Annotated in this window: 34 protein-coding genes and 1 pseudogene (2 of these 35 only partly in view); 21 read left to right on the forward strand and 14 right to left on the reverse strand. The window is 67.5% G+C overall.

Features of this window, described 5'->3' with window-relative positions; translation table 11 throughout:
• On the forward strand, nt 1-135 hold the 3' portion of the coding sequence (locus FBY36_RS15530) for a hypothetical protein (RefSeq protein WP_142120812.1). The gene continues 114 nt to the left of window position 1, outside the view; 135 of the gene's 249 nt are visible here — the last part of the coding sequence; the start codon falls outside the window, past its left edge; the stop codon is at nt 133-135.
• Nucleotides 136-175: 40 nt separating this feature from the next.
• On the opposite strand, the gene FBY36_RS15535 is transcribed toward FBY36_RS15530, so the two are convergent.
• The 3 genes from FBY36_RS15535 to FBY36_RS15545 are packed head-to-tail and all read right to left on the reverse strand — an operon-like array spanning nt 176 to nt 5,356.
• On the reverse strand, nt 176-1,738 hold the full coding sequence (locus FBY36_RS15535; RefSeq protein WP_142120814.1) for an FAD-dependent oxidoreductase: 1,563 nt from the start codon (nt 1,736-1,738) through the stop codon (nt 176-178).
• Nucleotides 1,735-3,942, reverse strand: coding sequence for a molybdopterin oxidoreductase family protein (locus tag FBY36_RS15540; RefSeq protein ID WP_142120816.1), 2,208 nt, complete (start codon nt 3,940-3,942; stop codon nt 1,735-1,737). Before FBY36_RS15540 ends, FBY36_RS15535 begins: the two co-directional genes overlap by 4 nt.
• Nucleotide 3,943: 1 nt before the next feature.
• Entirely contained in the window at nt 3,944-5,356 is a 1,413-nt protein-coding gene (locus FBY36_RS15545; RefSeq protein WP_142120818.1) for an MFS transporter, read from the reverse strand.
• Nucleotides 5,357-5,633: 277 nt separating this feature from the next.
• Here FBY36_RS15545 and FBY36_RS15550 point away from each other — a divergent pair, with 277 nt between their 5' ends.
• Nucleotides 5,634-7,043 (forward strand): MFS transporter, encoded by a 1,410-nt coding sequence (locus FBY36_RS15550; RefSeq protein WP_142120820.1) that lies wholly within the window; start codon nt 5,634-5,636, stop codon nt 7,041-7,043.
• A 169-nt stretch (nt 7,044-7,212) separates the two neighbouring features.
• Here the strand turns inward: FBY36_RS15550 and FBY36_RS15555 are convergent, their stop codons facing one another.
• The 6 genes from FBY36_RS15555 to FBY36_RS15580 form a co-directional block, all read right to left on the reverse strand.
• Nucleotides 7,213-7,944, reverse strand: coding sequence for a glutamine amidotransferase (locus tag FBY36_RS15555; protein WP_142120822.1), 732 nt, complete (start codon nt 7,942-7,944; stop codon nt 7,213-7,215).
• Between the two features lie 99 nt (nt 7,945-8,043).
• Nucleotides 8,044-8,481, reverse strand: a complete 438-nt coding sequence (locus FBY36_RS15560) for a YybH family protein (protein WP_142120824.1) — start codon at nt 8,479-8,481, stop codon at nt 8,044-8,046.
• A gap of 18 nt (nt 8,482-8,499) precedes the next feature.
• Entirely contained in the window at nt 8,500-10,311 is a 1,812-nt protein-coding gene (locus tag FBY36_RS15565; RefSeq protein ID WP_142120826.1) for an acetyl/propionyl/methylcrotonyl-CoA carboxylase subunit alpha, read from the reverse strand.
• Between the two features lie 129 nt (nt 10,312-10,440).
• Nucleotides 10,441-11,085: a Maf family protein gene (locus FBY36_RS15570; protein ID WP_142120828.1), complete on the reverse strand. Its 645-nt coding sequence runs from the start codon at nt 11,083-11,085 to the stop codon at nt 10,441-10,443.
• Between the two features lie 9 nt (nt 11,086-11,094).
• On the reverse strand, nt 11,095-13,617 hold the full coding sequence (locus FBY36_RS15575) for an MMPL family transporter (protein WP_142120830.1): 2,523 nt from the start codon (nt 13,615-13,617) through the stop codon (nt 11,095-11,097).
• An 18-nt stretch (nt 13,618-13,635) separates the two neighbouring features.
• Entirely contained in the window at nt 13,636-14,313 is a 678-nt protein-coding gene (locus FBY36_RS15580; RefSeq protein ID WP_142120832.1) for a TetR/AcrR family transcriptional regulator, read from the reverse strand.
• Nucleotides 14,314-14,479: 166 nt separating this feature from the next.
• Between FBY36_RS15580 and FBY36_RS15585 the strand changes: the two genes are divergently transcribed.
• The gene (locus tag FBY36_RS15585) at nt 14,480-15,043 is read left to right on the forward strand and encodes a hypothetical protein (RefSeq protein ID WP_142120834.1); all 564 of its coding nucleotides are present in this window, start codon (nt 14,480-14,482) and stop codon (nt 15,041-15,043) included.
• Nucleotides 15,044-15,133: 90 nt separating this feature from the next.
• Here the strand turns inward: FBY36_RS15585 and FBY36_RS15590 are convergent, their stop codons facing one another.
• From FBY36_RS15590 to FBY36_RS15610, 5 genes are all read right to left on the reverse strand, one after another.
• A complete protein-coding gene (locus tag FBY36_RS15590; protein ID WP_142120835.1) occupies nt 15,134-16,576 on the reverse strand; it encodes a dicarboxylate/amino acid:cation symporter in 1,443 nt (480 codons plus the stop codon).
• A 119-nt stretch (nt 16,577-16,695) separates the two neighbouring features.
• Nucleotides 16,696-17,565 (reverse strand): phosphatase PAP2 family protein, encoded by an 870-nt coding sequence (locus FBY36_RS15595; RefSeq protein ID WP_142122668.1) that lies wholly within the window; start codon nt 17,563-17,565, stop codon nt 16,696-16,698.
• A 100-nt stretch (nt 17,566-17,665) separates the two neighbouring features.
• Complete coding sequence (locus FBY36_RS15600) at nt 17,666-19,351, reverse strand: DUF885 domain-containing protein (protein ID WP_142120837.1); 1,686 nt, start codon at nt 19,349-19,351, stop codon at nt 17,666-17,668.
• A gap of 40 nt (nt 19,352-19,391) precedes the next feature.
• The gene (locus FBY36_RS15605) at nt 19,392-19,643 is read right to left on the reverse strand and encodes an acyl-CoA carboxylase subunit epsilon (protein WP_235008860.1); all 252 of its coding nucleotides are present in this window, start codon (nt 19,641-19,643) and stop codon (nt 19,392-19,394) included.
• Nucleotides 19,640-21,223: an acyl-CoA carboxylase subunit beta gene (locus FBY36_RS15610; protein ID WP_142120839.1), complete on the reverse strand. Its 1,584-nt coding sequence runs from the start codon at nt 21,221-21,223 to the stop codon at nt 19,640-19,642. Before FBY36_RS15610 ends, FBY36_RS15605 begins: the two co-directional genes overlap by 4 nt.
• A 215-nt stretch (nt 21,224-21,438) precedes the next feature.
• Between FBY36_RS15610 and FBY36_RS15615 the strand changes: the two genes are divergently transcribed.
• From FBY36_RS15615 to ligA, 18 genes and pseudogenes are all read left to right on the forward strand, one after another.
• On the forward strand, nt 21,439-22,326 hold the full coding sequence (locus FBY36_RS15615) for an SDR family oxidoreductase (protein WP_142120841.1): 888 nt from the start codon (nt 21,439-21,441) through the stop codon (nt 22,324-22,326).
• A gap of 113 nt (nt 22,327-22,439) precedes the next feature.
• A complete protein-coding gene (locus tag FBY36_RS15620) occupies nt 22,440-23,348 on the forward strand; it encodes a biotin--[acetyl-CoA-carboxylase] ligase (protein ID WP_142120843.1) in 909 nt (302 codons plus the stop codon).
• Nucleotides 23,341-23,952, forward strand: coding sequence for a PH domain-containing protein (locus FBY36_RS15625; RefSeq protein WP_142120845.1), 612 nt, complete (start codon nt 23,341-23,343; stop codon nt 23,950-23,952). The genes FBY36_RS15620 and FBY36_RS15625 overlap by 8 nt, the downstream gene beginning before the upstream one ends.
• Nucleotides 23,942-25,153: an adenylate/guanylate cyclase domain-containing protein gene (locus FBY36_RS15630; protein ID WP_142120847.1), complete on the forward strand. Its 1,212-nt coding sequence runs from the start codon at nt 23,942-23,944 to the stop codon at nt 25,151-25,153. The genes FBY36_RS15625 and FBY36_RS15630 overlap by 11 nt, the downstream gene beginning before the upstream one ends.
• A gap of 143 nt (nt 25,154-25,296) precedes the next feature.
• Complete coding sequence (locus FBY36_RS15635; protein ID WP_142120849.1) at nt 25,297-31,470, forward strand: Ig-like domain-containing protein; 6,174 nt, start codon at nt 25,297-25,299, stop codon at nt 31,468-31,470.
• A 147-nt stretch (nt 31,471-31,617) separates the two neighbouring features.
• A complete protein-coding gene (locus FBY36_RS15640; protein ID WP_142120850.1) occupies nt 31,618-37,743 on the forward strand; it encodes an Ig-like domain-containing protein in 6,126 nt (2,041 codons plus the stop codon).
• Nucleotides 37,744-37,823: 80 nt separating this feature from the next.
• The gene (locus FBY36_RS15645; protein WP_142120852.1) at nt 37,824-38,795 is read left to right on the forward strand and encodes an AAA family ATPase; all 972 of its coding nucleotides are present in this window, start codon (nt 37,824-37,826) and stop codon (nt 38,793-38,795) included.
• A 70-nt stretch (nt 38,796-38,865) separates the two neighbouring features.
• Nucleotides 38,866-40,209, forward strand: a complete 1,344-nt coding sequence (locus tag FBY36_RS15650; RefSeq protein ID WP_142120854.1) for a DUF58 domain-containing protein — start codon at nt 38,866-38,868, stop codon at nt 40,207-40,209.
• A complete protein-coding gene (locus FBY36_RS15655) occupies nt 40,206-42,779 on the forward strand; it encodes a transglutaminase-like domain-containing protein (protein ID WP_142120856.1) in 2,574 nt (857 codons plus the stop codon). The genes FBY36_RS15650 and FBY36_RS15655 overlap by 4 nt, the downstream gene beginning before the upstream one ends.
• A pseudogene (locus tag FBY36_RS20900) lies at nt 42,776-42,832 on the forward strand (hypothetical protein); the annotation flags it as partial. The gene FBY36_RS15655 and the pseudogene FBY36_RS20900, both read left to right, overlap by 4 nt.
• A 288-nt stretch (nt 42,833-43,120) precedes the next feature.
• On the forward strand, nt 43,121-44,377 hold the full coding sequence (locus FBY36_RS15660; RefSeq protein ID WP_142120860.1) for an RDD family protein: 1,257 nt from the start codon (nt 43,121-43,123) through the stop codon (nt 44,375-44,377).
• Nucleotides 44,374-45,324 carry a PP2C family protein-serine/threonine phosphatase gene (locus FBY36_RS15665; RefSeq protein ID WP_142120862.1) on the forward strand — a complete coding sequence of 317 codons (951 nt, stop codon included), beginning with the start codon at nt 44,374-44,376 and terminating at the stop codon, nt 45,322-45,324. Before FBY36_RS15660 ends, FBY36_RS15665 begins: the two co-directional genes overlap by 4 nt.
• Entirely contained in the window at nt 45,311-47,506 is a 2,196-nt protein-coding gene (locus FBY36_RS15670) for an FHA domain-containing protein (protein WP_142120864.1), read from the forward strand. The genes FBY36_RS15665 and FBY36_RS15670 overlap by 14 nt, the downstream gene beginning before the upstream one ends.
• On the forward strand, nt 47,503-49,308 hold the full coding sequence (locus tag FBY36_RS15675; RefSeq protein WP_142120866.1) for a serine/threonine-protein kinase: 1,806 nt from the start codon (nt 47,503-47,505) through the stop codon (nt 49,306-49,308). Before FBY36_RS15670 ends, FBY36_RS15675 begins: the two co-directional genes overlap by 4 nt.
• Nucleotides 49,309-49,393: 85 nt before the next feature.
• Nucleotides 49,394-50,098: a hypothetical protein gene (locus FBY36_RS15680; protein WP_142120869.1), complete on the forward strand. Its 705-nt coding sequence runs from the start codon at nt 49,394-49,396 to the stop codon at nt 50,096-50,098.
• Complete coding sequence (locus tag FBY36_RS15685; RefSeq protein WP_142120870.1) at nt 50,095-54,540, forward strand: FtsK/SpoIIIE domain-containing protein; 4,446 nt, start codon at nt 50,095-50,097, stop codon at nt 54,538-54,540. Before FBY36_RS15680 ends, FBY36_RS15685 begins: the two co-directional genes overlap by 4 nt.
• 121 nt (nt 54,541-54,661) lie before the next feature.
• Nucleotides 54,662-55,279 (forward strand): hypothetical protein, encoded by a 618-nt coding sequence (locus FBY36_RS15690; protein ID WP_142120872.1) that lies wholly within the window; start codon nt 54,662-54,664, stop codon nt 55,277-55,279.
• 54 nt (nt 55,280-55,333) lie between these two features.
• Nucleotides 55,334-57,671, forward strand: partial view of an NAD-dependent DNA ligase LigA gene (ligA, locus tag FBY36_RS15695; protein WP_142120874.1) — the 5' portion only. The gene runs 5 nt beyond the window's last position; the window shows 2,338 of its 2,343 coding nt (coding positions 1-2,338); the start codon lies at nt 55,334-55,336; its stop codon lies beyond the right edge, outside the window.

Genomic DNA, 57,671 nt, shown 5'->3' on the forward strand with positions numbered 1-57,671 from the left:
GACAAGGACCAGGTGTATAAATTCCTGTTTGAAAAGTTGAAGGACCAGTTCGTGGACTTCCAGCCGGGTCCGGACCTGACCCACTACGCCGAGGCCGTGGCCAACGGGGAGCTTGATCCGGCACGTACGGCCTAGAAAGCGGCGGCGGGTCCTGCCGATCCTGTGCAGGGCCGGATCAGGCTGCCGGCACGGCCTGGAAATGCCGTTCAATCAAGCCCTTGATGTCCTCGTGGCAGCCGCCGCATCCGGTGCCGGCGCGCGTGGACTTGGAGACGTCCGCCACCGTGGAACACCCTTCCTCCACCGCTCCCTGGATGGCAGCCCCGCTGACACCGGCGCACCGGCATACGGTCACGGCCGGGTCTGCTGCGGCGGTGGCGGGCAGCTGGTCCGGCCCGTCCAGGCGGAGGAGGAGCGAGCGGTCGGCAGGCAGTTCGGCGCCCCGTTCAAAGAGTCCTACCAGTTCTGAGGCGGTGCGGGGCATCCCCACCGCCACCAGGCCTTCGAGCACTCCGCCGCGCGTGGTCATCTTGACGTACCGGCCATGCTCGGGGTCAGCCCACTGGGCCACCTGCAGGCGGGCCCTGCCGTTGGCTGCCCCGGCCGTGAGCGCTTCCTCATCCCAGGGATCGGCGGCATTGTTCCCGGCCACGGCCATGTTCATGCCACGGGCCTTCAGGACCACGACGCCGGGCTGTTCAGGCGGCAGGGCGGGCAGCAGTTCCGCCTCCTCCGCCTCGCCGGCGGCCAGCAGCGTGAGATAGCCCGCCAGCCACTCAGCCTGCCGCCAGCCCGGGCCCACCAGCCCGGACGGCCCGGTGGAGTTCCGGCACGCGCCGCAGCCGGGATCCGGGCAGCGGACCTCGGCGCAGTCACCGATGGCAAAGATGTGCGGTTCGTGGTGCGCCCGCAGGCGGTGGTCCACCAGGATCCCGGTCCCGGTGGAAAGCCCGCAGCCATCGGCCAGCTCGGTGCGGGGACGCACCCCGCACGAGATGACCAGGAGTTCGCCGTCAATCGCCTGCCCGTCGTCCAGCAGCAAAGCGGAGAAACCGCCGTCGGGAGCGTTGTGCTCAACGCCGGTGGAGCGGGCGTTCCCCGCCACGCGGACACCGCAGCGGCGGAGTCCGGCAGCCAGGACGCCTCCGCCGCCGCGGTCGATGCTCCGGCCCAGGGGGTGCGGCCCGTTATGGACCACGGTGACGGTGGCGCCTTCCTCCGCGGCGGCCAGCGCCGTTTCCAGGCCCAGGACGCCGCCGCCCAGGACCACCACCCGCTTGCCGCCGTCCACCGCCTGCCGCAGGACAGCGGCGTCGCGGAGGTCCCGCAGCGCTGTGACACCCGCGGGAAGCACGGGCGAGGCCGGATCCGGGTTGATTCCGGTCAGGTTCGGGATGACGGGCCGGGACCCGGTGGCAAACACCAGCCGGTCGTAGTGCACGGGTGCGCCGCCGGCGAGCAGGACCTGCTGCCGGGCCCTGTCCACGCGCTTGACCCGCACACCCAGCCGGACCTCCACGCCCTCCGCCGCCAGTTCGGCGGCATCGGCAAGGGCCAGTGCGTCAGCGGTGGTCCGGCCAACGCCGAGGTCGGCCACGAGGACGCGGTTGTAGGCGGCCTCGGTTTCCTCGCCGAGCACAGTGAGCTTGACCTGCCCTGCACGCACGGCAGGGAGGAGCTCGTCCACCAGCCTGGCAGCCACGGGGCCGAATCCCACGATGACAATCTGCTCGCTCATGAGGCCTCCGTCGTTTGCAGCGTGCGGGCGGAATCGGGGGTGGCCACGGGCCGGACCCACACGGTGTTGAATTTGAATTCGGGCATCCCGGAGATGGGATCGGTGGCGGCTTCGGTGAGGCGGTTTGCGCTTTCCGCGCCAGGGAAGTGGAAGGGCAGGAAGACCGTCTCGGGACGGATGGCAGTGCTGAGCTCCGCCCGGCAGACCACCTCACCGCGCCCGTTTGCCACGGAGACCGGGGATCCTGCGGCGATGCCCATGGCGTCTGCGGCAGAGGGATGGATCTGCACTCTGGCTTCAGGCTGGGCGGCGATGAGTTCGGTCACCCGCCGGGTCTGGGCGCCGGACTGGTAATGCTCCAGGAGCCGGCCGGTGATGAGGATCATGGCTTTGCCGGCGGGATCCACTGACGCGGCGGCGTCGTTGGCGGAAGTGCGACGCCGGCGTGGCACCACCGGGACCATCAGCGCCTTCCCGTCGGGGTGCGCGAAGCCATCCGCGAACAGCCGGGGCGTTCCAGAGCTGCCGGCCGGGTAGGGCCAGTAGGCGGCCTCGCCGCGGTCCAGCATGGCGTAGTCGATGCCCGAGTAGTCGGCCAGGCCCCCTGCGGAGGCACGGCGCAGTTCCTCGAAAACTGTTTCCGGATCCTCGCTGTAGGTGGACGGGGCGTCAAGCCGCGCGGCGAGGCGGGCCATGATCCACAGCTCGCTGCGGGCGCCGGCGGGAGGGGAGATGGCGCGGCGGCGGCGCAGGACCCGTCCCTCCAGGTTGGTCAAGGTCCCGTCCTCTTCCGCCCACTGCAGCACGGGGAGGATCAGGTCCGCCTCGGCGGCGGTTTCGGACATGAAGAAGTCGCAGACCACCAGGAAGTCCAGGCTCCGCAACCCCTCGATCACGGCGTTCGCGTCCGGTGCTGCCACCGCAATATTGGAGGCGTGCACGAAAAGGCACCGGACGCCGTCGGGCTTTCCCAATGACTTCAGCAGCTGTACGGCGGGCAGGCCCGGTCCGGGGATGGTCTCCTCAGGAACGCCCCAGACCGCGGCGACGTGCGCGCGGGCGGCGGGATCGGTGATCTTGCGGTAGCCCGGGAGTTGGTCCGCCTTCTGGCCGTGCTCGCGGCCGCCCTGGCCGTTGCCCTGGCCGGTGAGGGTTCCGTACCCGCTGCGGGCCGCGCCGGGAAGGCCCAGGAGGAGGCTGAGGTTGATGGCGGCGGTTGCGGTGTCGGTGCCGTCCACATGCTGTTCCACACCGCGCCCGGTGAGGATGTAGCTCCCGCCTTCCCGTGCCCCCGCGGCGAGCATGCGGGCGGTCTGGCGGATCAGGTCCGCGGGGACGCCGGTCAACGACTGGACGCGTTCGGGCCAGAAGGCGTTGACGCTGCGGACTACGGCGCTGTAGCCCGAGGTGCGCTCCTGGACATAGGCGGTGTCCACCAGGTTCTCGTGGATGACCACGTGGGACAGGCCCAGCAGCAGGGTGAGGTCGGTGCCCGGCAGGGGCTGGAGGTGGAGGCCTCCGCCGTCGGCCGTGAAAGCTGCCGTAGCCGAACGGCGGGGGTCAACCACCACCAGTCCGCTTGCGTCGCGGGCTCCGCGCAGGTGCTGCACGAACGGAGGCATGGTCTCGGCAACGTTCGAACCGAGCATCAGGATGGTGCTGGCGGTGTCCAGGGCTTCGAGCGGGAACGGCAGGCCACGGTCCACGCCGAAAGCACGCATTCCTGCGGCGGCGGCGGAGGACATGCAGAACCGGCCGTTGTAGTCGATGCGGGAGGTGCCGAGGGCCAGGCGGGCAAACTTGCCCAGCATGTAGGCCTTCTCATTGGTGAGGCCACCGCCACCGAAAACGCCGACGGCGTCCGCGCCGTAGCGTGCGCGGGCGTCCTTCACGGCCTGCGCGGCGAGGTCCAGGGCACGGTCCCAGCTGATGGGCCGGTGTACGCCGTCGGCACCTTTCAGGAGCGGTTCGGTGATCCGGCCGGCGTGGTTCAGGAGGGCGGGGGAGGTCCAGCCTTTGCGGCACAGGCCGCCGCGGTTGGTGGGGAAGTCCCGGCCTGCAACCTCCAGTGCAGGCGCGGAGGGAAGTGCAGGCGCGGAGCCTGGCCCCGGCTGGGCAGCCGGGGCCAGGTCCGCAGGGGACGTGAGCGTCATGGCGCACTGCAGGGCGCAGTAAGGGCAGTGCGTGTCGGCGCTTGTGGTCATGTTAGACGTGTCCCATCGCGTTCCGGCCGGCGTTGCGGATGTAGCAGGTCCAGCAGACCAGCAGCATCAGCACGTAGGCGCCAACGAATCCGTAGAATGCGGGGGTGTAGGAGCCGCTGGCGGTGCTGGAGGCGTTCAGGACCTGGGGAATGACGAAGCCGCCGTACGCGCCGATTGCGGAGATCAGCCCGAGGGCCGAGGACGCCAGGCGCTGGGTGGCCACCGAGCTGGCGCCCCTGCGTGCGGCCCGGCTGGAGGTGGCGAAGATGACCGGAATCATCCGGTACGTGGCGCCGTTTCCAAAGCCGCTGGCGGTGAACAGCATCAGGAAGAGGACCAGGAAGAGCCAGAAGTTCTTCAACGGCAGGGTCCAGATCATGGTGAGCGTGATGACGGCCATGGAAGCGAAGGCAGCCACGGTCATCCGGGCCCCGCCCATCCGGTCCGCCATGCGTCCGCCGTAGGGGCGGGCCAGCGAGCCCACCAGAGGGCCCAGGAACGCAAGGGACAGGGCTACGGTGCCTACTCCGATGGAGGAGAACGCGGGGAAGTAGTCCTTGATCAGCTTGGGGAATACACCGGCAAAGCCGATGAAGGAGCCGAAAGTACCGATGTACAGCAGCGCCATGATCCACAGGTGCGGTTCCTTGAGTGCCGCGACCGAGCCGGCCACGTCACCCTTGGCGCTGGTGAGGTTGTTCATGTATTTGAAGGCGCCGAACGCCGCGAGAAGGATGAAGGGAACCCACATCCAGCCGGCCATGGGCAGGTTGACGGTGCCGGCGGCCAGCAGGGTGATCACGATGGGAACGGCAAGCTGTGCGACGGCGGCGCCCAGGTTTCCGCCGGCGGCGTTCAGGCCCAGCGCCCAGCCCTTTTCGCGGGCCGGGTAGAAGAAGGTGATGTTCGCCATGGAGCTGGCGAAGTTGCCGCCGCCGAAGCCGGCGAGGGCGGCCACGAGCAGCATGACGCCGAACGGAGTCTCCGGGTTGGAGACACACAGGGCCAGGCCGGTGGAGGGGATCAGCAGCAGCAGGGCGGACACGATGGTCCAGTTGCGGCCGCCGAAGCGGGGCACCATGAAGGTGTACGGGATGCGAAGGGTGGCGCCCACGAGGCTTGGCATCGAGATGAGCCAGAAGATTTCCGAGGTGGAGAAGGTGAAGCCGGCGGCGGGAAGCTGGACCACCACGATGGACCACAGTTGCCAGACGACAAAGCCGAGGAATTCGGCGAAGATGGACCAGTTCAGGTTGCGGCGGGCGATGGTGCGGCCAGCGGTTTCCCATTGTTCCTTGTTCTCGGCATCCCAGTTGGCGATCCAGCGGCCGGGGCGGAACTCAAGGGCAAGGGTGTCTGTGGTGCGGGTAGAGCCGGGCTGTACGCCGGCATCGACAGTGCGGTCAACAGTCACGGGTTACCTCCTTCGGGGGATGTTGTTCCTCCAAGGTAGGGACGGCGCGTTTCGCGGACGGTCGATGTTTGTTAACGCGCTGTGACTTTTGCCTATCCGGCTGGCCGGGGCAGCGTGAGGCTGTCCTTCCCGCCCGGAATGTGGGACACGCAACAGCGGTCCGCATAGTGGACGTTTCGTCCATTGACTGGACGCGGCGAAGTAAGATCGAACTCTAACTATTCGAGCCGGGAGGCAGCCTTGCCTGCGCCCGGCCGGTCCATGAAAGCGTTTACCTATGTCATCCACCGATATCACCAAGGTGCCTGGTTCGCACCAGCCGGTGAACTCCCGAGGCCGCGTCATCGTGGCCAGCCTGATCGGCACCACAGTGGAGTTCTACGACTTCTACGTCTATGCCACGGCCGCCGTGCTCGTGTTCCCGAAGCTTTTCTTCCCGAATGTGAACGAAACCACCCAGCTGCTGAGCTCCTTCGCCGTCTTCGGCGTGGCCTTCATTGCCCGCCCCCTCGGCTCGATCGTCTTCGGGCACTTCGGGGATAAGTTCGGCCGCAAGGGAACCCTTGTTGCGTCGCTGCTGACCATGGGCATTGCCACCTTCCTCATCGGCTGCCTGCCCACCGCAAAGGTGGAAGGCTGGGAGTTCTGGGCACCGGCCCTGCTGGTGGTCATGCGCTTCGCCCAGGGCCTGGCCCTCGGCGGCGAGTGGAGCGGCGCGGCCCTGCTGGCCACCGAGAACGCACCCGCCAACAAGCGCGCCATCTACGGCACCTTCCCGCAGCTCGGAGCCCCGATCGGCTTCATCATCGCCAACGTCATCTTCCTGGTGGCCAGCTACACGCTGACCCCGGAGGCCTTCGCAGCATGGGGCTGGCGCGTGCCGTTCCTGCTCAGCGCCATCATGGTGATCATTGGCCTGTATGTGCGTCTCAAGCTCATTGAAACCCCTGCCTTCACCAAGGTGGTGGAATCCAACGAGGTAGCCAAGCTTCCGCTGGGGCGCGTCTTCAAGACGAGCTGGCGCCAGCTGATCCTGGGCACGTTCATCATGCTGGCCACCTACGTGCTGTTTTACCTGATGACCACGTTCACGCTGACCTACGGCACCAAGCCCACCTTAGAGGGTGCCAAGGCTGCCGCCGAGAAGGCCGGAAAGCCCATGACGGAAGCCGCAGCTGCCGCGTTCGTTCCCGGCCTTGGCTACAGCCGCAACGACTTCCTCTGGATGCTGATTGCCGGCGTCGTCTTCTTCGGCATCTTCACCCTTGTGTCCGGACCCCTGGCCGAGAAGTACGGTCGGCGTAAGATGCTCCTGGCCGTCACTGGGGGCATCTTCGTGTTCGGCCTGCTGTTCGTGCCGCTGTTCAGCGGCGGCTTCGTGGGCACCATGGGCCTGCTGATCCTTGGCTTCTCCCTGATGGGCCTGACCTTCGGGCCGATGGGAGCGCTGCTGCCGGAGCTGTTCCCCACGAACGTCCGGTACACCGGCTCGGCCATCAGCTACAACTTCTCCAGCATCCTGGGTGCGGCCGTGGCTCCGTTCATCGCCGTGGCCCTCTGGGAAACGGCCAAAGGCAGCCCCGTCCTGGTGGGCGTCTACCTGACGGCCATGGCGGTGCTCACCCTGGTAGCGCTGTTCCTCACCCGCGAAACGCGCGACCTGGACTACGAGAACAACGTGGCCTGACGCCTCGTGTGCATTCCAGCCCAGTTGGTGGCTGAGGTGCCCGGCGCCGTCCCTGCAATGTCAGGGATGGTGCCGGGCATTTGCTTTGGGTGGCGGAGGCAACCGGGCAGGAATGCGCGACGGCGGGCTGGCTCGGCTTGGGGCGCGTGGGTTTTTGCAGGCATGGGGTTCAGCGGGCGTAGTGGGCCACAAAGTTCTTCAGCACGGTCATGGGTTCGGTGACGGTGAACCTTCGGGCGTTGTCCATCAGTTCCTCCGCGGATTCCGGAGGGAAGTATCCGGCGTGCCGGTAGATGTCGATCCGCGTCACCAGGCCGTCGGCGTCCAGCTCCGGGTGGAACTGGGTGGCGTAGAGATTGGTCTTGATGCGGAACATGTGGACCGGGCAGGTGACTGAGCTCGCAAGCAGCACCGCATGCGGTGGCAGCGAACTGACGGCCTCCTTGTGTCCGGTAAAGGCCGTGAAGGTCCGCGGCATGCCCTGCAGCAGGGGATCCTGGAGCCCGGCGTCGGTCAGTTCGATCTCCACGGCGCCCAGCGGCTCGCCGTAGGTCCGGTCGATGACGGCGCCCTGGTGCCTACCCAGCGTGCCTACCCCGTAGCAGGCGCCCAGGAACGGGAAGTCACTGGCCATCAGCTGGTCCAGGAGGCCTGACAACTCCCGCTCCACGCGCTGCTGGACCAGGCTCTTCTGCTCCGGCGGGTCGCTGGAGGTGAACGGGCTGCCGCCCACGATGACGCCGGAGAACTCCGAAAGATCCAGTGCTGGCAGGGGAGCGGCCTCAAGCCGGACCCGGCGCAGCTCCCGTTCCTCCAGGCCGCCGTACCTCAGGTAGGCGGCGTATTCGTCCTCCGCGGCGGCGTCTTCCGCGCGGGAGGCGAGGAGCAGGAAAGGCAGCATGAGCTAAGTCTGCATCCTGTCGGCGCCCCCGGCCAGCACCGGCTCAGCCGGCGCCCCCGGCCAGCACCGGCTCAGCCGGCGCCCCCGGCCAGCACCGGCTCAGCCGGCGGGCTGGGTCAGCGACCGGCGGGACTGCGGCCGCGCTGCGGGGTCGGCGTGGCGGTGCACAAGCTTCCAATACCCTTCCTCGCGGCGGAAGATACTGGTCACGCGAAGCGCGAACTCCTCGGTGGCGGCTGCCCCGTCCAGCCGTGCCCGGAAGTGCTCGGTTTCCACCAGGTAGGCGGTGTCGCGGGCGGTATAGGAGGTGACGGTATCGAAGCCCAGCATCTCGCCGTCGCGGAACTGCCGGGCAGCCTGGTCCAGCCGGGCCTCCACCTGGGCCCAGCCGCGGGCTATGCCGCCGAACGGATTGGCCAGGGTGACGTCGTCAAGGCGCGAGTAGAGCTCCTTGATGGGGCCAGGGTCGCCCTGGGTGATTTCGGGAACCGCCTGGTGGTAGCGGTCCACTTCTTCCTGGAAGCTTGGTGCGAGCATGGCTGCCTGGACTGCTTTCTAGTCTTCGATGGTGGCGATGATGGCGCCCGCGGACACCGTTTCGCCAGCCGTTGCCGTGAGGCCAGTAATGGTGCCTGACCGGTGGGCGGTGAGGGGCTGCTCCATCTTCATGGCCTCGAGGACCACCACCAGGTCGCCTTCGGACACCACGTCCCCGTGCGTTACGGCCACCTTCACGATGGTGCCCTGCATGGGGGAGGTGAGGGCGTTGCCCGTCGCGGCTGCGGGGCCGGCGGAACGGGACCGCTTCTTGGACTTGCCCGGCTTGCCGGCGGCGGCTGCCGCGGTGCCCGGCGTGCCCAGGGAGGCGGGGAGGACCACCTCAAGGCGCTTGCCGCCCACTTCCACCACCACGCGCTGGCGCTCCTCGGCAGTGCCGTCGACGTCGGTTGCGGCGTCCGGGGTCCAGGCGGGGATGTCGTTCACGAAGGATGTCTCGATCCAGCGCGTGTGGACCTTGAACGGTCCCTCGGCGGGGGCGAAATCGGTGTTGGAGACGACGGCGAGGTCGAACGGGATGACGGTGGGGATGCCCTCCACCACCATTTCCTCCAGGGCGCGGCGGGAGCGCTGCAGGGCCTGGGTGCGGTTGGCGCCGGTAACCACCAGCTTGGAGAGCATGGAGTCGAAGTTCCCGCTGATGACGTCGCCCTGCTCCACGCCGGAGTCGATCCGGACGCCGGGGCCGGTGGGGTTCTTCAGGCCTGTGATGGTGCCCGGGGCGGGCATGAAGTTCCGGCCCGGGTCCTCGCCGGTGATGCGGAACTCGATCGAGTGGCCGCGGACCTCGGGATCGCCGTAGCCCAGTTCCTCGCCGCGGGCCAGCCGGAACTGTTCGCGGACCAGGTCGATGCCGGTGACTTCCTCGGAGACGCAGTGCTCCACCTGCAGGCGGGTGTTGACCTCAAGGAAGGAGATGGTGCCGTCCTGGCCGACGAGGAACTCGCAGGTGCCGGCACCCAGGTAGCCGGCCTCCTTCAGGATGGCCTTGGAGGATTCGTAGAGCCGCTGGTTCTGTTCGTCGGTGAGGAATGGTGCCGGGGCCTCTTCGACCAGTTTCTGGTTGCGCCGCTGCAGCGAGCAGTCGCGGGTGGAGACCACGACAACATTGCCGTGTGCGTCGGCGAGGCACTGTGTCTCGACGTGCCGCGGGGCGTCCAGGAAGCGTTCGATGAAGCACTCGCCGCGGCCGAAGGCGGCCGTGGCTTCCCGGACGGCGGATTCGAACAGTTCGGGGATCTCTTCGCGGGTGCGTGCCACCTTGATGCCGCGTCCGCCGCCGCCGAAGGCCGCCTTGATGGCCACGGGCAGGCCGAACTTGTCGACGAACTCCAGGATTTCCTCTGCGGAACTGACCGGGTCCGCGGTCCCGGGGACCTGTGGTGCGCCCACCTTTTCGGCGATGTGCCGTGCCTGGACCTTGTCGCCCAGCGCAGAGATCGCCTCAGGGGAGGGGCCGATCCAGGTGATGCCCGCTTCGATGACGCGCGCGGCAAACTGGGCATTTTCGGCCAGGAAGCCGTAGCCGGGGTGGATAGCGTCGGCGCCGGAGCGCAGGGCCACCTCGATCAGCTTGTCCATCACCAGGTAGGACTCTGCGGCGGTGCTGCCGCCCAGGGCGTAGGCTTCGTCGGCGAGCTTCACGTGCAGTGCGTCGCGGTCCGGGTCTGCGTAGACGGCCACGGAGGCGATGCCTTCGTCGCGCGCCGCCCGGATGATGCGCACGGCAATCTCACCCCGGTTGGCAATCAGCACCTTTGTGAGGCTGGGCTGCGTGGTACCTGCGGACTGCTCCAAATTTGCTGACAAGGCGTCTCCTTCTTTCCTTCAGGGAGCCTAGCGCGGTTTTGAGGGTTCCGCCGATATTACTTGCGGAATCCGCGTGTAAAGCGGCCTTCCTTTGTAGGGAAGCTACAAGCTGTGCGGAAAGGGAGCGTTTTACCGCGGCGGCCAGAGGTCCGTGATGCGGACGTTGGCGGACGCGAGCAGGCCGCGCAGGGTGGAGACTGAGAGTCCGACGACGGCGTGCGGGTCGCCGTCGACCTTCCGGATGAAGGCCCCGCCCAGGCCGTCGATGGTGAAGGAGCCGGCACAGTGGAGCGGTTCGCCGGTGGCGATGTAGGCGTCGATCTCTGCCGGGTCCATCTCCAGGAAGGAAACCTCGGCTGAGGCAACCGCCCCCACCGTGGCGCCCGAGCCGCGGCCCCCGCTGCCGTCGTCGTCCGTGTCCCTGCAGTCCACCAGCCAGTGCCCCGTGTGCAGCACCCCGGCGCTGCCGCTCATCCGGAGCATCCGCTCGCGGGCCACGTCGGCGGTGTAAGGCTTGCCGTGCGCCTCGCCGTCGAACTCGAAGACCGAGTCGCATCCCAGCACCAGGGCGCCGTCCGCTTCCGGCAGCGCCGCCACGGCCTCGGCCTTGGCGCGGGCCAGCAGCAGCGCGGTGTCGTGCGGGTCCGTGACGCCGTAGTGCGCCTGCACGGCGGCCTCGTCGACGTCGGAGACCAGCACGGTGTGCCGGATGCCGGCCTCGGCCAGGAGCTTGGTGCGGGCGGGGGACTGGGAGGCGAGGATCAGATGGAGCACCGCTTCAGCCTAGTGGACCAGCTCGCCGGAGACCGGTGCCGCCTCGCCGCGGTTCAGCTTGGCGCCCTCCACGTCCACGTCGGGCAGGATCCGGTCCAGCCACCGCGGCAGCCACCAGGACTTGGCGCCGAGCAGGTACATCACGGCCGGGACGATGGTCATGCGGACCACGAAGGCGTCGAACAGGACGCCGAACGCCATGGCAAAGCCCAGCGGCCGCACCATGGTGAGGTGGCTGAAGATGAAGCCGGAGAAGACGCTGACCATGATGATCGCGGCGGCGGTGACCACGGCGGCCGCGTGCCGGAAGCCAACCCGGACCGCTTCCTTGGCGGATGATCCGTGCATGTACGCCTCCCGCATGCCGGAGGCGATGAACACCTGGTAGTCCATGGCCAGGCCGAACAGCACGCCGATCAGGATGATGGGCAGGAAGCTGAGTACCGCGCCGGGGTTGGCCACGTCGAAGACGTTCCCCAGCCAGCCCCACTGGTACACGGCCACCACAGCACCGAAGGCGGCGGACAGGGACAGCAGGAAGCCGCCGGTGGCCAGCAGCGGGACCACGATGGAACGGAACACCAGCAGCAGGAGGACCAGGGAGAGTCCGACGACGATGGCCAGGTAGGGCGGCAGGGCGTCACCGAGTTTGGTGGAAACATCCACGTTGCCGGCGGTCTGCCCGGTCAGGCCCATGGCCACGTCGTAGTCCGCCTTGATCTCACCGTTCAGGCCACGGAGCTCTGAGACCACCTTGACGGTGCTGGCGCTGGCAGGGCCTTCCTTGGGGATGACCTGGAACACCGCGGTCCGGCGGTCCTCGCTGAGCGCCACCGGCACGGCGGCCACCACGTTGTCCACGGCGCGGAGCTTGTCGGCGACGTCATACTGCAGCTTCTGCGCCTGCGCTTCGTCCAGGTTCGCGGGGAACTCGCCCACTGCCACGATGGGTCCCGTGACGCCTTCGCCGAAGCTGCGGGCGGTCAGGTCGTAGGCCTGGTAGGCCTCGGATTCCACGGGTTCGGAGCCGCCGTCCGGCAGGGCCAGCTGCAGCTGGGTGGCGGGCAGGGCCAGGGTGCCGAGCAGGAGGACACCGGCAATCAGTGCCACCCACGGGTGCCGGGTGACCAGGCCGCCCCACCCGCGGGTGCTGCGTTCCCGATCGGTGGCAAGGTCTGCCGCTTCATGGTCCGGTTTGGCGTTGTGTGCTTCCGCTTTGGCCCAGGCGCGCTTGGAGATGATGCGCCGGCCGATCAGGGAGAGCATGGCGGGTGTCAGGGTGATGGCCACGAGGACTGCCACTGCCACGGTTCCCGCTGCCGCAAGGCCCATGACGGTGAGGAACGGCAGTCCGGGGACCACCAGTGCGGCGAGGGCGATGATTACGGTGAGGCCGGCGAATACGACCGCATTGCCGGACGTGCCGTTGGCCCGGGCAACGGACTCCTCAGGTGCCATGCCTGCCAGCAGTTGGGTGCGGTGCCGGTTGACGATGAACAGCGAGTAGTCGATGCCTACGGCGAGGCCCAGCATGAGGGCCAGCATGGGGGAGATGGAGCTCATGTCGAACAGGCCGGAGAGGGCGAAGGTGATGCCGACGCCCACGCCGACGCCGATGATGGCCATCAGCAGCGGCAGCCCGGCGGCGATCAGCGTGCCCAGCATGAGGATGAGGACCAGCGCTGCCACGGCGATGCCCACGATTTCCGCGGTGCCGAACAGGGCTGAGATGTCCTCGGTGATTTCCTTGCTGGCCAGCGCGGTGACGCCGGCGGCGGAGGTTTCGTGGGCGATCTCCTGCACCTGCTTGCGCACGGCCGGAGCGAGCCCGTTGATGGAGGTCTTGAACTGCACCTGTGCCACCGCTGCCTTGTTGTCTGCCGAGACGAAGCGGATAGCCGATGCTGCCTGCGCCTGGCGTTTGCCCTGTTCGAGCTTGGCCTTGCTGGCCGCTAGTTCCTGGGTGCCGGCGTCGAGCTTGGCCTGGCCCTGCGAGAGTGCTGCCTTCTGCTGGCCCAGCTGTGCTTCAATCAGTGCTGCCGGTGCCCCGGCGGCGGCGAGCTGCTGCTCGGCTGCGGCCAGCTGTGCCTTGCCGGCCTCCAGCTGGATGCGGGAGGCATCAAGCTGTGCCTGCCCGGCCCTCAACTGCTGCTCGCCGTCGGTGATGGCCTTGCCGGCCTGGTCCACCTGCGCCTGCGTAGCGAAGGGATCCACCGTGCCGCGGACCTCTGGGAGGGTCTGGAGTTTCTTCAGGGCATCGGTCACGGCCGCCCGGCTTTCGCCCGTGAAGCCGCCGTCCGGGGCTTCGAAAACGATCGTGGCGCTGCCGCCGGAGGCCGAGGGCAGTTCCTGCTTGAGCTTGTCCGCGATCCGCTGGGTTTCCGTCCCCGGGATCTGGAAGTTGTTGGACAGGGTGCCGTGGAACGCCGCGGCCGATCCGCCCACAGCCACCAGCGCGGCAAGCCACAGGGAGATGACCAGCCAGCGCCGGCGGTAGGAGAACGTGCCGAGGCGGTAGAGGAGGAGTGCCATGCGGGTGAACCGATCTGATCAGGAGGAACGGGTGGCGGATGGTGGAGCGGGGGTGTTGAAGCCTGTGGCAAGCAGGGCCATGGCATCGATGAGCAGTTGGCGGAGCTCTGCCAGGGATGCGGGTGTCAGGTCCGGACCGCGCCGGCTGAACCACACCTCCATGGCGGCTTTTCCGCAGGAGATGATGGAGCCGGCCAGTGCGTGGACGTACAGCTCGTCCTGCGCCCCTGGGGTTCCGGCGAGGCGCTCGCGGGCCACGGTGAAGACCTGCGCCCGGCAGTGGTCCCACGCCTCAAGCTCGGTGTGCGACATCAGGGGGCTCTGCTGGGTCAGCGTGAAGAGTTCTGCCAGCGGGGCCACGGCCTTCGGGTCGGCCAGGGCCACCAACGCGGCTTGTGCGGATTCCAGCATGGGCTCGTCCACCGGACGCAGCCGCAGTTGCTTGATCGCGTTGTCCAGGAAGCCGTGGACGATGGAGGCCAAGGCGGCGTCGGTGCTGCTGAAGTAGTTGAAAAAGGTGCGGCGCGAAATCCCTGCGGCGTCGGCGATGTCCTCGACGGTGAAGTTTCCGGGGCCGTTGGATCGCAATAGTCCCAGTGCGGCGTCGGTGATTGCCTGCCGGGTGGCAGCCTTGTTCAGTTCGCGCCGGGTAGGCGCTGGAGGCCCGGCGTCAGGATGCGGGCGGGGTTCGGTCACGCTCTTACACTATGTGCAAGTTTGCACTCCATGCAACTTGCATTCACAGGAGAACGAAAGGTTCCCGACAGCCTCTCCTGAAGTGGCCTGGCGATGCTTGGTATGTCTCGCCACGAGGCACATCAACAGCAGCCGTCAAGGCGACGGCTCGATCAGGAGACACGATATGAACCCCACAAGAAAGATGACCCTGGGCATGTCGGGGGCAGCGCTGGCGCTTGCTGCCGGCATCGGTTTCGCCGGCATGGCCTCGGCGACCACCACCACGCCCAGCCCCTCACCGAGCGCAAGCTCCAGCGCTTCGGCTGATGGAAGCACAGGCATGGCCCCAGACGGCATGGGACGCCACGGCGGCCGGGGCGGCCACGGAATGGTGCAGGCTTCTGCCCTCGCTGCCAAGCTTGGCGTGGACGAAACCAAGGTGAGCGACGCGCTGAAGGCCTTCCGCGACGCCAACAAGCCCACCACGCCGCCCTCTGACGGCCAGAAACCCGATCCGGCCACCCGCGACGCAGCCCTTGCCAAGGCCCTGGCTGAATCGTTGGGCATCGATGAGGCGAAGGTGACCCAGGCCCTGGAAGAGCTTCGCACCGAGGCCCAGGCTGAACGCGCCGCCGGGCTCAAGACGCGCCTGGACCAGGCTGTCACCGACGGCAAGCTGACCCAGGCCGAGGCCGACGCCGTCACCAAGGCGGTCCAGAACGGGATCATCGGAGGAGGCGGCCGCTGACCTGAGCCGGCGGTTGACGGGTACTTGATCCCTTAAAGCAGGAATGTCCCCGGGAGAATCTCCCGGGGACATTCCTTATAGTGGCGCTGGTTAGGCCTTGGCATCCTGCAGTTCGCGGGGTGCGGTGTCGGCGCTGATGCCGTCGGTGGCGGTTTCGCCGCCGGCAGCGTCGCTGTCATCCACGAACGGGGTGCCGTTGCGGGGTGCGTTGTACAGCGACTCGTCCAGGATGCCCTGGCGCTTTGCCACGATGGTGGGGACCAGGGCCTGGCCGGCCACGTTCACGGCGGTGCGGCCCATGTCCAGGATGGGGTCGATGGCCAGCAGGAGTCCGACGCCGGCCAGGGGCAGTCCCAGCGTGGAGAGCGTCAGGGTGAGCATCACCACGGCGCCGGTGGTGCCGGCGGTTGCGGCGGAGCCGAGCACGGAGACCAGGGCGATGAGCAGGTACTGGCTGAAGTCCAGGTGGATGCCAAAGAACTGGGCCACGAAGATCGCGGAGATTGCCGGGTAGATGGCGGCGCAGCCGTCCATCTTGGTGGTGGCACCCAGCGGCACGGCGAAGGAGGCGTAGGCGCGGGGGACACCCAGGCTGCGTTCGGTCACTCGCTGGGTCAGCGGCAGGGTTCCCACGGAGGAGCGGGACACGAAGGCCAGCTGGACGGCAGGCCATACGCCGGAGAAGTACTGCTTGACGGACAGGCCGTGGCTGCGGACCAGGATGGGGTAGACCACGAACAGGACCAGGACCAGGCCGGCGTAGATGGCCACCGTGAACTTGCCCAGCGAGCCGATGGTGTCCCACCCGTAGACGGCGACGGCGTTGCCGATGAGGCCAACGGTGCCCAGCGGGGCGATGCGGATGATCCACCAGAGGACCTTCTGGATCACGGCAAGGGCCGAGGCGTTGAGGTTCAGGAACGGCTCCGCTGCCTTGCCCACCTTGAGGGCGGCGACGCCTACGGCGATGGCGATCACGAGGATCTGCAGGACGTTGAAGCTGATGGAGGTGGTGACGGCGCCGGACTCCGCGACGGTGGAGCTGGCACCCAGGCCCAGGAAGTTCTTGGGGAAGAGGCCCACGAGGAAGGCCCACCAGTCACCGGATTTGCCGGTGTACTTGGCGTCCCCGCTGATGCCGGTGTTGGCGCCGGGCTGCAGCAGCACGCCCAGGCCGATGCCGATCAGCACGGCGATCAGGGACGTGATGGCGAACCAGAGCAGCGTGTTCCAGGCCAGCCGGGCGGCGTTGGACACCTGGCGCAGGTTGGAGATGGAGCTGACGACGGCGGTGAAGATCAGCGGGACCACGGCGGTCTGCAGCAGCGACACATAGCTGGAGCCGATGGTCTGCAGGGTGGCGCCGAGGGCGTTGGGGTTGGTCTTGGTGCTGCCGGTGTACTTTGCCAGCAGGCCGAGGCCCAGGCCCACGATGAGGGCGGCGATGATCTGGAAGCCGAACGAGCCCGCCCACTTGGGCAGCTGGAATCCGGTCTTCCCGGCGGGGGACGGGGTGCTTGTCTGAGTGCTCACCAGAACAAGCTAGACCCACAGCAAATACCACGTCGAACCAATATTTAGAAATGTTACGTGGCAGCATTTCATGAAATATCAGGAAAACCGCGGGAAATCAGGGCATGCGGGGGCCTTTGTTACTTATTCCCGGCAACGGTGTGCTTAACGTCTCGTGAGCCGCGGTGCTTCCGCACCGTCAGATAGAGCCGGTGGGCGGTGATCACGATTGCCAGCCACGCGGCACCGAGTGCCCATGCAGCAAGCACGTCCGTGAGCCAGTGGTGTCCCAGGAAGACCCTGCTGAGGCCGATGGCAACAGCGAAGAGGGCGGCGGCTGCGGCCGTGAGGATCCGGGCCCGGTTGGAATGAAGCCGAAGGATGATCAGGTAGGCCACGATGCCGGCAATCACCACCGCGTTGAGCGAGTGGCCGCTCGGGAAGGACGGCGAATGCTCGTAGGGTGGCACGGCGTCGCTGAGGTCGGGGCGGGTGCGTCCCACAAGGCGCTTGCCGGCGACGGTCATGAGCAGCGAGCCCAGGCCCGCGAGGACGATCAGGATGACGGGAGTCCAGGAGCGGCGGCGCAAAGCGAGGACGGCCATGATGACGACGGCCAGGACCGGCATGCCTATGGTTCCGCCGACATCCGTGAACGCCGTGACAACCAGGTCCAGCGTGGGCGTGCGGAGGTCCTTGCTGGCGTCCAGTGCCGGGTGGTCCAGCCCTGCCACGCCGTTAGCGGCCACTACGGCCTCATAAACCTCGCTGAAGGCGGCGGTCAAGGCAGCGGAAATGACCGCGCCCACCAGCAGGGTCAGGAACAGTGCGCCGTGTGGACCCAGCACCTGGCTTATGCGGTGTGCTGCGTCGACCAGTGTCCGGCCGGCGCGGCTGTCCCATCGGGTGAGGTCCTTGCCGCCCACGGAAGTGTCCTGGCGCAGTTCGCCCCGCACTCCCGTCCCGGCCGGTGTCCCTTGGGGCTCAGTCAATGGGCTCTCCCTCTCCATCTTGCAACGCACGGCCGCACTCAATTAGTAAGCAAGCTTATTGATTGCTGTGCGCACTGTCCATTACGGAGGTGGGGGACCCGGCCGGAAAGTGGGCGGACTACGTAAGCAGCGCCCGGCGGAGGGTATCCAGTCCCACGGAGCCGATGTTGAGGGCCTTGGTGTGGAACTCCTTGAGGTCGAACCCGGGCCGGGCTTCGAGTTCGGCGCGGATCTGTTCCCAGAGGCGCTGGCCCACTTTGTAGGAGGGGGCCTGGCCGGGCCAACCGAGGTAGCGGGTGAACTCGAAGGTGAGCTGGCCTTCGCTGATGGGGAGGTTTTCCTTGAGGAAGCCGTAGCCCTTGTCCGCGGTCCAGGTGCCGGTTCCCCAGCGCCGGGGCATCTCGAGTTCGAGGTGCACGCCGATGTCGAAGACCACGCGGGCGGCACGCATGCGCTGCATGTCCAGCATGCCCATGTGGTCGCCGGGATCGTTGAGGTAGCCCAGTTCCTGCATGAGCTTTTCCGCGTAGAGGGCCCAGCCTTCGCCGTGGCCGGAGGTCCAGCAGACGTTCCGGCGCCATTTGTTGAGCAGTTCACGGCGGTAGGTTGCGGTAGCCACCTGGAGGTGGTGGCCGGGAACGCCCTCGTGGTACACGGTGGTGGTTTCGGCCCAGGTGGTGAACGTGTCCTCGCCGGCGGGGACGGACCACCACATGCGGCCGGGGCGGCTGAAGTCGTCGGACGGGCCGGTGTAGTAGATGCCGCCCTCGTCCGTAGGGGCGATTCGGCATTCGAGTTTCTTCATGACGTCAGGGATGTCGAAGTGCACGCCGGCGAGTTCGGCAACGGCTTTGTCGGATAGGTCCTGCATCCAGGCGCGGAGTGCCTCGGTGCCTTTGAGCTGGCGTGCGGGATCGTTGTTGAGGATGTCCTTGGCCTCGGCGATCGTGGCGCCTGCCTTGATGCTGCCGGCAACGCGTTCCTGTTCCGCGATGAGGCGGTCCAGTTCCTCGACGCCCCACGCGTACGTTTCTTCCAGGTCCACTTCGGCCCCAAGGAAGGAGCGGGAAGCAAGTGCGTAACGTGCCCTGCCCACGGCGTCCTTCTCGGGCGCGGCGGGGAGCAGTTCGGTGCGCAGGAATTCCGCCAGGCGGGTGTAGGCACCCCTGGCTGCGTCAGCGCCGGCGTCGAGCCTGTCCTTAAGGGCAGCGGGAAGCGGCCCGTCGGTGGTGGCGGCCTCCGCGGCGAGCTTGGCGAAAAAGCCGTCGACGGCGGCATACTTGGCCACCTGTTCGATGACGATCCGCACCTGGCGGGCGGCGGCCACCCTGCCGGAGTCCCTGGCCATGCGGAGGGACTCGATGTAGCCGCTGATGGCAGCGGGTACGTTGTGGGCGCGCCCGGCGATGTGCTCCCAGTCCTGTTCGGTGTCCGTGGGCATGAGATCGAAGATGGCCCTGATGTCCTGGGCGGGGGAGGCGATGTTGTTCAGGTCCGCGTATTCCCAGCCGGAGGCGTGGATCAGCAGCTGGAGGCCCAGCCGTTCCCGCATGGCGTCCAGGGTCACCGCGTCAACGTCGTCTTCCGGTTCCAGGCCCTCCAGGGCGGCCAGGGCTTCCCGTGCCGCCTCTGCGAATCCGGCAATGCCGGCAGGTGAGAAGTCCTGGTACTCCGTCTCATGTCCGGGCAGGCCAAGGGTGGTGGCGAACGTCGGGTTGAGCCTGATCAGGGTGTCCGTGTAGTTGTCCGCGACGGCGTCGATCCGGGTATGCGGGCGCGCGGCGGGTGCAGTGTCTGTAGTCACATTCCGAGACTAGTAGCCAGGGTGCGAAAGATCCGGCTTTTCAGCCGCGGCTTCGTTTCCAGGCGCCCGGTCCCGGGGTGGGGTCCAGCTTGAGCTGCTGCCGGCGGACCCAGTGCCGCACGGACGGCTTGGCCGTGCGCACCGGTTCGGCGCCGCCGAGGGAGAGGACGACGGCGGTCAGCGCGGCGAGCTCCTCGGCGTTCGGCTGTCCCTTGACAACAGAGAGCAGGGGAGCGGCCTGGGCTTCGGAAGTTTCCACGGCCCCCGCCTCGCCATCGTGTGCGGCGGTCACAGCGGGATGTTCCCATGCTTCTTGGCGGGGAGGCTGGCTCGTTTGTCGCGGAGGGCCCGTAGTCCCTTGATGATCTGGAGGCGCGTATCCGAGGGGACAATAACGGCGTCCACGTAGCCCAGCTCGGCTGCCTGGTAGGGGTTGAGGAGTTCTTCCTCGTACTGGCGGATTACTTCGGCGCGGCGCGCCTCCACGTCACCGCCGTCCTGGGCCACGGCGGCGAGGTCGCGCCGGTAGAGGATGTTCACCGCGCCCTGTGCGCCCATGACGCCGATCTGGGCCGTGGGCCATGCCAGGTTCAGGTCGGCACCAAGTTTCTTGGAGCCCATCACGATGTAGGCGCCGCCGTAGGCCTTGCGGGTGATGACCGTGAGCTTGGGGACGGTGGCCTCGGCGTAGGCGTAGAGGAGCTTGGCGCCGCGGCGGATGATGCCCTGGAACTCCTGGTCCTTGCCGGGGAGGAATCCGGGGACGTCCACCAAGGTGATGATGGGGATGTTGAACGCGTCGCAGTGCCGCACGAACCGGGCGGCCTTCTCCGATGCGGCGATGTCCAGGGTGCCGGCGAACTGCAGCGGCTGGTTGGCCACGATGCCCACGGTGTGCCCCTCCACCCGGCCGTAACCGATCATCACGTTGGGGGCGTAGAGGGCCTGCATCTCCAGGAAGTGCCCGTCGTCCACGATCTGTTCCACGACGGAGCGCATGTCGTAGGGCTGGTTGGCCGAGTCCGGGACCAGCGTGTCCAGGGCGAGGTCGTCGTCGTCGACCTCCAACTCCTGCTGGTGCCCCAGCACCGGTGCCTCGGAGAGGTTGTTGGAGGGCAGGAAGTCCAGCAGTTCGCGCACGAACTCGATGGCATCGGTTTCGTCCGAGGCCAGGTAGGCGGACGTTCCGGTCGTGGCATTGTGCTGGCGGGCGCCGCCCAGGGTTTCCATGTCCACGTCCTCGCCCGTGACCGTCTTGATGACGTCCGGGCCGGTGATGAACATGTGCGAGGTCTTGTCCACCATCACCACGTAGTCGGTGAGGGCGGGGGAGTAGGCGGCACCGCCGGCGGACGGGCCCATGATCAGCGAGATCTGCGGCACCACGCCGCTGGCATGGACGTTGTTGCGGAAGATATCAGCGAACATGGCCAGGGAGGCCACGCCTTCCTGGATGCGGGCGCCGCCGCCGTCCAGGATCCCGACGACGGGGCAGCCGTTGCGGAGGGCGAACTCCTGGACCTTGACGATTTTTTCGCCATTGACCTGGCTCAGCGAGCCGCCGTAGACGGTGAAGTCCTGGCTGTAGACCGCCACCAGGCGGCCGTCGACGGTGCCGTAGCCGGAGACCAGGCCGTCGCCCAGGGGCTTCTTCTTCTCCATGCCGAACGCGCTGGAGCGGTGCACGGCCAGGGCGTCGAATTCTACAAATGAGTCTTCGTCCAGCAGCAGGGCAATGCGCTCGCGGGCCGTGTTCTTGCCGCGTGCGTGCTGCTTTTCGATGGCTTCAGGGCCGGAGGGCTGTTCGGCGCGCGCCTGGCGGTCGCGGAAATCGGCAATCTTTCCCGCTGTCGTTGTCAGATCGTGGCTCATCAAGTGTCTCCGGCTCTGTAGCAGGTCAGTTCTGTTGGCTGGTGGCCTGTGTTGTCCGGACTATTAAGTAGCATCCACACAAAAGACCAACCCTGCTGGCAAGTCTAGTGACGCTTTGGACGCTCACAGCTGTAGGGAACCTACAATTTTCTGCGTTTCCAGCAGCCGCCCCTACATGTTACTCGCCGGTAACATACTTGGGCTACAGTGTTCCCATGACTTCAAGCAACGATGCTGTGCATGCTTCCGAAAGCCCCTACGGGGCGGCAGGTTCCTTGGCGGGCAGGACCATCCTGATCTCCGGCGGCAGCCGCGGGATCGGGCTGGCCATAGCCACGCGGGCGGCCAGGGACGGCGCCAACATCGTGCTCCTGGCCAAGACGGGGGAGCCGCACCCCAAACTGGCCGGCACCGTGTTTACAGCCGCCGAAGAACTCGTGCAGGCGGGTGGCCAGGCACTGCCGTTGGTGGGCGATGTGCGCCGGGATGAAGACGTGGCCGGCGCCGTGGCCGCAGCCGTTGACCGGTTCGGCGGCATTGACGTCGTCATCAACAATGCCTCCGCCATTGACCTCTCCGCCACGGACGCCGTGGACATGAAGAAGTACGACCTGATGCAGGACATCAACGTCCGCGGCTCCTTCCTGTTGTCCAAGCTTGCGCTCCCGGCACTGCGGAAATCGGAGCAGGGGCACATCCTCACGCTGTCGCCGCCGTTGAACCTCCACCCCTCCTGGGCGGGAAAGCACCTTGCCTACACCATGGCCAAATACGGGATGAGCCTGACTACGCTGGGGCTGGCGGAGGAACTGAAGGCGGACGGCATCTGTGTCAACTCGCTGTGGCCATGCACCCTCATCGACACCGCAGCCATCCGGAACATGCCGCACGGCGAAACTATGGTGCTGGCCGCCCGCGGCCCGCAGATCATGGCAGATGCAGCGCACGCCATCCTTACCGGTGCCAACCTGTCCGCCGGGGACCCGCCGTCGGGCAATTTCTACACGGACGAGCAGGTGCTGGCGGCAGCGGGAGTGGACGATTTCCGCCCCTACAGCCTGGGAGCACCCGAAGACCAGCTGGTTCCGGACATCTTCCTTTAGCCGGATGTCCTGCCGTGCCCGGATTGTCCACGCCCTGCCGTGACGGGCCGGGCAGTGGCGGGACGGGCAGTGACCGGCTCGTTGGGACTGGCCAGGCTCGGTAGGATTTGGATATGGACGACGCACACGCACCGGGCACACCCCTGAACCGAGGGGACCTGGCCGACCAGCGTTTCCTCGCTGCCACCGGAATACCGGGGATCGATGTTGTGGACTCCACCGGATCCACCAACGCGGACCTCCTGCGCGGTGTCACCGTGGAACCTTCGGCGTGGCCGGACCTCTCCGTGCTGACGGCCGAGTACCAGACTGCCGCCAGGGGGCGGCTGGACAGGCGCTGGGAAGCTCCGCCGCTGAGCTCCGTGTCCGTGTCCGTGGTGCTGCGTCCGGTCAACGCGGAGGGCAGGCCCCTTCCCACCCAGAGCTATTCCTGGTTGTCCCTGATCGCTGCCCTGGCGCTGCGCGAAACCCTCCTGGAAACAGCCGGCATTCCGGCCGAACTCAAATGGCCCAACGACGTCCTGGTCCGCGGCAGGAAAATCGCCGGCATCCTGGCCCAGCTGGGCCCCATGGTTGACGGCAAGGTGCCCCCCGTCATCCTGGGGACCGGCCTGAACGTCACCCTGGGCGAAGGCGAACTTCCGGTGCCCACCGCCACCTCCGTGGCCCTGGAAGATGCCCGCACCACCGACCGCACTGCGCTGCTCAAGAGCTACCTGACCAACTTTGCCGTCCTGTACCGCAGTTTCTGCAACGCCGACGGCGATCCCGCGGCAGGGCTGACGGGTGGCCCATCACTGCACAAGAGGGTGGAAGCTGTGATGGTCACCCTGGGCAAGCAGGTGCGCGCGCAGTTGCCCGGCGACCACGAAATCATCGGACACGCGTCCCGGCTGGATGACTACGGCTCCCTGCTGGTGGTGGACCGTGACGCGCGGGAGCACGTGGTGACCGCCGGGGACGTGGTTCACCTGCGGCCCTGGACGGCACCGGACGCGCCCAACCAAGGCGGTTATGCGTAAAACCCTCCTTCCCGGGGAGCAGGTCATCGTCACTACCCGCCCGCAGCCCAGGAAGCTGGCCGGGGCAGCTGTGGCCTTCGTGCTGGCACCGGCACTGGCTGCCTACGCAAGTGCCTGGATCATCCGCGGCGGGGCAGCCCGCCTGGCGCCTGCGCTTGGCCGCCAGTGGACGCCGTGGCTTGTCACGGCCTGTGTGGCCGCCGCCGTGGCCGTGTGGCTGGCCTATAGCCTGCCTCGTCTCCTCCGCTGGCAGGGGACCCGCTACACACTGACCAGCCAGCGGATGGTGGCCCGCTACGGATTGCTCAACAGGCGGGACCAGCAGGTGAACCTGGCATCGGTGCGTAACCTGACGGTCCACGAATCCTTGCTGCAGCGTTTGGTGCGCTCGGGGAATATATCCTTGGAAACCGGGTACCAGGGCGTGGTGACCTTTCGCGACGTGCCCGAGGTTGCCAGGTTCCGCGACTTTATCCTCGACGCCATCGGGGAACTGCCGGACGACAGCCCGGATTTCAGCGAGGCCCAGCCGGGTGGCGCGACGCATTACCCCGCCGGTGCTTTTCCGGAGGACTTGAGAGAAGGTGGACGGGATGACCGATGAGGCCCAGCAGGAACGCGTTGACAGCATCGTCCCTGCCACCGCCGCCTTTGAACCAGCCGATGCATCCGCCGGGGTGAACGCTGCCGGCGACCAGACGCCTGCACCGGACACGGCAGCGGCCGCGCCGGCTGTGGACCGGCACCCGCCCACCGGGGCCATGTCCGCCGAACGCCTGGCCATGAAGGCCCTCGAAGCCCGTCTCCTGGGCGGGGAACGCAAGCTCCGCCGTCGTGAAGTTGCTGCCGGCGCGGGACTGTCCCTCCTCTCTGCCCGCAAACTCTGGCGTGCCCTGGGATTCCCGAATTTCGGCGACGAGGACGTCGCCTTCACCGAACGCGACCAGGCCGCCCTGTCCACGGTGGTGGATCTGGTCCGGGCCGGAAAGCTCACGGAAGAGGCAGCCATTTCGGTGACCCGCTCCATCGGGCAGATGACGGACCGCATGGTGGTCTGGCAGATCGAAGCCCTGGTGGAGGACATGGTCCACGAGCAGGGCGTCACCGATGCCGTGGCCCGCAAACGCCTGGTCAATGAACTTCCTGCCCTGGTGGACGCCCTCGAAGAGGTCCTGGTGTACTCCTGGCGGCGCCAGCTCAACGCCGGGGTCCAGCGGCTGGCGGTGCGCGCCGAAGCAGGGCTGCAGGCCAGCGAGGAAGGCCGCGAAGGCGATGAGGACGACGCTCCGCTGCCCCTGGCCCGCGCGGTGGGTTTCGCGGACCTGGTCTCCTACACCAGCCTGTCCCGGCGGATGAACGAAAAGACCCTGGCCCGCCTGGTCCAGCGCTTCGAAAACAAGTGCGCCGAAATCATCTCTGTCGGTGGCGGCCGGCTGGTCAAGACCGTGGGTGACGAAGTCCTCTACATCGCCGAGACCCCGGCCGCCGGAGCCGAGATCTCACTGGCGCTGGCCGAGGCCTTTACCGAGGACGAGATCCTTCCCGAAGCCCGGGTTGCCATGGTGTGGGGCAGGATACTGTCCCGCCTGGGTGACATTTACGGCCCCACGGTCAACCTGGCGGCCCGCCTGACCACCCTTGCCGACCCCGGCACCGTGCTGGTGGACTCCATGACGGCTTCGGCCCTGGAGCACGACGAGCGGTTCGTCATGATTCCCCAGGCCCCGGAAAACGTCCGCGGGTTCGGCGAAATCAATCCCGTCCGCCTCACCCGCGGCCGCGGCAGGGGCCTGGTCCTGGACTAGTAAACCGGCAGTTGCGGCTCCCGCCGAAGCTGGCTGAAAGAATTTGTCCATTTGTTGGCGTATAGCGGTATCGTTGTGGTGCCCGGGGTCCTGTGACGCCGGCTGCAGGCACAGAGCCTAGATCTACCGGGGGATTTTCACTCATGAAACGTCGCGGACAAGCGCGCGCCCAAAGCCCTGCCTACGGCGCGCCCCGGCGCCGCCGCTGGCGGCGCCCGCGATGGTTCACGGGCACTGCGTTTGGTGCTGTGGTGGCGGTGGTGGTGACGGGTGCTGTGTTGTATCCGGGGTTTAAGACCACTGAGGTTGAGTTGAACGACGGCGGCGTGTGGGTGGTGTCGAAGTCGAAGAATGCTGTGGGGCGGTTGAATTATCCTTCGCGGGTGCTCGATGGTGCGGTGACGCCGGCGTCGACGACGTTTGATGTGTTGCAGCATGCCGGTGAGGTGTTTGTTGATGATGAGGCTGGTTCGACGTTGAACCAGGTGTCGCCGGCGAATATGCGATTGGGTGGGGACAAGCAGTTGCCGGGGGCGGCTGATGTGAGTTTTGGTGCCCGGACGATTTCGGTGACCGATGCTGCCTCGGGGAAGGTGTGGGCGGTGTCGCCGTCCACGGTGAATGGTTTTGATAAGGAGGCGTCGGAGCCGGTTTTGGTGGGTTCTGCGGGTCTGGTGTCCGCGGTGGGTTCTGATGACCGGATTTATTCGGCGGATCCGAAGACCGGTGTGGTGTCGGTGACGGGTGTTGACGCCACTGGCGGGGTGATGTCGTCGGAGTCTGAGACCTGGGCTGGGTTGAGGGGTGCCGGGGATGTGCAGATGACGGTGGTGGGGGACCGGCCGGTGGTGTTGGATGCTGCGGCGGGGAACCTGTTTTTGCCTGGTGGTAAGCGGCTGGCGTTGGAGGGTGCGCGGGATGCGAAGCTGCAGCAGCCGGGCCCGGGCAGTGATGTTGTTGCCGTGGCGACCCGGAAGGCGCTGCTGAAGCAGCCTCTTGATGGCGGTACGGCGAAGACGGTGGCGTTCGACGGCGAGGGCGTGCCTGCTGCTCCGGTGCAGTTGGGCGGGTGCGTGCACGCGGCGTGGTCCGGTGCGAACAAGTATGTGCGGGACTGCGTCAATGATGGTGACGATAAGAAGGTGGACGTGCCCAGGGCGAGTGCGTCGCCGTCGTATGTTTTCCGGGTGAACCGGGACCTGGTGGTCCTCAATGACGTGAACTCGGGCAATGTGTGGCTGGTGAACCAGAACATGCAGCTGGTCAACAACTGGGACGACGTCATCCCACCCAAGGAAACCTCCGACGACGCCGACAAGGACTCCGCCGACGAAGTCCAGCAGACCGTCCTGCCGGACCGAACCAAGCCCAACAACGCCCCGGTAGCCAAACCGGACCAGTTCGGCATCCGCGCCGGCAAGACCACCATCCTGCCGGTGCTGGACAACGACTCCGACCCCGACGGCGACGTCCTCACCGTCCGTACCCCGGAAGGCGTCAGGACTGGCTCCGTTTCGCCCATCTACGGCTCCACGGGGCTGCAGATTGCCGTGCCGGCGGACAAAGCGGGCAGTGAGACCTTCAAGTACACCGTTGACGACGGCCGCGGCCTCTCAGCGTCGGCGGACATCACCCTCAACATCATCCCGCCCGGCACCAACACTGCGCCGCGGCAAAAGCCCAACCGGAACACCATGCTGGTGGTCCAGTCAGGCAAAGCGGTCACGCAGAATATCCTCCCGGACTGGATCGACCCCGACGGCGATGACCTGTTCGCCGTCTCTGCGTCGAGCAGCGATCCCTTGGACCAGGTCCGGATCCGGCCCGACGGCCAGTTGACCTTCCAGGACTCCGGCGCCGCTCCCGGCCGCAAGGTCCTCACCGTGTCGGTCTCGGACGGACAGTCCACCGCCGAAGGCAAGGTCACGGTGGACGTCAGGAGCCCCGGCGCCCTGCCACCGATCGCCAATGCCGACCATGTTGTGGCCGTTGCCGGCACCGATACCGTCATCACTCCGCTGAAGAACGATTCCGACCCCCAGGGCGGGACGCTGCGGCTGGCGCAGGCCACGCCCGATGCTGAATCCACAGCCACCCTCAACCCGGACCAGCAAACCTTCACCTTCAACTCCAGCACCCTTGGGGCGCACTACGTCAGCTACCTGGCCACCAACGGTCCCGCCAGCGCCCAGCAGCTGGTGCGCGTGGACGTGGTGCCCGGCACCGATGAAGGTGCGCCCGTCGCCGTCCGCGACACCGCGCTGCTTCCCACCGGTGGGGACGTCCTGGTGGACGTCCTGGGCAACGACTCGGATCCGTCCGGCGGTGTGCTGGTGGTGCAGTCCGTGACCGCCGACGCCGGCCTGCCGGTGAGCGTGGCAGTGCTGGACCACTCGGTGGTAAGGATCACCGACATCCGCGCCGAAGGCCAGCTGACCGTCCGGTACACCGTGTCCAACGGCCGCTCCTCCGCCACCGGCGAGATCTCCGTGCTGATCGTCCCCGCCCCCGCCAAGCTGCAGGCACCCCAGGCCAAGCCGGACGAAGCAACGGTCCGGGTCAACGACGTCGTCACCATCCCCGTCCTGGCCAATGATGCCGACCCCAACGGCTCCAAGCTCACCCTCCTGCCCGAACTCGCCCAACAGCCCGACGCCGCCGACGGCCGCATGTTCGTGGCGGGCGACCAGCTGCGGTTCGTTGCCGGACCCGAGGCGAAAACCGTCTACGCCATTTACAAGGTGCAGAACGAATCCGGGCAGGTGGATTCCCAGCAGGTGACCATCCGCATCCGCGCCCGGGACGATGACCGGAACTCCCGCCCCGAGCCCCGGAACCTGACCGCCCGCGTGGTGGCCGGCATGACCGTCAAAGTGCCCGTGCCCCTGGACGGCATCGACGCCGACGGCGACTCCGTCCAGCTCATCGGCATCGACAAGGCACCGGCCATGGGAACCGCGGTGGTGCGGGACGGCTACCTGGAATTCACGGCAGCAGGAGATGCTGCCGGCACCGACAGCTTTACCTACCGGGTGCGGGACCGGATCGGCGCCGAGAACACGGGCACGGTCATTGTGGGAATCGCTTCGCCGGAGGCCAACAACCAGAAGCCCATCGCGGTGGACGACGCCGTGGATGTCAGGCCGGGCCGCAAGGTGGCCGTGGAGGCCCTGGCAAACGATTCAGACCCCGACGGCGATCCGCTGAGCCTGGTTGCCGACGGCTTTGAGGCCAAGCCGGACCTCCAGGTGGAGGCAACGGACGGCGCCAAGGTGCTCTTCACAGCGCCCGGCACCGCCGGCAACGAGAGCATCAGCTATCGCATCCAGGACGACAAGAAGGCCTCCGCCAGCGCCGTGATCCGGGTCCGGATTAGCCCGGACGCCGAATTCAAGCGTCCCGTGGCCAAGGATGACCGGGTGACTGTGGCCGAAACCCTCGGCAAGACCGCAGTGGACGTCCCCGTCCTGAAAAACGACTCGGATGCCGACGGCGTGGCCACCGACCTGAAAATCAGCCTGCCCGACGGCAACCCGAACGCCCGGACCGGCGACTCGGGCAACGTGGTGGTGACCCTCACCCCTGAAGACCAGCTGATTCCCTACACCGTCACCGACATTGACGGCCTCACCTCCACCGCCCTGATGTGGATTCCCGGCCAGGGCGTGCAGTACCCCACCCTGGCGAAGACCGACCCCGTTGAAGTCATGTCCGGCAAGGACGTCACCCTGGACCTGTCCGAATACGTCCGGGTCCGGAACGGCCGCACCGCCAGGATCACCGTTGCTGATTCCGTGCGCGTCCAGGGCGGATCGCCGGAGGGCGTCATCCAGTCCGATGGCAAGGCCCTGCGCTACGCCGCGAAACCGGACTATGTGGGCCCCGGCTCCATCACCTTCGAGGTGACGGACGGCTCCGGACCCGATGACGGCGACGGCCTGAAATCCACGCTGGTGATCATGACCAAGGTGATCCCGGACCCCAACGCCAACCACCCGCCCACGTTCAGCGGCACCTCCGTGGACGTCCCCAAGGCCGAACAGGCAACAGTGGACCTGGCAGGGCTGGCCAAGGACGTGGACGAACGGGACAAGGACAACCTCCGCTTCGAACTGGACGGGACCCTTCCCGCCGGCTTCAGCGCAAAGGTCGACGGCGCCACGCTCGCCCTCACTGCCGACGGTTCCCTTGGGATCGGCGTCACCGGAAACATCCAGGTGAGGGTCACCGACGGCAGGTCACCGGCCGTGGGTGCCACCATCACCGCACGCCACGTTGCCTCCAACCGGCCCCTGCCGGTGGCCAACGATGATGCGGTGGACAAGGCCAACGCCGGGAAGACGGAACAGGTCAACGTCCTGGCCAACGACTTCAACCCCTTCCCGGACACGCCCCTGCGGATCGTTGGCGCCACGGTGGAGACGGGCTCCGCAGCCGGTCAGCCGGCCGTGTCGGGAGACAGCATCACCGTTACCCCGGCCGACGGGTACAAGGGCGTCATGGTAGTCCGCTACACCGTGGCCGACAAGACGGGCGACCTGTCCCGCCAGGTGGACGGGCGCCTGCGGCTCACCGTCCGGGGCAAACCCGACGCGCCTTCCGCCCCCAGCGCCACCGACGTCCGCAGCCGCACCGCCGTGCTCAAGTGGGCGCCGCCGTCGGACAACGGCGCCGCCATCACCGGGTACACCGTCCGCTCAAACAACGGCTTCGAACAGAAGTGCCCCACCACCACCTGCACATTGAGCGGGCTCACCAACAACGTGAAGTACGTTTTCACGGTGCTCGCCACCAACGAGGTGGGGGACTCGCAGGCTTCGCCGCAGTCCAACGAAATCCGGCCCGACGAGAAGCCGTCACCGCCGGATGCCCCCACGGTGAAGGCGGGCGACAAGACCATGGCGGTCACCTGGCCCGCGGCGAAGACCGAGGGCTCACCGGTGAAGCACTACAACCTGGAGATCTCGCCGCCGCCGGCCAGCGGGGTCGCGGTCAAGAACGAGGTCGCCGGGCTGAACTACACCTGGACCGGCCTCACCAACGGCGTCAAGTACAAGGTGCGGGCGCAGGCCGTCAACGAGCTAGGCGCCTCCGACTGGGGAACGTATTCTGCGGAGGACAATCCCGCCGGTGTCCCGGCGGCACCTGCAGCGCCTTCCTCTGCCGTCGCAGCATCCGTGGGGACCCAGAACCAGCTTCGGGTCACGTGGGCCGAACCCAACGCCAACGGTGACCCCATCAGCACCTACTACGTCACCATGAGCGGCGGCAATGCCCCCACCCAGACACAGACCGTCCCCGGCAACGTCCGCACGGCAAACTTCACCGCCAACAATTCCGAGGCGGCCTACACCTTCACAGTGCAGGCCGAGAACAAGGCCGGAAAGGGAGCGGTCAGCCCACCGTCGGCACCCCGCCGCGCAACCGGCAAGCTGTCCCCGGTCTCCGGCGTCACGGCAACGCCCGCCAACACCGGCGGGGCAGGACGCGAAGTAACAGTGGACTTCCGCAGACTCACCGCGGCGGAACGCAACGGCTCTGCGGAGAACGAAGTCAGCTACACCTACAACGCCAGCAATGGTGCCCGCGGACCCATCACTCCCGGGCAGACCATCGGGGGCTTCAGCAACGGCACAGCCGTCAGCATCACGGTCATCGCCAACTCCACGGTGGCACCGAGCTCGGACGGCAGCACACCCGCGACCACCACGCCCTACGGATCCCCGGGCACCCCCTCGGCGTCAGGCCAAAACGGCGGCGTGAACCAGAAGTCAGCCACCCTCAACTGGTCCTCGCCGTCCACCAGCACCAATGACGTGGCGCAAACCAAGATCAGGATCAACAACGGCGGCTGGGAGAACGTTGCCCCGTCCGGCAGCAGGACGGTCAACACGGCAAACTTCGGTGACACCGTCACCATTGCAGTCCAGACCTTCAACTCCATGGGGACCGGCAGCGCGGTGGTCACGGCCAGTGCCAACGCAGGCAAGCAGGGACTGTGGGAAACCCGGATCAAGACCTCCGACCCCAACTTCGAACGGACCTGTACTTTCACACAGGGCGGATCCAACTACCGGCCGTATCCGTACACCGACTGTGACGGTGTCAACGGGGACAGCCCACCCTGGTTCTACAAGGTCACCCAGGACCGCATCATGGTGGCGTGCTACATCGATCAGAGTGATAACTGGTCGGGCACCGGCATCATCCGCTGGTGGCGGGTCGAATCGGGTTCTGCACGGAACGTTGGCCGCTACGTTATCGCCGGACACACCACGCTTCCTGACCCCGCCGCGCTGGGAGCCCCACATTGCTAAGGGGATCAGGGCAGCGCGACGCGGGCAGTTGTCCCCATCGCGGGGGTTGCAACGGTTCGGTAGGCTTGCGCCGGGGAAAAGAGAGCGTCGTACCGGTCTCTGAACTGGCCGTCCTGCGGCCACACAATCTGAGGGAAAAGTAACGCTGTGACAACTCTGCTGGGGAAGCTTGGGCTGAAGAAGCGACATAGGAAACTCGCCTCGGGCACTGCGTTTGGTGCTGTGGTGGCTGTTGTGGTGACGGGTGCTGTGTTGTATCCGGGGTTTAAGACCACTGAGGTTGAGTTGAATGACGGTGGCGTGTGGGTGGTGTCGAAGGCCAAGAATGCTGTGGGGCGGTTGAATTATCCGTCGCGGGTGTTGGATGGGGCGGTGACTCCGGCGTCGACGACGTTTGATGTGTTGCAGCATGCCGGTGAGGTGTTTGTTGAGGATGGGACTGGTTCGACGTTGAACCAGGTGTCGCCGGCGAATATGCGATTGGGTGGGGACAAGCAGTTGCCGGGGGCGGCTGATGTGAGTTTTGGTGCCCGGACGATTTCGGTGACGGATGCGGGGTCCGGGAAGGTATGGGCGGTGTCGCCGTCCACGGTTAACGGCTTCGACAAGGAGGCGTCGGAGCCGGTGATGGTGGGGTCGGCGGGGATTGTCTCTGTGGTGGGTTCTGATGACCGGATCTATTCGGCGGATCCGAAGACCGGCACCGTGACGGTGACCGGGGTGGATGCCAACGGTGCGGTGACGTCCTCGGATTCCAGTACCTGGGATGGGCTTAAGGGTGCCGGGGATTTGCAGATGACGGTGGTGGGGGACCAGCCGGTGGTGCTTGATGCTGCGGCGGGGAACCTGTTTTTGCCGGGCGGTAAGCGGTTGGTGTTGGAGAATGCGCGGGATGCGAAGCTGCAGCAGGCCGGGCCGGGCAGTGATGTTGTGGCGGTTTCGACGCAGAAGGCGTTGGTGAAGCAGCCTCTGGACGGGGGTACTGCCCGGACGGTGACGTTCGACGGTGAGGGGGTTCCGGCTGCTCCGGTGCAGTTGGGCGGGTGCGTGCATGCGGCGTGGTCGGGTTCGAACAAGTATGTCCGGGACTGCACCAATGATGGGGATGACAAGAAGGTGGACGTGCCTAAGGCGAGTGCGTCGCCGTCGTATGTTTTCCGGGTGAACCGGGACCTGGTGGTCCTCAATGACGTGAACTCGGGCAATGTGTGGCTGGTGAACCAGAACATGCAGCTGGTCAACAACTGGGACGACGTCGTGCCGCCCAAGAACCAGTCCGACGACCAGGACCAGGAGTCGGCTGACAACAACACCATCAACGTCCTGCCGGACCGCACCAAGCCCAACCGGCCGCCGGAAACCAAGCCCGACGCCGTCGGCGTCCGTCCGGGCCGCACCACTATCCTGAGCGTCCTGGACAACGACTCCGATCCTGACGGCGACGTCCTGACGGCTGCCGTGGCGGCAGACGCCGGCCCCAAGTCGGGCACCCTGGAAAGCATTTACGGCGGGACGGCGTTCCAGATCACCGTCCCCGCGGACGCCAAGCCAGGCACGGAGACCTTCAACTACAGCGCCTCCGACGGCCGCGGCCTCTCCGCCACCGGCCAGGTGACGCTGGCCGTGGTGGGACCCGACGAAAACAAGCCGCCCAAGTTCAAGCGCGGTGAGGACACCACCATGCTGGTGGAACAGGGCAAGACCGTCAGCCAGAACATCCTCACCGACTGGATCGACCCCGACGGCGACGACTTGGTCCTGCTTGACGCCAAGGCCGACAACGACCAGGACCAGGTCAAGGTCCGCCGTGACGGGCTGCTCACCTTCCAGGATTCCGGCGCCACCGCAGGCAAGAAGAACGTCCAGGTCACCATCTGGGACGGCCGCGCCACCGTGACCGGCAAGGTTGTGGTCAACGTCCAGCCGCCCGGAGCCCTGGCACCGGTGGTCAACGCCGACCACGTCACCGCCGTGGTGGGGCAGGACCTGGTCATCTCCCCGTTGAAGAACGACGTGGACCCCAACGGAGGTGCCCTCCGCCTGGCACAGGTGGAGGCCAACGGTCCTGCCGACCTTGGCCCCGTCACCGACGGCGGCACATTCACTTTCCGCAGCACCACCCCCGGCCCGGTCTACCTGACCTACATTGCCAGCAACGGGCCGCAAAGCAGCCAGGGCCTCATCCGCGTGGACGTGGAATCCGGCAACGACGGCGGCGATCCCGTGGCGGTGCATGACGTTGCCCTGATGCCCACGGGCGGAAGCGTGCTGCTGGACCCCCTGGCCAACGACTCCGACCCCTCCGGCGGGGTACTGGTGCTGCAGTCCGTGAAGCTTCCGGACAACGCGACGGTCTCCGTCAGCGTGATCAACCACAGCGTCCTGCGGATCACCGACATCCTGGGGACCAAGGATCCCATCCTGTTCGAATACACCATGTCCAACGGCAAGAAGTCTGCCACCGGCAGCGTGTCAGTGGTGCCCGTCCCGGCGCCGGCCGTTGTGGAAGCGCCGCAACCCAAACCGGACGAAGTGAATGTGCGCGTCAATGACGTGGTCACCATCCCGGTGCTGGATAACGACACCCACCCGCAGGGCCAGGAACTCACCGTGGACCCCGTCCTGCCGCAGGCGGTTGATCCTGCCGACGGCAAGAGCTTCGTCTCCGAGAACACCCTCCGCTTCATCGCGGGCAGCCAGCCCAAGACCGTCCGTGCCATCTACAACGCGGTGGATCCGCAGGGCCAGAAGAGCGCCGCTGCCGTGACCATCCACATCCTTCCGCTCGAAGGCGCCCAGAACTCCCGGCCCCAGCCGCGGAACCTGACGGCCCGCGTGGTGGCTGCCGGCACGGTCCGCATCCCGGTTCCCTTGGACGGGATTGATCCCGACGGCGACTCCGTGCAGCTGACCGGCATCGACAGCACCCCAGCCATGGGAACCGCCACTGTCGGCAGCAACTTCATCGACTTCACCGCCGCGGGGGACGGCACCGGTACCGACACCTTCCGCTACAAGGTGGTGGACCGCCAAGGCGCCGTAAACACGGGCACCGTGACCGTGGGCATCGCTCCCCGGGGCGAGATGAACCAGAAGCCCACCCCGGTGGACGACGAGGTCCGGGTGCGTCCGGGGCGGCAGATCGCCGTCGACGCGACCGCCAACGACACCGATCCCGACGGCGACCGCATCCGCATCCTGACGGACGGAGTCGAGGCCGACCCCGCCCTGCAGGCGAACGTCAGCAAGAACAGCGGCCGCATCATCCTCCTTGCCCCCAACGAGGCCGGGACGGTCAATGTCCGCTACACCATCGCCGACGACCGGGACGCAACAGCCCAGGCCACGATCCGGCTGGTGGTTGACAATAACGTGCCGCTGAAGGCCCCCATTGCCCGCGACGACCGGGTGACCTCGGCACAGGCCATGGGCAAGACCGCCGTGGACGTGCCCGTCCTCAAGAACGATGAGGACCCGGACGGCGTGGGCGAGAACCTCAAGATCAGCACTGAGGCCGCCACCGCCCGTCCGGGCGGCAACGGCAACGTGCTGGTGGACCTCACCGAACAGCCGCAGCTCATCCCGTATACCGTGGAAGACGTTGACGGCCAGCAGTCCACGGCCATCATCTGGGTACCGGGCCTGGGCCAGCAGGTTCCTACCTTGGCCAAGGACGAGGTCATTGAGGTTGTTGCCGGGCAGTCCGTCGACGTCGACCTCAAGGAATGGGTGAAGGTACGTGAAGGCCGGTCGCCCCGGCTGACCCAGGCGGACCGGATCAAGCTCATCGGAGCCGACGGCGGCGATCCCATCATCCGGGACGGTGCCGGCCTGAAATATACCGCAGGTGCTGACTACGTCGGCCCCGGGTCGCTCACGTTCGAGGTTACCGACGGTACTGGCCCGGATGACCCCGCCGGTCTGAAATCAACCTTGAGCATCCGTACCAAAGTCCTGCCGAACCCCAACAAGAACAACCCGCCGGAGCTGCTTGGCGCCAATGTGGACGTTCCCAAGGGTGACTCGGCCAGCACTGACCTGGGCAAGCTGACCTCCGACCCCGACCAGGACGACGTCGAGAAGATGAATTATGAGCTGGTGGGGGATTCACCCGGCGGCTTCAACGTCCGCGTCGAAGGCGCGGCGCTGAAGGTTTCGGCGGCAGAGTCCACGGCCACCGGAACCCGGGCGGCCGTGCAGGTGAAGGCGACGGATCCGCGCGGGCTTGAAGCCACGGCCACGTACCAGCTTGCCGTGACCGCCTCCAACCGGCCCAAGCCCGTTGCCAACGACGACGTGCAGGACAACGCCGCCGCCGGCAAGCCGGTGACCATCAACGTCCTTGCCAATGACGCCAACCCGTTCCCGGAAACACCGCTGAAGATCATCGCGGCAAACACCGAAACGGGAAGCGGCAACGTGGACGTCAACGGGGACTCGGTCACCGTTACCCCTGCTCCGGGCTTCACCGGAACCCTGGTGGTGGCGTACACGGTGGAGGACAAGACGCGGGACAGCTCACGGCATGCCACGGCACGCCTCCGGCTCACCGTCAAGGACAAGCCGGCGGCGCCGACCACGCCGCAGGCACAGAGCGTGGGCGACCAGACCGCGTTGCTCAATTGGTCCGCGCCGGCCGATAAGGGCTCAGTCATCACCAAGTACACGGTGTACGGGGAAGGTGGCTTCCGGCAGGACTGTGCGGCCAACACCTGTACGCTGAACGGCCTCACGAACAACACCACCTACCACTTCCAGGTGACGGCCACCAACGAGTTCGGTGATTCCGAGCGGTCCCCGGCCTCTGCCGATGTCCGCCCCGACGTGAAGCCGGATACCCCGCTGGCGCCGTCGCTGAAGTTCGGCGACAAGCAGCTTGCTGTCAACTGGGCCGCTCCGGCCAGCAAGGGCTCGCCCGTGAAGTCCTATGACCTGGAAATTTCGCCTGCTCCTGCCGGGCAGAATGCCCAGATCCAGGGACTGACGTCCGTCAGCTACGTGTGGAAGGGGCTGCAGAACGGCGTCTCCTACAAGGTCCGCGTTTTGGCCCGGAACGATGCCAAGGACCCGTCCGAGTGGAGTGCGTATTCGGCGGCTGAAGTCCCGGCCGGTGTGCCCGCCACTCCGGCTGCACCGAGTGTGGCCCAGGCAACTCCGGTTGGTTCCCAAAGCCAGCTCCGCGTCGTGTGGACGGCACCCAACAACAACGGTGATGCCGTATCCGCCTACACGCTGACCACCCTCCGCGGCGGTGCCGCCATCGCAAGCCAGCAGGTGGCAGGCACTTCGCAGAACGTGACAGTGGACAACTCCGAGTCCAGCTACACGTTCACGGTGTCGGCTACGAACAAGGCCGGAACCGGCGCCACCAGCGCGCCCTCAGCAGCCACGCGTGCGGTGGGCAAGCCCGGAACAGTGGGAGCGCCCTCGGCCACCCTGGTGGATACCAACGCCGATGGCGGCAAGATCGATGTCCGGTTTACGCAGTTGACGGACGCCCAGCGCAACGGCTCATCGCCGACGGAGATCACCTACCGCTACAGCCTGACGTCCGGAGGTGGGTCCGGCACCATCCCTGCAGGCGGAGGCGTGGTTGCGGCAGCCAACGGCACCCAGACATCTGTGGTGGTGTGGGCGGTCTCCTCCAGCAGCACCTCGGCGGGTGACGCCAGCGCCCCGTCGAACGCCGTCAACCCCTACGGTCTCGCTTTTGCCCCCACCGTCTCCGGCAGCAACAGCAGCGGCGTCGGTGACCAGACCGTGTCCTGGACGTGGAACCAGCCAAGCGGCAACGGCCGTGCGGTGACCGGTTACCGGTACAGCCTGGACAACGGTCCATGGCAGGACACCACCCAGCGGAGCTTCTCCAAGAAAGTCGGTTACAGCGAGACGCACAAGCTCGAGGTCCGCGCCGTGAGTGCCGGACAACCCGGGCGGATCGGCAGTGACACGTCCCGCAGCGGGGCCGAACCGCCGCCGCCGGTACCGACGTCCTGGAACATCACCGCCAGCCCCACGCGAAGCTGCACCGAGCCCCGGCAGGGAACCGACAGTTTCGTCGACGGCAACCCGTCCCAGTGCAATGGCGCGGGCAAGTGGCTGGACGCCGGGGCGCCCGCCACGACCGACCGTTACCAGGTCTGGTACAAGACCTCCAACAACCCCACCGGCATCTGGTACCACCTGACCTCCGGCATGGCATCCGGCAACTGGCTCCGCTGTGACACCTCAAATATCGGCTGCAACCCGCCCAAGGACATGCCGAACCGCTAGCACCACACCGCATCCCACGGCACGGCCCGGAGCCTCCGGGCGGTGCAACCAATTTGACCCAGTAGAAGGAAACAACTTTCATGACCATGACCATCGAGCAGGCCGAGTGGTTTGCCGACACATTCGAAAAGCTGGTTGCCAACGTGGGGCAGGCGGTGCTGGGCAAGGAACACGTCATCCGGCTGACCTTCACCGCGATGCTGGCCGAAGGGCATGTCCTGTTCGAGGACGCCCCGGGCACAGGCAAAACCTCCCTGGCCCGTGCTCTGGCCGCCACCGTGCAGGGCTCCAACAACCGCATCCAGTTCACCCCGGACCTGCTGCCGTCGGACGTGACCGGTGTGACCATCTACGACCAGAAGACGCAGAAGTTCGAGTTCCATAAGGGCCCGATCTTCAACAACATCGTCCTGGCCGATGAAATCAACCGCGCCTCGCCGAAGACCCAGTCGGCGCTGCTGGAGGTCATGGAGGAGTCCCGGGTGACGGTGGACGGCGTCACGTATTCCGCCGGCCGGCCCTTCATGGTGATGGCCACGCAGAACCCCATCGAGCAGGCCGGAACTTACCGCCTTCCCGAGGCGCAGCTGGACCGCTTCCTGCTCAAGACCTCCATCGGCTACCCGGACCATGCATCCACCGTCCGGCTCCTGGGCGGCAGCAACCTGAAGGACCGCTCCAAGGAACTCTCCGCCGTCATCACCACGCAGGCAGTGGCCGACATGGCGGACCTCGCCGCGACGGCGCACGTCGACACCGCGGTCCTGGAGTACATCTCCCGCCTGTGCGAAGAGACCCGCAATGCCCCGGAAACCCGGCTCGGCGTCTCGGTCCGCGGCGCCCTGGCCATGGTGCGCGCCGCCAAGGTCTGGGCTGCCTCCCAGAGCCGGAACTTCGTCCTGCCGGACGACATCAAGGAACTGGCCCCTGTGGTGTGGACCCACCGGTTCGTCATGGATCCCGAAGCCGAGTTCTCCGGCGCCACCGCCGAGGCCGTGCTCACCAGAATCCTGGCCGATGTCGCGGCCCCGCAGCAGCGCACCAACGCCTGACCGCGTGGCAGCAGCCTGACGCTGCAGCCACCACCACTCCATTCCAGCGCAACAACGAAGGCACATCCCTATGTCCGACGGCACGTCCAGCGGCACCCCGTTGACCCGGTACGCGGAGCGTTTCCAGCAGCCCTTCCACCGGAACGGCCGCCCCACCCGCCTGCACCCGGCAGCGGTATGGTCCGAAGCCAGCAGCACAGTCGTCCAGGCCCTGACACCCGCCTGGCGGGGCGTCCGCGACAGCTGGCTGAAGTATGTGTGGCCGGTCCTTTCCGTGGTCAGCATCCTGGGCTGGTCCGTCCTGGCCGCCGCCATCCTGCTCTGGACCACGGGCCAGGCTTTCGGCTGGCAGGAAGCCACGGCAGCGTCCATCGCCGCGTTCGCGATGTTCGTGATCGCGGTGGCCTTCATCCTGGGCCGGTCCTCTTACGGAGTGGTATTGGATCTGGCCCGCACGCGGGTGGCGGTGGGGGACAGCGCCGTGGGCAGCATTGCCGTCTCCAACACCTCGGCCCGTCCACTGCTGCCGGCCGCGCTGGAGCTGCCGGTGGGCAGCACCACCGCCGTCTTCCACCTGCCACGGATGAAGCCCGGGCAGGTCCACGAGGACCTGTTCACCATTCCCACCGCCCGGCGCGCCGTCATCGTGGTGGGCCCCGTCCGTTCCGTCCGGGCAGACCCCCTGCACCTGCTGCGCCGCCAGGTCCTGTGGACCGAGCCGGAGGACCTCTTCGTCCACCCGCGCACGGTTGCCCTTGCAGGATCTGCCGCGGGGTTCATCCGCGACCTTGAAGGCATGCCCACCACGGACCTCTCCAGTGCCGACGTCTCCTTCCACGCCCTGCGCGATTACGTGCCGGGCGATGACCGCCGGCACATCCACTGGAAAACCACTGCCCGGACCAACAAACTGATGGTGCGCCAGTTCGAGGAAACCCGGCGCGCCCACCTGGCCATATCGCTGTCCATCAACACCGACGAGTACTCCTCTCAAAACGAATTCGAGATGGCCATCTCGGTGGCTGCCTCCATCGGCCGGCAGGCTATCCGTGAACAACGGGAACTGGATGTCCTGACCCAGAAGGGGCCGCTGCGCTGCGAAACCGGCCGCAACATGCTGGACGACATGACCCGGATCGTCGGCACCCCAATGCGCCGCACCGCCGTCGACCTCGCCAGGACCTTGGCCGACACGGTTCCCAACGCCTCCGTGGTCTTCTTCGTGGTGGGCAGCAACGTAACGGCAACCCAGCTTCGTTCCGCCGCCGCTTCCGTCCCGCCAGGCGTCCGCAGCCTGGCGGTCCGGGTGGAAGCCGGCGCCGCCCCCACCAGGGCAAATATCGCAGACCTCACTGTCCTGACGCTCGGCGACCTTGCCGACCTTGCCATCGTGCTGAGAAAGGCCGCCGCATGAGCGCCACACCGGGCCGGTCCCCACAAACGCCGGCCGCACAAACACAGTCCCCGCAATCCCGTACCCGCCGCAAGGCTGCAAACCCGGACTCCGCATTCACCACCGGCCAGCCGCCCTGGCATTTCGTGCTCGACGCCGGAGCCCTGGTGGTCCTGCTGGGCCTGGGCCTGCTCGGCTTCGGCCTGAGCTTCGGCGGTGACCCCTACTACCTCCTGTCCGGGTTCGGCGGCATCATCCTGGGACTGGCCATCGGGGCGGCCAACGCCCATCTGCGCCTGGGCCTGCTGATCACCACCGCACTGGCACTGGCCGCCTACCTGGTGTTTGGGACCTGGCTGGCCGTGCCGGACGCCGCCATCGCGGGATTTGTCCCTTCCCTGGATTCGCTGCGCACCCTGCTGCTGGGCGTCGTGTTCGCCTGGAAGGACATGCTCACCGTGGGCGTGCCGGTGGGAACCGCCGGCGGCGTGCTCATTGTCCCCTTCCTGAGCTCGTTGGTCACGGCCCTCGTGGCCTCCATCCTGACGTGGCGGGCCCGCAGTCCCTACCTGCCCCTCATCCCGGTTCTGGTCCTGTTCGTCACAGGCATCGCCTTCAGCACCAACGCCGCATTCCTGACCCTGGAACGCGGCATCGGCCTGACCGTGCTGGGCATCGCATGGGCCACCTTCCGCCGCGATGCCCTGCGGCGGAACAGCACCAGGCGGGTGGCGGTCAACAACCCGCAGAATGACAGCGCCACCGCACGGCATGCCCGAATCCGCCGGCTGGGGATGGCCGCAGGAGTCATTGCCGTGAGCGTGGGGATCACTGCCGTGGCCGCGCCACTGGTCAGCGCCGGGGAGGACCGGAAAGTCCTTCGCAACGTGGTGATACCGCCGTTTGATCCTAAGGACTACATCACGCCCCTGGCCAGCTTCCGGACCTACGTCAAGGACAAGAAGGACGACACCCTGTTCGTGGTCAAGGGGCTCCCGCGGGACGGCCGGGTGCGCCTGGGGGCCCTGGATGCCTTCAACGGCACCAACTACAACATGGACCCCAACGGCTCGGGCAACTTCAGCAAGGTGGGTGACGCCAAGTCCATCAACACCCTCGCCGACACGTCCGGAGTGGTGCCCACCAACGACTACTCGATCAGCATCAACGTGGAGGACTACCAGGGCTACTTTGTCCCCGGCGGCCGGAAGACCACCGGCATCAGCTTTGAGCAGTCCGGCTCCGCCGCTGCTGCGGGCCTCTACTTCAACCAGGGAACGGACACCGCCGTCACCACCAACGGCCTGTCCCGCGGCGACGCCTACACCGTGCAGGTCTCCGATCCCGTCAAGCTCGAGCACGGGCAGCTGACACAGTACGACTTCGCGAAAATCTCCCTGCCGGCTCCGCTGGAGGTGCCGCCGGCGGTCGGTTCCCAGGCCAATGACCTGTCCGCCGACGCCCCCACGGCCATCGACCGCGTGCGCCAGATCGAGGCACATTTCCAGAAGACAGGGGCCTTCAGCAACGGCCTGGTCAGCGAGGGGCAGCTGCCCAGCGTCTCGGGCCATGGCGCGGCGCGGATCCGCAACCTGCTGACTGCCAAGCAAATGCTCGGCGACGATGAACAGTACGCCGTGGCCATGTCCCTGATGCTCCGGCACCTGGGCATCCCCTCCCGCGTGGTGATGGGCTTCTACCCGGAGCCCACCAGCCCGGAGAACGGTGCCGGCCAGGTGAAGATCACCGGAAAGGACGTCCACGCCTGGGTGGAGGTGGCGTTCGAGCGGGTGGGCTGGGTCAGCTTCGATCCCACCCCGCCCAAGGACAACATCCCCATCCCGCCGGACCCGGAAAGCAAGTCCAAACCCAAGCCGCAGGTGCTGCAGCCGCCGCCCCCGCCGCAGGAGCCGGCGGACCTGCCGCCGGACTCTTCACCGGACGCCCTGGACGCGGACCAGAAGAAAAACAACCCGTGGCTGTTCTGGGGCGCACTCCTGGGCGCGCTGGGCGTTGCGGCGATCCCGCTGGTGATCCTGGCCCTCCCGCTATTGCTGATCGCCTTGCTGAAGGCACGACGGCGGAAGTCGCGTTTCCGCGATGGCCACCCCGCCCGGCGTGTGGGCGGCGGATGGAACGAGGTGGTAAGCCTCGCGACCGACCTGGGCGCCGCCGTCGACACCCGCTCGACACGGCGCGAAAGCGCCGCCGTCCTGGCCGAAGCGTTCCCTGCCACCCAGGGGACCACCTCCCTGCTGGCCCGCCGGGCGGACGCCTCGATCTTCGGTGCCGGCGAGCCCACCGAGGAGGACGTTCGCGAGTACTGGACCATCGTTGACGGGTCGCTCAAGGAAATGACCTCCGGCATGGGCTTCTGGCGCCGGCAGCAGGCACGGTTCTCGCCGCGCTCGCTGCTGGCCGACGCCCGGACCGCCATGAACTCCGGCAAGGGCCCCGGCCTGCGCGGCGGCCGGCAGCCACTGCCTGCGGTTTCCGCGTTCGTTGCCGCCCGGCGGCGTCGTGCCTCCGGAAGTGCTGACGCGCCTCCGGCCCGGGAAGGACGCAGCCAGGAAGGCCCCGGCCGGCAGTGACTTCCGACGACGAACGCTGCCCGCGCTGCCAACAGCCCATCCGGGCGGGGGCCACCTTTTGCCCCGCCTGCGCGGCGCCGCTGCCCAACCGGGCGGCACGCCGCCCCCGCACCCCCGACCTGCCCGCGGACCGCGGAAGGAGTGCTGCGGGCGAGGCGCGCCCCGCGCATGGGCCCGGGAATCCCGGTACTATCCCGGTAGTAGAAATGCCCCCGGCAGGTCGGCCGGCGGGTACCGCATTTACGGGCACCGCGCAGGCGGGCACCTTGCACACGGGGACTGCGCCGGACAGGACCGGCGGATTCACACGGGTGCAGGCCGCTCCAGGGGGAGGAACGGGAATGGCAGTGAACCTTCAGCTTGTTCCGGCTGCCGCGGGCAAGCGGCTCGGCGCTGCCGTCATTGACTGGCTGCCGGGGGTGGCGGTGCTGGTGGTGGCGTTTGCCATCGGATTTGCCGGGATCACCCGGACCAGGAGCGGGGGCTTCATTGTCTACGACACCTCATCGCTGGTCCTCTTTGGCGGCATCGGCCTTGGCCTGACCCTGGCCTACCTGTCCGTGGTGCTCGGCCTGGAGGCCCGCACCGGCAAAACCCCCGGCAATCTGCTCATGGGGATCCGCAGCGCGGACCAGGACGGCTATGCGCCCGGCGCCGGTGCCGTCTTCCTGCGCGGCCTCATCACCGGGGCAGGCATCCTGCTGGCCGTGCTGGCTGCTGTGCTGGTGGTGGTCTTCAAGTGGTTCGACGCCGCCCTGTTCATCCTTGGCCCACTGCTGCTGGTAGGTGCTGCGTGGGCCGTGCTGGTGGTCGTTTCCAACCGCTGGGACAAGAACGGCGGGCTGCGCGGCTGGAATGACGCCGCCGCCAGGACCCTGGTGTTCGACGTCAAGGCCGGCCGCGACCCCATCACTACCGGCGGCATCCAGGGCCCCTACAGCTTCGCGCCGCTGGACCTTCCGCCCGTGCAGCAGGTGCTGTCCCCGGTGGCCGGGGCCACCGCAGCCCAGTCTCCGGCACCCCAGCCCTCCGCACCGCCAGCACCTTCGCCGTCGGCCACGATGCCGTCACAGACCATGCCCTACACCGCGCCGGCCTCCTTTGCGCCGACGGCACCCGCGCAAGCTGCCGGCCAAGGGATGATGCCCTGTTTCGCGCACGGTTTTGCATCGACAGGTTCAGCCGGACACCGGGTTCCTCCCCAGCACGTGGACGACGACGTCGAACGCACCCAGGTGCGGCCCGGAACAAGCGGCCCCGCCCCTGTCGCCGTCCTCCGTATCCGCCTGGACGACGGCCGCGACTTCCAGCTGGACCGCAGCGTCCTGGTGGGCCGCAACCCGGTGGGGCAGGCCGGGGAACAGCACGCACAGCTGCTGGCCGTGGACGATCCCGGGCGCTCCATCTCCAAGACGCACCTGCACCTGCTCACCGACGGCGCAGGTGTTTGGGTGACGGACCGGCAGTCAACCAACGGAAGCGCCGTCACCACCCCGGACGGCCTGCGCACCCCACTGGTGCCGGGCGTCCCCACGTTTGTTAACCCGGGATCCAGCGTGCATTTTGGAGACCGTACCTTTTACCTAGGACAGGCATGAACCAGCACCCCGCCAGTGTTTCCTCCACCATCCAGCCGGGGCCGGGACCCAGCCTCAGCTACGGCTACGGGACGGACAGGGGACTCCGCCGGGAACTGAACGAAGATTCCTACATCGCGGCCGACCCCGTCTTCGCCGTTGCTGACGGCATGGGGGGCCACGAAGCCGGCGAAATCGCCAGCGGCCTGTGTGTGCGGGCACTCGCCGAAATGCCCCAAGTCAGCACGGGGGAGCGGAGCATCACCGCTGCCGTCCTCCAGCAGTACCTGGTCCGCGCGGACAATTCCATCCGTGAGGCCACCGGAGCCCGCGCGGGCACCACCCTCACCGGTGCGGTGGTGGTGGAACAGATGGGCATGCCGTACTGGCTGGTCCTGAACATCGGCGATTCCCGCACCTACCGGCTCAGCCAGGGACGGTTCGAACAAATCAGCGTGGACCATTCGGAGGTCCAGGAACTCGTGGACGCGGGCGAAATCACCGCGCAGGAAGCAACCATCCACCCGCGCCGGCACGTGGTCACCCGTGCCCTGGGCACAGGGGACGAAACGGAGGCGGACTACTGGCTCCTCCCCGTGGAGGAAGGCGACCGCGTCCTGGTCTGCTCTGACGGACTGACGGGGGAACTGTCGGATGAGGAAATCCTGGGGATCCTCAGCACCGTGGCGGATCCGCAGGAGGCTGTGGACGCCCTGATCCAGGCCGCGCTGCGCAAGGGCGGGCGGGACAACGTCACGGCCATTGTGGTGGATGCCAGGAACGTTGCGAACGACGACGGTGCGGGCACCACAGCGCCCCGCCTCACCTCTGCTGACGGAGACGAAGTGACGCTGCCGCGCCCGCAGGCATCCGAAGCCGTGACGCAGCCGCTGCCCGAACCGGTTGAGGAGACGGCCGACCAGGACACCACTGCCCAACACTGGGAGCAGGGCAATGACGGCCGCTAGCTACATCCCGGGCACTTGGCTGGGCGTTGTCAGGTCCCGCACCGCTGTCCTCCTGGGCCCCGGGTCCTCAGCCGAACTCGCAGGCGCGCTGTGGGAGCTCCTGGCGGGCCGGCCCGAGCCGCACGAGGTCCTCGCAGCCGTGACCAGCACGTCGGGTGGATCCCTCACCCGGATTCCCTCCTTCGGCATCCTCGACTTCAACGTGTCCCTGCGGGTGTTCCTGCGCGGCGACATCGACCTCACCGTCGAGCAGGCCGGCGGAGCCATGGACCTTGACGGCCGGGACGTGACCACCTGGAACGAACGCAGGTTCGTGCTGCCCGGCACGTGCCGGGTGCGGATCGCAGATGGTGGCGCCGGCAGTCCCGGGCATGCCGCCGAACAACCGGAACTTCCGCTGGGTGAGGGTGTGGTGCTGCTGCAGTCCCTGACCATGGCAGCACCGTCCGCTCCCGCTGCCGTGGGTGGCCCGGCCGCAGCGGATGCCGCAGCAGTAACGGGAACTTCCGCCGCCGGCCCAGCGGCTGATGGCCCGGCTGCTGAAGTTCCGGCCGCTGTAATACCGGCCGCTCCCGCCGCTGAGGCAGAGCCCCCTGCTGACGCACCGCCCCCTGCTGTCCTGCCCGAAACGGAGGACGTGCCGCAGACCACCCTCCTTTCCGAAGCCACGCTCCTTTCCGAACATGGAGCCTCGGGTGAAACGGTGCTGGGAGTCATCGATGAGGACCCGGCCGACGAGCACACTGCTGGCGGGGCTGTGGATCTCCCGACCGCGGGCGGCCTGGACCCGGACGCCACGATTGCCCCGGACGGCATTATTGGCGTCGACGGGGAGAACCATTCGGACGGGGACAACGGGGAGATCATCGCCGACGGGGAGCTGGCCGGGGAAGCCGACGCGGTGCCCGAACTCCCCGACGCAGCGGACGCAGCTGCTGCGGGCGGCGCTTCCACCGGAGCCGGTGCCGGTTCCGCAGGGGAGATGACGACGTCCTACGACCACCTCTGGGACCGCACCGTGATGCGGCACATCGAAGACGCCGCCGTGCGCGAGGAACCCGACGCCGACTCGGGCCACGTTTCCCGGCAGCAACGTCCCGCACTGCCCGCGGCCGAACCGCTGCCCGCCCTCGGCGCTGCAGGAGAGCCTCCCCTCGAAGTTTCACCAGCCGGTCCAGGGACCGGCGCAGAAGCTGAAAACGGCGGCCAGTCCGGACCCGGCACCGGACCTGACCCCAGCCCGGAGGAGCGGCCTGCCGTGCCGCCCCGTCCCGCCTCCACCGGCGTCCTCATCGATTCCGTCCCATGGCGCATCGGGGGAGCCACGCCGGTACCTGCCCCGCCGCCAACCGCGGGCTCCCCGGCTGAGTCGCCGTCGGCCCCCGTTCCGGCTCCATCCACGCCGATGCCTGCGGCACCCGGCCGCGGCCCCGCCGGCCCGGCCCCCGGTTCCAGCCACGACCCCGGATCCAGCCCGGCATCGGGATCCTTTCCAGCGACGGCGTCCGGTGCCGGCAAGGAACACAGCACCAGCCAGGAACACAGGGCCCACCAGAAACACAGCACCAGCCAGGAACACAGCTCCGGCCAGGGGCCGGGCGCCGGGTTCGGCGCCGCCTTCGACCCTGACCACGATGGCCAGACGGTCATGAAGAGCAGCCTCCCGGGAGCAGTATCCGGTCAGGCAACGAACGCACCGGCCGTTCAGCAGGACGCCGCCGGCGGGCCGCTGGTGCTGGCGCGCGTCTGCGCGCAGGGCCACGCCAATCCGCCCACCCGTGCCCAGTGCAGCGCCTGCGGGGGTGCCCTGTTGCCTGATGCCGTGCAGGTGGCCCGTCCCCGGCTGGGCCGGATGCGCCTGTCCACCGGCGAACTCCTGGACCTCGACCAGTCCATGGTGATCGGCCGGCAGCCGTCCGTGTCCCGGGTCCAGGGCGGCGTCATGCCGCGGCTGGTCCAAGTGGCAAGCCCCGGCGGGGACATTTCCAGGTCCCATCTGGAGGTGCGGCTCGAGGGCTGGCACGTGATGCTCTGCGACCTCAAGGCCACCAACGGCACGGTCCTGGTCCGGGAAGGGCAGCCGCCGCGGCGCCTGGCCCAGAACGAGATGGCCATCCTGCTCGACGGCGACATCGCCGAACTGGGCGACAACATCTCACTGCGTTTTGAGGAGATTCCTTGAGTTCCAAACGGCCCGTTGCGCCGCCGCCCCGCATCCCGGGGTTCACCTATATCAGCCTGCTGGGGTCCGGCGGGTTTTCCGATGTCTACCTGTATGAACAGGACCGGCCGCGCCGCAAGGTCGCCGTCAAGGTGCTGCTCTCGGACCTCAAGACCGAAGGCGCGCGGCGGCGTTTCGAGTCCGAAGCCAACCTCATGGCCCAGCTGTCCTCGCACCCGTACATCGTCACGATTTTCGAGGCTGAAGTTACGGACGACGGGCATTCCTACCTGGCCATGGAGTACTGCTCCCGGCCCAGCCTGGACGTGCGGTACCGGCGCCAGCGCTTCAGCGTGGACGAGGTCCTGGCCGTCGGCATCCAGGTGGCCTCCGCCGTCGAAACCGCCCACCGGGCCGGGATCGCCCACCGCGACATCAAGCCCGCCAACATCCTGGTGACGGACTACAACCGTCCCGCCCTCACCGACTTTGGCATCTCCGGCACCCTGGCCGGGGATTCAGACGACGATTCGGGCATGTCCATTCCCTGGTCCCCGCCGGAGCAGTTCCGGGACGGCAGCGTTGACGGCGTCATGGTGGACGTGTGGGCCCTCGGCGCCACGCTGTACACCCTGCTGGCCGGACGCTCCCCCTTCGTGATGCCCGGGGCAGACAACTCCCAGCGTGAACTGATCAACCGGATCTCCAACATGGCGCTGCCCAAACTGGGCCGTGCCGATGTGCCGGAATCACTGGAACTGGCCCTGGCCACGGCCATGGCCAAATCGCCCCTGTCCCGGTACTCCTCCGCGCACGCATTCGCGCTTGCCCTGCAGCGCATCCAGGCCGAGCTCAACCTTTCCGTCACGCCCTTCGAGGTCCTCGAGGAGCCCCAGCAGGAAGAGAGCCACCCGGACGACGGCACCGAGGAGACGCGCGTCCGCAGCATTGCCGCCATCGACCCCGAGCGGACCGGCAGCGCCCCCACGTTCCCGGCCCGTACGCGCCCCAACCCCAGCGGCACCGGGACAGACGCAACGGGCCGCAGGGGAGGCGCCCTCCCGCCGTCGCACTTTACCCCCGTGACGCCCGGCCAAGGCAAGCCGACTCCCCCGGCGGTGCCCTCCATTCCGGCCCGCACCACCTGGGCTGCAGCCACCGGAACGGCGTCGGCAGGGGCAGCCGCGCCTCTTACAGGCGCGGGCGACGGCGCCGGGCAGGGGGAGTGGGCCCAGTCCACCGTCCTGCGCGGCAGCGCAGGGCCGGCCAGCTATGGCGCGCCGGTAACGGACACGGCGGGAGCTTCGCAGGACACTGCCTACACCGCCGACGCAACAGTGCAGCGGGCCGTGAAGGTGGACGAGCCCGGCGAGATGCCGGAAGCAGACCACAGCAAGCGCAACCTGTGGCTCGCGCTCGCCGGCGGCACCCTCCTGGCACTGGCGGCAGTGGTGGGCATCGTGGTGGCGAACACGGCAACGGGCACCCCGAAGGTCGTGGAAACCCAGCAGGCCAGCAAACCCCCGGCCGATGCTCTGGACAACGGCACCGTGCCTGACGTCGAAAGCCTTAAAGGCACTATCGGCGGCGACGGGGAAGCCAGCTTCACGTGGACCAACCCGCAGCCCAAGGACGGGGACACCTATAAGTGGAAGGTGTACACCATCGGCGGCGGCGAAGGGGGATTCCAGGCCATCGCACAGCCGCCGGTCCGGGTCCGTCCCAACCCGACAGGGCAGACCTGCATCCAGGTGATGATCGTGCGGACCGACGGCGCATTCTCACCGCTTGGGTCCGGCTCCATCGCGTGCGCCGGCCAATGAATCTGCTGCACAGCCAGCCGCAGTTTTCACGGTGTGACCAGCACACCGACTACCGCAACAGTTCTGCCTTGAGGAGGCACAGATCATGGGGGATCTAGCAATCGATTTCTGTGGCGAATGGTACGAGCCATCGGATGAGGACATCTTCAATATCGGCCGTGAAGGCGACCTTGAGGTGGACGACAACCCGTACCTGCACCGGCAGTTCCTGCAGGTGGCCCGCTACGACGGCATCTGGTGGCTCAGCAACGTTGGCAGCATGCTGTCCGCCACCGTCGCCGACGCCTCCGGTGGAATGCAGGCCTGGCTGTCACCCGGAGCCCGGATCCCGCTGGTCTTCAGCCACACCAACATCATCTTCACGGCAGGGCCCACCACGTACGAGTTCGCCGTCCACCTGAAGACGCCGTCCTTCCGGCAGGAAGCCCGGGAAGGCGCGTCCAGCGGTGACACCACCATCGGCCCCGTGGTCTTCACGGACGCCCAGAAAGCACTGATTGTGGCGCTCGCCGAGCCCGTGCTTCGGCGTGAAGGCACCGGGTTCAGCACCATCCCGTCCTCCGCGGCCGCCGCCAAGACCCTGGGCTGGGCACTGACCCGGTTCAACCGCAAGCTGGACAACGTCTGCGACAAGCTGGACCGGGTGGGCGTGGTGGGACTGCGCGGCGGCGGCGGCAAGCTCGCCACCAACCGCCGGGCACGCCTGGTGGAGCACGCCGTCACCACCCACCTGGTGACGCCCGATGACCTGTACCTCCTGGAGAAGATGAGGGGCGTGGACGAAGGATGAGGATCCGGCTGACACTCCGCCGCGAACCCGCCGACGCCAAGGACCTGGCCGTCACGGTGGACGGCATGGCCACCGTGGCCGATATCGCCACCGTGTTGTGGGCGGCGGACCCCGACCGCAAGGGTACGCCTGCCCCGGACAACCTCTCCCTGCGGATCGACGAAGCCTTCGTGGGTGCCGGCATCAGCGGGAACATCCTGGCCCGGGAGGACAACCTCCTCGAATCCGGCCTGCGCCCCGGCTCGGTGGTGTCGCTGGCCCAGGTCAGCGGGCAGTTCCACGAACCCGGTGCCGGCAGGGGACCGGCGGCGGCAACCCTGCGCGTGCTGTCCGGGCCCGACGTCGGCCGCGAATTTTCGCTGCCCACCGGCACCAGCTACATCGGCCGGGACCGGGACGTGGACATCCGCCTCACGGATCCGCTCACCTCAAAACGGCACGCCCGCATCACGGTGGGCGACGCCATCGAAATCGTGGACACCAACTCCGCCAACGGCCTCCTGATGGACGGACTGCCCGTCACCCGCGCCACTCTGAACTCCTCCGACACGGTGACCCTGGGCGACACCACCGTCACCGTGGTGCCGCTGGGGCACAACCATGCGGCAGCACCGACGTCGCCCCTGGTGGACTTCAACCGCTCCCCGCGGGTGGTGCCCCGTTTCGAGGTCCCCAAGCGGGTCCTGCCTGCCGGGCCCAAGCGCCCCGAGGACCATCCCTTCCCGTACATCATGCTGGTGGCGCCCCTGATGATGGGCGCTGTCATTTTCGCGGTCACGCAGAACGTGCTTTCCATGGTGTTCATGCTGATGATGCCGCTGTTCATCGTGGGCCATTACGTGGACCAGAAGATGCGGACCCGGAAGCAGCAGAAGGAACAACTCAAGCAGTTCCGTGCCGCCATGGCCGCGTTCCGGCAGGACCTCACCGGGCTGCAGCAGGTGGAACGGGCGGTCCGGCTGCAGGAAGCGCCGTCCGTCAGTGACACCGTGGACGCCATCTACAAGCTGGGGCCGCTGCTGTGGACGCACCGGCCGGAGCACTCCTCATTCCTGGGCCTGCGGTTCGGGCTGGGCACCGCACCGTCGCGCATCCCGCTGGAAGAGCCGTCCAGCAACGACACGGAAGTCCAGTACAGCCGCGAAATCCAGGACTGCATCAAGCAGTTCAGCGGGATCGAAGGCGTCCCCGTGGTCTCCCAGCTCCGCACCTCCGGTGCCTTGGGGATTGCCGGTGCCCGCGGCCTGGTGGACGACGTAGCCCGTGCCATGGTGCTGCAGCTGGTGGGACTGCATTCCCCGGCCGAGGTGGTGCTCACCGCCATTACGTCCGCCCGGTCCCGGGAGCGCTGGAACTGGCTGCAGTGGCTGCCGCACGTTGGCTCGGGCCACAGCCCGCTGGGCGGGGACCACTTGGCCGCCGGTGCCGCCGGCGGTTCTTCCCTGCTGGCCCGCCTCGAGGACCTGGTCGAGGCCCGGGAGGCAGCGGCCAGGCGGGCAGGCCCGGACCTGCGCCCCGGCATCGACCCCGTGAAGCACGAGCTCGAAGAGCCCGTGCTGCCGTCCCTGCTCGTCATCGTGGAAGATGACGCCCCCGTGGACCGCGGCCGGCTCACGCGGCTGGCCGAACGCGGCCCTGACTCGGGCGTGCACATCCTGTGGGTGGCCACCGACGTCCAGTCGCTCCCGGCCGCCTGTCGCGACTTCATGGTGGTGGACGGCGACCACGGCGCCACCACCGGCCAGGTCCGGCTGGGCCGCCATACGTACCCCGTCAGCTGTGAGAGCGTGGACGCCGAGCTCGCTGCCCAGCTGGCCCGGATGCTGGCACCCGTGGTGGATGTGGGCAAGCCCGTCAATGACGATTCAGACCTGCCGCGCGCGGTGTCCTACGTGACCCTGATCGGCAAGGACTTCCTGGACAACCCGCAGGCGGTGGTGGAGCGCTGGACGGAAAACAATTCGCTGCACGCCACCGCCGTGGCCAACCGCAAGGACAACGGCACCCTCCGGGCCTTGGTGGGGTCCAAGGGCATCGAGCCGCTGTACCTGGACCTGAAGAACGAAGGGCCGCACGCCCTGGTGGGCGGCACCACCGGCGCCGGCAAATCCGAGTTCCTGCAGTCCTGGGTGATGGGCATGGCTGCGGCCTACAGCCCTGACCGCGTGAGCTTCCTGTTCGTGGACTACAAGGGTGGAGCCGCATTCGCCGACTGCATCAACCTTCCGCACACCGTGGGCCTGGTCACGGACCTTTCCCCGCACCTGGTGCGCCGGGCCCTCACCTCCCTTCGCGCCGAGCTTCATTACCGCGAGCAACTGCTGAACCGGAAGAAGGCCAAGGACCTGCTGGCCCTGCAGCGGGAGGCAGACCCGGAAGCCCCGCCGTACCTGGTGATCATCGTGGACGAATTCGCCGCCCTGGCCAGCGAGGCGCCCGAGTTCGTGGACGGCGTGGTGGACGTGGCCGCCCGAGGCCGCTCCCTGGGCCTGCACCTCATCCTGGCCACCCAACGTCCGGCGGGCGTCATCAAGGACAGCCTGCGTGCCAACACCAACCTCCGCGTGGCGCTGCGCATGGCCGACGAGGACGACGCCACAGACATCCTGGGGGTTCCGGATGCGGCCTACTTCGATCCCGCCATTCCGGGCCGCGGTGCGGCCAAGACCGGTCCCGGCCGGATCCAGGGCTTCCAGACCGGCTACGCCGGCGGCTGGACCACCGACAAACCGCAGCGCCCCCAGATCGACATCGTGGAAATGGCCTTTGGTTCCGGCCCCAGCTGGGAAGCGCCGGCGCTCGAGAAGCCTGCGGCGCCGGAGCCTGCGGGCCCCAACGATATCGCCAGGATGACCTCCACCATCGTGCACGCCGCCGACACACTGGCCCTCCGGCCGCCGCGGAAGCCATGGCTGGACGAACTGGCCAAGACCTACGACTTCTCCAAACTGCCCAATCCCCGCACCGACGAACAGCTGCTGCTGGGCGTCGCTGACGATCCCGTGCACCAGGACCAGCCCACCGTGTTCTATGAACCGGACCGCGACGGCAACATGGCCATTTACGGAACAGGCGGTTCCGGCAAGTCCGCAGCCCTGCGGGGCATCGCGATTGCAGCGGCCGTCACACCGCGCGGCGGTCCGGTCCACGTCTACGGCATCGACTGCGGCTCTGCGGGACTGCGGATGCTGGAGGAACTTCCGCACGTGGGGGAGATCATCAACGGCGACGACGTCGAACGCGTGGGGCGGCTGCTGCGGCTCCTCCGGGACATCGCCGAGCTGCGTTCGGCACAGTTCGCCGAGGTGCGGGCCTCCACCATCGTCGAATACCGGAAGCTGGCCAACCGGCCGGATGAGAAGCGGATCTTCGTGCTGGTGGACGGAATGTCCGCCTTCCGCGAGGCGTATGAGCACAGCAAGCTTTCCGGGCTCTGGGACATCTTCCTGCAGCTGGCCACGGACGGCCGCACCCTGGGCATCCACCTGGTGGTGACGGGGGACCGGCCCAACGCCGTTCCCGCCTCGCTCCTCGCCTCCATCCAGCGCCGCCTGGTCCTGCGCCTCTCCTCGGAGGATGACTACATTTCCATGGACGTGCCCCGGGATGTCCTCACCGCAACGTCGCCCCCGGGCCGTGGCTTGCTGGACGGGCTTGAAGTCCAGCTGGCCGTCCTGGGCGGGAACTCGAACCTGGCCCTGCAGGCCCGCGAAGTCCACAAGCTCAGCGAAGCCATGCTGCGGCAGGGCCTGGAAACCGCCCCGGGCATCGAGCGGCTCCCCGAGCAGGTGGACCTGGATGTCCTGCCCACCGGCAGCCCGGACCTGCCCGTGATCGGCGTGGACGACGAGTCCCTGCAGCCGGCCGAAATCATGGCCCGCGGACCGCTCCTGCTGGCCGGCCCGCCCGGGGCTGGGCGCACCGTGGCACTGGTCACCCTTGCCTACGCGCTGCGCCGCTCCAACCCCGCCACCGAGCTGGTCTACCTCGGGTCCCGCCGGTCCGCCGTCGCGTCCCTCCCCATCTGGAACCGCGCCGTGGTGGGCCCGGACGACCTCGCCGGGGTGGTGGAGGACCTGGTGGAACACTCCACCGGAAACCCGGGAACCGTGGCCTTCTTCATCGAAGGCCTCACCGAGTTCACCGACACTATCGCCGAGTCCGGGATGGCGCAGCTGGTCACCGCGTCCCTCAAGGCCGACCAATGGGTCATCGGCGAGTCCGAGTCCTCCACCTGGTCCTCCGCCTGGCAGCTTGCCCAGCCGTTCAAATCCGGCCGCCGCGGCCTGCTGCTCAACCCAGGGGACATCGAGGGTGACAGCCTGCTCAACACCTCCCTGGGCAGGGTCAGCCCCGACTTCATTCCCGGCCGCGGTTACGTGGTGGGACGGGGCAAAGCCAGGAAAATCCAGGTGGCGCTCCCGCCGGAAAACCGGGACTGAACAGCACCGATAAAGGCGGGGCCGCGTCCACCGGGATTTGCGGCCCCGCGGGGCGTTGTAGAAGACTGCCGGGGAGACCAGAAAGCCGCGGCGGGGGGACTGCGCGCATCGAAAGGTAGCAATGACCCCGCCCGCACCGTTACTCCGGACTGTTTCGACGACGGCATCAGCAGCTGTCCTCGCCCTGGCCATCGGTTTCTTCCCGACCGGCCCGGCACTCGCTGCAACTCCTGAACCCTCGCCCACAGGCACCCAGGCCACGGCAGAGTGCGGGCTCATCTGCGTGCCTATCCTCGCCAACAACCCGGACCCCGGGCGGCCGCGTAAATCCAAGGAGCCTGCCCGGCCGCCCGCCCAACCGGCGCCCCCGGCGGAGCCGCCGGCCCAGCCGGTCCAGCCCCAGCCGCCGCAGGGAACCACGCCGCCGCAAGCAGATACCCCTGACCCGGCCGCGCCGGCCGCGGCTGTTGAGGAAGTCCCGGACGGGTACGCCACGGAAAACCCCTCAGCCGCTGCCGGTTACCGCCCGCCCACGGGCCCCTCCAGCGGTGTGGACTGGAACAGCCCCGTCACCCGGACTGCCGGGCCTGCCCAGATGGCTGCGGCTTCTCCCGCCCGCGCCCAGGGCCCCGACGGACCAACGCTCCTGCCCATCGCCCTGGGGACGCTGTTGGTGGGCGTTTCAGCCGGCGCCTTCGCCTGGTGGAACCGCAACCGGAACCGGTTCCGCTCACACTGAGCCGTTTGACCGCCGTGCCAGGCGACTGTCGGAGGTGTAAGGCAAGATAGGTCTGTGAGCACAGGACCAGGACCCGCAGAACAGACCGCCGCCCGGACCGAGGCACCCAATGAGCCCGATGCCGTTCCCACCGAAGCCCTCCGCGAGGAATACGAAAACCTCGTCGACCTGGTGCGGAAGTACCGGTTTGCGTATTACCAGGAGGATTCACCCCTGGTCTCGGACGCCGAGTTCGACGCCCTTTTCCGCCGCCTCGAGGAGATTGAGGCGCTGCACCCGGAACTGGTGTCCAACGACTCGCCAACCCAGGAAGTGGGCGGCGAGGTCTCCGCCGCGTTCGCGCCCGTGGAACACCTGCAGCGGATGTACAGCCTGGAAGACGTTTTCTCGCTGGAGGAGCTGGAGGCCTGGCTCAACCGGGCTGAGGCCAGCATCGAAAGAATCGGGGACGGCAGCGCCAAGGCAGCCTGGCTGACCGAACTCAAGATCGACGGCCTGGCGGTCAACCTCCTGTACCGCGACGGCAAGCTGGTGCGGGCCGCCACCCGCGGCGACGGAACCACCGGCGAGGACATCACCCACAACCTGCTCACCATCAAGGAAATACCGCAGGAACTGCGTGGCAGCGGTTTTCCCGCCGAGATGGAGGTGCGCGGGGAGGTCTTCATCCCGTCCGAGGCGTTCGCCGAGTTCAATGAAACCCTGATCGAGGCCGGCAAGGCACCGCTGGCCAATCCCCGCAACGCTGCCGCGGGTTCCCTGCGGCAGAAGGATCCCGCCGAGACGGCCAAGCGGCCCCTGAAGATGTTCGTCCACGGCATCGGCGCCCGCGAAGGCCTTGCGGCCGGCAGCCAGTCGGAAACGTACGGGCTCCTCAAGGAGTGGGGCCTGCCGGTCAGCCCCTACTTTGAGGTGCTGGAGACCCGGGAGGACGTCCTGGGCTTCATCAAACGGTATGGGGACCAGCGCCACAAGCTGCTTCACGAAATTGACGGCATCGTGATCAAGGTGGACAGCTTCGCCACCCAACGCGCCCTGGGCAACACCACCCGCGTTCCCCGCTGGGCCGTGGCCTACAAGTACCCGCCGGAGGAAGTCCACACCAAGCTCCTCGACATCCAGGTCAACGTTGGCCGCACCGGCCGCGTCACCCCCTTCGGCGTCATGGAACCGGTCAAGGTTGCCGGCTCCACGGTGGAAATGGCCACCCTGCACAACCAGGACGTGGTCAAGGCCAAGGGCGTCAAGATCGGCGACATCGTGATCCTGCGGAAAGCAGGCGACGTCATTCCCGAGATCGTGGGCCCGGTCCTTTCCCTCCGGGACCAGCAGGACCCGCCGGTGCGGGACTTCGTCATGCCCACCGAATGTCCCTCCTGCGGCACGCCGCTGGCACCGGCAAAGGAGGGGGACGTGGATGTCCGCTGCCCCAATTCCAGGTCCTGCCCGTCCCAGCTTCGCGAACGGGTCTTCCACGTTGCAGGCCGGGGTGCCTTCGATATCGAGGCCCTGGGCTGGGAAGCGGCCATTGCGCTGACCCAGCCGGCCGAACCCGAAGTCCCTCCTCTGTCCTCCGAAGCCGGGCTGTTCGACCTCACCCCCGAGGACCTGGCCGGCGTTAGGATCCGCCGGGAGAAGAAAACCAAAGGCGTTCCCACCGGTGAGTACGAGCTGGTGCCGTACTTCTTCAGCAAGGGCACGGCCAAGTCGCCGTCCAAGCCCACCGCCACCACGCAGAAACTGTTCCAGGAGCTCGAAAAAGCCAAGACCCAGCCGCTGTGGCGGGTGCTGGTGGCACTGTCCATCCGGCACGTGGGCCCCCGCGCATCACGGGCCCTGGCGCAGGCATTCGGCTCCATGGACCGCATCCGGGCAGCGTCGGAGGAGGAACTGGCCCACGTGGACGGGGTGGGCCCCACCATCGCCGCGGCACTGAAGGAATGGTTTGCCGAGGACTGGCACCTTGACATCATTGACCGCTGGGCAGCCGCCGGGGTGCGCATGGAGGACGAACGGGACGAGTCCAAGCCGCGCACGCTCGAAGGGCTGACCGTGGTGGTCACCGGTTCCCTGCCCAACTTCAGCCGCGACGAGGCCAAGGAGGCCATCCTGCAGCGCGGCGGCAAGGCCGCGGGCTCCGTCTCGAAAAACACCAGCTACGTGGTGGCCGGCGAGAGCGCCGGCAGCAAACTGGACAAAGCCGGGCAGCTGGGGATTCCGGTGCTGGATGAGGACGGGTTCCGGCAATTGCTCGACGGCGGCCCGGCAGCCCTGGGGGATGCGGCAGCAGACGGCGCGGCACCTGGTGGCGGCGAGGCTGCACCGGACGCAGATGATAACGAAGAGGCGGCTGTACCGGCCTTTGCAGGGGAAGACACAGTGGAGGAGAACG

This window comes from Arthrobacter sp. SLBN-122 (assembly GCF_006715165.1).
Classification (GTDB): domain Bacteria; phylum Actinomycetota; class Actinomycetes; order Actinomycetales; family Micrococcaceae; genus Arthrobacter.

What these genes read in the sequence shown, in the direction of transcription:
- FBY36_RS15535 (WP_142120814.1), bottom strand. Translation starts at nt 1,738, where the DNA reads ATGAGCGAGCAGATTGTCATCGTGGGATTCGGCCCCGTGGCTGCCAGG.
- FBY36_RS15540 (WP_142120816.1), bottom strand. Translation starts at nt 3,942, where the DNA reads ATGACCACAAGCGCCGACACGCACTGCCCTTACTGCGCCCTGCAGTGC.
- FBY36_RS15550 (WP_142120820.1), top strand. Translation starts at nt 5,634, where the DNA reads ATGTCATCCACCGATATCACCAAGGTGCCTGGTTCGCACCAGCCGGTG.
- FBY36_RS15555 (WP_142120822.1), bottom strand. Translation starts at nt 7,944, where the DNA reads ATGCTGCCTTTCCTGCTCCTCGCCTCCCGCGCGGAAGACGCCGCCGCG.
- FBY36_RS15560 (WP_142120824.1), bottom strand. Translation starts at nt 8,481, where the DNA reads ATGCTCGCACCAAGCTTCCAGGAAGAAGTGGACCGCTACCACCAGGCG.
- FBY36_RS15575 (WP_142120830.1), bottom strand. Translation starts at nt 13,617, where the DNA reads ATGGCACTCCTCCTCTACCGCCTCGGCACGTTCTCCTACCGCCGGCGC.
- FBY36_RS15585 (WP_142120834.1), top strand. Translation starts at nt 14,480, where the DNA reads ATGAACCCCACAAGAAAGATGACCCTGGGCATGTCGGGGGCAGCGCTG.
- FBY36_RS15595 (WP_142122668.1), bottom strand. Translation starts at nt 17,565, where the DNA reads ATGGAGAGGGAGAGCCCATTGACTGAGCCCCAAGGGACACCGGCCGGG.
- FBY36_RS15610 (WP_142120839.1), bottom strand. Translation starts at nt 21,223, where the DNA reads ATGAGCCACGATCTGACAACGACAGCGGGAAAGATTGCCGATTTCCGC.
- FBY36_RS15615 (WP_142120841.1), top strand. Translation starts at nt 21,439, where the DNA reads ATGACTTCAAGCAACGATGCTGTGCATGCTTCCGAAAGCCCCTACGGG.
- FBY36_RS15620 (WP_142120843.1), top strand. Translation starts at nt 22,440, where the DNA reads ATGGACGACGCACACGCACCGGGCACACCCCTGAACCGAGGGGACCTG.
- FBY36_RS15625 (WP_142120845.1), top strand. Translation starts at nt 23,341, where the DNA reads ATGCGTAAAACCCTCCTTCCCGGGGAGCAGGTCATCGTCACTACCCGC.
- FBY36_RS15630 (WP_142120847.1), top strand. Translation starts at nt 23,942, where the DNA reads ATGACCGATGAGGCCCAGCAGGAACGCGTTGACAGCATCGTCCCTGCC.
- FBY36_RS15635 (WP_142120849.1), top strand. Translation starts at nt 25,297, where the DNA reads ATGAAACGTCGCGGACAAGCGCGCGCCCAAAGCCCTGCCTACGGCGCG.
- FBY36_RS15645 (WP_142120852.1), top strand. Translation starts at nt 37,824, where the DNA reads ATGACCATGACCATCGAGCAGGCCGAGTGGTTTGCCGACACATTCGAA.
- FBY36_RS15650 (WP_142120854.1), top strand. Translation starts at nt 38,866, where the DNA reads ATGTCCGACGGCACGTCCAGCGGCACCCCGTTGACCCGGTACGCGGAG.
- FBY36_RS15655 (WP_142120856.1), top strand. Translation starts at nt 40,206, where the DNA reads ATGAGCGCCACACCGGGCCGGTCCCCACAAACGCCGGCCGCACAAACA.
- FBY36_RS15660 (WP_142120860.1), top strand. Translation starts at nt 43,121, where the DNA reads ATGGCAGTGAACCTTCAGCTTGTTCCGGCTGCCGCGGGCAAGCGGCTC.
- FBY36_RS15665 (WP_142120862.1), top strand. Translation starts at nt 44,374, where the DNA reads ATGAACCAGCACCCCGCCAGTGTTTCCTCCACCATCCAGCCGGGGCCG.
- FBY36_RS15670 (WP_142120864.1), top strand. Translation starts at nt 45,311, where the DNA reads ATGACGGCCGCTAGCTACATCCCGGGCACTTGGCTGGGCGTTGTCAGG.
- FBY36_RS15680 (WP_142120869.1), top strand. Translation starts at nt 49,394, where the DNA reads ATGGGGGATCTAGCAATCGATTTCTGTGGCGAATGGTACGAGCCATCG.
- FBY36_RS15685 (WP_142120870.1), top strand. Translation starts at nt 50,095, where the DNA reads ATGAGGATCCGGCTGACACTCCGCCGCGAACCCGCCGACGCCAAGGAC.
- FBY36_RS15690 (WP_142120872.1), top strand. Translation starts at nt 54,662, where the DNA reads ATGACCCCGCCCGCACCGTTACTCCGGACTGTTTCGACGACGGCATCA.